The sequence below is a fragment of the Chitinophaga hostae genome (assembly GCF_018224885.1).
Taxonomy (GTDB): Bacteria; Bacteroidota; Bacteroidia; order Chitinophagales; family Chitinophagaceae; genus Chitinophaga; species Chitinophaga hostae.
This window is the reverse complement of the sequence record NZ_JAGTXB010000015.1, coordinates 115344-173014: the sequence shown is the minus strand read 5'-3', so window position 1 is coordinate 173014 and position 57671 is coordinate 115344. Positions and strand designations below refer to the sequence as shown.

Annotated in this window: 44 protein-coding genes and 1 tRNA gene; 30 read left to right on the top strand and 15 right to left on the bottom strand. The window is 44.3% G+C overall.

Annotated elements, in window-relative coordinates:
- Positions 1-36: 36 nt before the first annotated feature.
- The 4 genes from KE626_RS24935 to KE626_RS24920 form a co-directional block, all read right to left on the bottom strand.
- Complete coding sequence (locus KE626_RS24935) at positions 37-3273, bottom strand: glycosyltransferase family 117 protein (protein WP_211975734.1); 3237 nt, start codon at positions 3271-3273, stop codon at positions 37-39.
- Positions 3274-3456: 183 nt separating this feature from the next.
- Entirely contained in the window at positions 3457-3750 is a 294-nt protein-coding gene (locus KE626_RS24930; protein ID WP_211975733.1) for a putative quinol monooxygenase, read from the bottom strand.
- Positions 3747-4574 carry an SAM hydrolase/SAM-dependent halogenase family protein gene (locus tag KE626_RS24925; protein WP_211975732.1) on the bottom strand — a complete coding sequence of 276 codons (828 nt, stop codon included), beginning with the start codon at positions 4572-4574 and terminating at the stop codon, positions 3747-3749. Before KE626_RS24925 ends, KE626_RS24930 begins: the two co-directional genes overlap by 4 nt.
- Before the next feature lie 244 nt (positions 4575-4818).
- Positions 4819-5631, bottom strand: a complete 813-nt coding sequence (locus KE626_RS24920) for an SDR family oxidoreductase (RefSeq protein ID WP_211975731.1) — start codon at positions 5629-5631, stop codon at positions 4819-4821.
- A gap of 199 nt (positions 5632-5830) precedes the next feature.
- On the opposite strand from KE626_RS24920, the gene KE626_RS24915 reads away from it, so the two are divergent.
- Positions 5831-5903, top strand: a tRNA-Lys gene (locus KE626_RS24915).
- Positions 5904-6183: 280 nt separating this feature from the next.
- Here KE626_RS24915 and KE626_RS24910 read toward each other — a convergent pair.
- Positions 6184-6672, bottom strand: a complete 489-nt coding sequence (locus KE626_RS24910) for a hypothetical protein (RefSeq protein ID WP_211975730.1) — start codon at positions 6670-6672, stop codon at positions 6184-6186.
- A 47-nt stretch (positions 6673-6719) separates the two neighbouring features.
- Positions 6720-8117 carry a hypothetical protein gene (locus tag KE626_RS24905; RefSeq protein ID WP_211975729.1) on the bottom strand — a complete coding sequence of 466 codons (1398 nt, stop codon included), beginning with the start codon at positions 8115-8117 and terminating at the stop codon, positions 6720-6722.
- 377 nt (positions 8118-8494) lie between these two features.
- Here KE626_RS24905 and KE626_RS24900 point away from each other — a divergent pair, with 377 nt between their 5' ends.
- The 5 genes from KE626_RS24900 to KE626_RS24880 all read left to right on the top strand — a co-directional run bounded on the left by KE626_RS24900 (position 8495) and on the right by KE626_RS24880 (position 11590).
- Positions 8495-9013, top strand: coding sequence for a hypothetical protein (locus KE626_RS24900; RefSeq protein ID WP_211975728.1), 519 nt, complete (start codon positions 8495-8497; stop codon positions 9011-9013).
- Between the two features lie 93 nt (positions 9014-9106).
- The gene (locus KE626_RS24895; protein ID WP_211975727.1) at positions 9107-9445 is read left to right on the top strand and encodes a helix-turn-helix domain-containing protein; all 339 of its coding nucleotides are present in this window, start codon (positions 9107-9109) and stop codon (positions 9443-9445) included.
- 394 nt (positions 9446-9839) lie between these two features.
- Positions 9840-10202 carry a plasmid mobilization protein gene (locus tag KE626_RS24890; protein ID WP_211975726.1) on the top strand — a complete coding sequence of 121 codons (363 nt, stop codon included), beginning with the start codon at positions 9840-9842 and terminating at the stop codon, positions 10200-10202.
- Entirely contained in the window at positions 10192-10965 is a 774-nt protein-coding gene (locus KE626_RS24885) for a relaxase/mobilization nuclease domain-containing protein (protein WP_211975725.1), read from the top strand. The genes KE626_RS24890 and KE626_RS24885 overlap by 11 nt, the downstream gene beginning before the upstream one ends.
- A 37-nt stretch (positions 10966-11002) precedes the next feature.
- Positions 11003-11590 (top strand): hypothetical protein, encoded by a 588-nt coding sequence (locus tag KE626_RS24880; RefSeq protein WP_211975724.1) that lies wholly within the window; start codon positions 11003-11005, stop codon positions 11588-11590.
- A gap of 188 nt (positions 11591-11778) precedes the next feature.
- Here the strand turns inward: KE626_RS24880 and KE626_RS24875 are convergent, their stop codons facing one another.
- The gene (locus tag KE626_RS24875; protein ID WP_169192297.1) at positions 11779-12030 is read right to left on the bottom strand and encodes a helix-turn-helix domain-containing protein; all 252 of its coding nucleotides are present in this window, start codon (positions 12028-12030) and stop codon (positions 11779-11781) included.
- Between the two features lie 545 nt (positions 12031-12575).
- On the opposite strand from KE626_RS24875, the gene KE626_RS24870 reads away from it, so the two are divergent.
- Together KE626_RS24870 and KE626_RS24865 are read left to right on the top strand one after the other, a co-directional pair.
- Entirely contained in the window at positions 12576-13055 is a 480-nt protein-coding gene (locus tag KE626_RS24870; RefSeq protein WP_211975723.1) for a hypothetical protein, read from the top strand.
- 10 nt (positions 13056-13065) lie between these two features.
- A complete protein-coding gene (locus KE626_RS24865) occupies positions 13066-13332 on the top strand; it encodes a hypothetical protein (protein WP_211975722.1) in 267 nt (88 codons plus the stop codon).
- A gap of 83 nt (positions 13333-13415) precedes the next feature.
- On the opposite strand, the gene KE626_RS24860 is transcribed toward KE626_RS24865, so the two are convergent.
- The 6 genes from KE626_RS24860 to KE626_RS24835 form a co-directional block, all read right to left on the bottom strand.
- Positions 13416-14774 carry a site-specific integrase gene (locus KE626_RS24860; protein WP_211975721.1) on the bottom strand — a complete coding sequence of 453 codons (1359 nt, stop codon included), beginning with the start codon at positions 14772-14774 and terminating at the stop codon, positions 13416-13418.
- A 376-nt stretch (positions 14775-15150) separates the two neighbouring features.
- Positions 15151-16179, bottom strand: a complete 1029-nt coding sequence (locus KE626_RS24855; protein ID WP_211975720.1) for an alpha/beta hydrolase fold domain-containing protein — start codon at positions 16177-16179, stop codon at positions 15151-15153.
- A 10-nt stretch (positions 16180-16189) separates the two neighbouring features.
- Positions 16190-16759, bottom strand: a complete 570-nt coding sequence (locus KE626_RS24850; RefSeq protein WP_211975719.1) for a Crp/Fnr family transcriptional regulator — start codon at positions 16757-16759, stop codon at positions 16190-16192.
- A 701-nt stretch (positions 16760-17460) separates the two neighbouring features.
- Positions 17461-19065 carry a RagB/SusD family nutrient uptake outer membrane protein gene (locus KE626_RS24845; protein WP_211975718.1) on the bottom strand — a complete coding sequence of 535 codons (1605 nt, stop codon included), beginning with the start codon at positions 19063-19065 and terminating at the stop codon, positions 17461-17463.
- A gap of 24 nt (positions 19066-19089) precedes the next feature.
- The gene (locus KE626_RS24840) at positions 19090-22275 is read right to left on the bottom strand and encodes a SusC/RagA family TonB-linked outer membrane protein (protein WP_211975717.1); all 3186 of its coding nucleotides are present in this window, start codon (positions 22273-22275) and stop codon (positions 19090-19092) included.
- A 394-nt stretch (positions 22276-22669) separates the two neighbouring features.
- On the bottom strand, positions 22670-26521 hold the full coding sequence (locus KE626_RS24835) for a hybrid sensor histidine kinase/response regulator transcription factor (protein WP_211975716.1): 3852 nt from the start codon (positions 26519-26521) through the stop codon (positions 22670-22672).
- 432 nt (positions 26522-26953) lie between these two features.
- Between KE626_RS24835 and KE626_RS24830 the strand changes: the two genes are divergently transcribed.
- The 12 genes from KE626_RS24830 (at position 26954) to KE626_RS24775 (ending at position 43073) form a co-directional block, all read left to right on the top strand.
- Positions 26954-27334 (top strand): HEAT repeat domain-containing protein, encoded by a 381-nt coding sequence (locus KE626_RS24830; protein ID WP_211975715.1) that lies wholly within the window; start codon positions 26954-26956, stop codon positions 27332-27334.
- 15 nt (positions 27335-27349) lie between these two features.
- Positions 27350-27586 carry a hypothetical protein gene (locus tag KE626_RS24825; protein ID WP_211975714.1) on the top strand — a complete coding sequence of 79 codons (237 nt, stop codon included), beginning with the start codon at positions 27350-27352 and terminating at the stop codon, positions 27584-27586.
- 336 nt (positions 27587-27922) lie between these two features.
- Positions 27923-28510 (top strand): RNA polymerase sigma factor, encoded by a 588-nt coding sequence (locus KE626_RS24820; protein ID WP_211975713.1) that lies wholly within the window; start codon positions 27923-27925, stop codon positions 28508-28510.
- Between the two features lie 63 nt (positions 28511-28573).
- Positions 28574-29785, top strand: a complete 1212-nt coding sequence (locus KE626_RS24815; RefSeq protein WP_211975712.1) for a FecR family protein — start codon at positions 28574-28576, stop codon at positions 29783-29785.
- A 230-nt stretch (positions 29786-30015) separates the two neighbouring features.
- Complete coding sequence (locus KE626_RS24810; protein ID WP_211975711.1) at positions 30016-33318, top strand: SusC/RagA family TonB-linked outer membrane protein; 3303 nt, start codon at positions 30016-30018, stop codon at positions 33316-33318.
- 10 nt (positions 33319-33328) lie between these two features.
- Positions 33329-34786: a RagB/SusD family nutrient uptake outer membrane protein gene (locus KE626_RS24805; protein WP_211975710.1), complete on the top strand. Its 1458-nt coding sequence runs from the start codon at positions 33329-33331 to the stop codon at positions 34784-34786.
- Positions 34787-34817: 31 nt separating this feature from the next.
- Entirely contained in the window at positions 34818-35585 is a 768-nt protein-coding gene (locus KE626_RS24800) for a hypothetical protein (protein WP_211975709.1), read from the top strand.
- Between the two features lie 29 nt (positions 35586-35614).
- The gene (locus KE626_RS24795) at positions 35615-36550 is read left to right on the top strand and encodes an ABC transporter ATP-binding protein (protein WP_211975708.1); all 936 of its coding nucleotides are present in this window, start codon (positions 35615-35617) and stop codon (positions 36548-36550) included.
- Positions 36550-38874 carry an ABC transporter permease subunit gene (locus KE626_RS24790; RefSeq protein WP_211975707.1) on the top strand — a complete coding sequence of 775 codons (2325 nt, stop codon included), beginning with the start codon at positions 36550-36552 and terminating at the stop codon, positions 38872-38874. Before KE626_RS24795 ends, KE626_RS24790 begins: the two co-directional genes overlap by 1 nt.
- 33 nt (positions 38875-38907) lie before the next feature.
- Positions 38908-40221 (top strand): MutS-related protein, encoded by a 1314-nt coding sequence (locus KE626_RS24785; protein WP_211975706.1) that lies wholly within the window; start codon positions 38908-38910, stop codon positions 40219-40221.
- A complete protein-coding gene (locus KE626_RS24780) occupies positions 40218-41537 on the top strand; it encodes a MutS-related protein (protein ID WP_211975705.1) in 1320 nt (439 codons plus the stop codon). Before KE626_RS24785 ends, KE626_RS24780 begins: the two co-directional genes overlap by 4 nt.
- 54 nt (positions 41538-41591) lie before the next feature.
- Positions 41592-43073, top strand: coding sequence for a S41 family peptidase (locus tag KE626_RS24775; protein WP_211975704.1), 1482 nt, complete (start codon positions 41592-41594; stop codon positions 43071-43073).
- A 164-nt stretch (positions 43074-43237) separates the two neighbouring features.
- Here KE626_RS24775 and KE626_RS24770 read toward each other — a convergent pair whose 3' ends face one another.
- Both KE626_RS24770 and KE626_RS24765 read right to left on the bottom strand, forming a co-directional pair.
- Positions 43238-43561, bottom strand: a complete 324-nt coding sequence (locus KE626_RS24770) for a hypothetical protein (RefSeq protein WP_211975703.1) — start codon at positions 43559-43561, stop codon at positions 43238-43240.
- A gap of 81 nt (positions 43562-43642) precedes the next feature.
- On the bottom strand, positions 43643-44170 hold the full coding sequence (locus KE626_RS24765; protein WP_211975702.1) for a Crp/Fnr family transcriptional regulator: 528 nt from the start codon (positions 44168-44170) through the stop codon (positions 43643-43645).
- 497 nt (positions 44171-44667) lie between these two features.
- Between KE626_RS24765 and KE626_RS24760 the strand changes: the two genes are divergently transcribed.
- From KE626_RS24760 to KE626_RS24715, 10 genes are all read left to right on the top strand, one after another.
- Positions 44668-45240: an RNA polymerase sigma-70 factor gene (locus KE626_RS24760; protein ID WP_211975701.1), complete on the top strand. Its 573-nt coding sequence runs from the start codon at positions 44668-44670 to the stop codon at positions 45238-45240.
- A 65-nt stretch (positions 45241-45305) separates the two neighbouring features.
- The gene (locus tag KE626_RS24755; RefSeq protein ID WP_211975700.1) at positions 45306-46271 is read left to right on the top strand and encodes a FecR family protein; all 966 of its coding nucleotides are present in this window, start codon (positions 45306-45308) and stop codon (positions 46269-46271) included.
- Between the two features lie 118 nt (positions 46272-46389).
- Positions 46390-49650, top strand: a complete 3261-nt coding sequence (locus KE626_RS24750) for a TonB-dependent receptor (RefSeq protein ID WP_211975699.1) — start codon at positions 46390-46392, stop codon at positions 49648-49650.
- A 24-nt stretch (positions 49651-49674) separates the two neighbouring features.
- Positions 49675-51396: an NHL repeat-containing protein gene (locus KE626_RS24745; RefSeq protein WP_211975698.1), complete on the top strand. Its 1722-nt coding sequence runs from the start codon at positions 49675-49677 to the stop codon at positions 51394-51396.
- A 34-nt stretch (positions 51397-51430) separates the two neighbouring features.
- On the top strand, positions 51431-52165 hold the full coding sequence (locus tag KE626_RS24740) for a DUF4397 domain-containing protein (RefSeq protein ID WP_211975697.1): 735 nt from the start codon (positions 51431-51433) through the stop codon (positions 52163-52165).
- A gap of 10 nt (positions 52166-52175) precedes the next feature.
- Positions 52176-53348, top strand: a complete 1173-nt coding sequence (locus tag KE626_RS24735) for an IPT/TIG domain-containing protein (RefSeq protein WP_211975696.1) — start codon at positions 52176-52178, stop codon at positions 53346-53348.
- A gap of 621 nt (positions 53349-53969) precedes the next feature.
- Positions 53970-55238, top strand: coding sequence for an L-fucose:H+ symporter permease (gene fucP, locus KE626_RS24730; protein WP_211975695.1), 1269 nt, complete (start codon positions 53970-53972; stop codon positions 55236-55238).
- An 18-nt stretch (positions 55239-55256) separates the two neighbouring features.
- Positions 55257-56273: an aldo/keto reductase gene (locus tag KE626_RS24725; RefSeq protein ID WP_211975694.1), complete on the top strand. Its 1017-nt coding sequence runs from the start codon at positions 55257-55259 to the stop codon at positions 56271-56273.
- Between the two features lie 15 nt (positions 56274-56288).
- Positions 56289-56624: an L-rhamnose mutarotase gene (locus tag KE626_RS24720; RefSeq protein WP_211975693.1), complete on the top strand. Its 336-nt coding sequence runs from the start codon at positions 56289-56291 to the stop codon at positions 56622-56624.
- A 9-nt stretch (positions 56625-56633) separates the two neighbouring features.
- Positions 56634-57650 (top strand): zinc-binding alcohol dehydrogenase family protein, encoded by a 1017-nt coding sequence (locus tag KE626_RS24715; RefSeq protein WP_211975692.1) that lies wholly within the window; start codon positions 56634-56636, stop codon positions 57648-57650.
- The last annotated feature ends 21 nt before the right edge of the window (positions 57651-57671 follow it).

Here is a 57671-nt window from a genome sequence, read left to right as displayed (position 1 = left end):
TATCAGGAGCATCGTATTCAATCACACGAATCACGGTTATCTTGCGGAGTCCTTTGCCGCAGCTGGTACGGCATTGGAATCTTCTGTATTTACCTGTATGATCCCTTCTTTATTTCTTTTGGTGCCGTTAACGCCAAAGTCAGATTTCATCTGGTGTAACCAGGTAATGAACTGTTGTGCATTCTGGCCATCGCGTTGTAAGTCGTTGGTCATTTTGCTTGGTGGCAGTTGGCTGTAGTAGCGCAGCTGTTGTTCACAGTCCTTAACCACCTTGTCTGCCAGTTCATCTGCTCTTTTAGCATCGCCTGCCATATAGTAAGCGTAAATAGTCTGGATCGACGTGTAGTTGTGCATGTTACCCGGTGTGGTCATGGCGTACGGGAAGTTGGTTTCCATGATATTTTTGTCCATATAACGGAGCACATTCAGGGCGCTGTCTTTCGACAAACCTTCCTGTGTCATGGCAACGGACAATTTGGTAAATGCCTGACGGAGATACATGATCATTTTCCTGTTGGGTTCATCGAAGTAGGTACCGCGTGTTTGCGCGCCACCGAATTCAAATTTGTGCATCAGGTTATCATACATCACGCCTACGTTGGCGTTGATATCCATGCCCAGCGGATCGGTAGATGTTTGCTTAGGTAATGGTACCAGGTGGTAGGTGAGACCATCTGTCTGCATATATTCATTCAGGCCAAGATCTGTAGGGCTGGTAAAGTAGATAGGTCTTTTCCAGTTGTTGGCTGCAATGATATCATATACGGCGAGGTCATTTTTCAGCAGGTAATTTTTGGTGATTTTGAAAGGCATGGAAGGAAGGATCTTCGCACTGTCTTTCATTGCTACCACGCCATTGGCGAGGATAGTTTGTTTGTCGACCGGAATAAACAGCTGACGGGTAGGCAGGAAGTTTTCTGCGCCGCCATCCTGGGTAGTTACTTTACTGTTGGCATCATCACTTCCCATGAAGTTCATGATTTCTTTCAGGTTAAAGTATTTATCGGCAGGAATATTTCCCGGATCGAAGAAGCGGATGTAGTTGCGGGTTTCGCCCTGGTATTTGTCGGCGGTCCAGGTCATCGGGATGGCAGGGCTTTGGTTAACTGCTTTGCGCATCTGATCGATGTACCAGTCGACCCCGAGGAGGCTCAGGTTGATTACCCTGATATCCGGACGGATGCCTTCTACTTCCTGTGCATACCAGAGCGGATAGGTATCGTTATCCCCAACGGTGAACAGGATGGCATTTTTCTGGCAGGATTCGAGGTAATCTTTTGCCACGTCTCTTGCTACGTATTTGGTAGAGCGATCATGGTCGTCCCATTCCTGGAAGGCCATCAGTACCGGTACTGCCAGCAAACATATGCCGGTGGCGAGTACAGGGGAGATGGGGCCGGAGAGTTTCTTTTTCAGGAAGCTGTAAACAGACAGCACGCCCAGACCTATCCAGATCGCGTAGGCATAGAAGGAGCCTACATAGGCGTAGTCACGTTCACGTGGCTGATTACCGGCCTGGTTGAGGTAGAGAATGATGGCAAATCCTGTAAAGAAGAAGAGCAGCGATACGATGAGGGTATCTTTGCGGTGGTTATTGTATTGATAGAAGAATCCGAGGAGACCGAGGATGAACGGCAGGAAGAACAGGGTGTTATGTGCCTTGTTTTCTTTCAGACTGTCGGGCATCGCTGCCTGGTCGCCATAGATGAGGTTATCGATAAACGGAATACCTGAAATCCAGTTACCATCGCGTACGTTGCCATAGCCCTGGGTATCATTTTGTTTACCGGCGAAGTTCCACATGAAGTAGCGGAAGTACATAAAGTTTACCTGGTATTGCAGGAAGAATTTGATGTTATCGCCAAAACCTGGTTTTTCGCCCTGCTGGAGCCCCAGCCAGGATTTGTAGAAATCGGCGTGTCCCTGGTCGTTGCTGGCATCCCAAACGCGTGGGAAGAGCATCATATCTTCAGGAGCGTATACCGGGTCCATTTTCTTGCCGGAAACGATGTAGTTTTTAGGACCACGCGCGTAGATGTTGCCGCCTTCCTTGTATTCGGTAGGGCGGGCGGTGAACACCTGGCCATATATCAATGGGAAATCGCCGTATTGTTCACGACCGAGGTAACCCACCAGGGAAATCGGGTTATCTACGTTGTACATATCTACTGAAGGATTGGCAGTAGAGCGTACCATGGTAGTAATATAAGTGGAGTAGCCCATCAGCATGAACAGCACGAAGGAGATCGTGAGGCGGCTGAAATGGGCGGTTTTGGCAAAATCTGTTTTTATGCCTACCACTTTCATGATGTATGGAATGGCAACGAAGAAAGCTGCCAGTATGAATTTGAAGAAGATAACACCGCCGCTGGTATCGTTAAATGCGGGTACCAGGATTACGGTGGCGATCACGATAAACGGTGCATAGATGCCAAATTTGGGCTTTCTGTAACCGATGATCAGGATCGCTATGATGAGTACGAAATAGAAGATAAATCCGGAGAAATATCCCATTCCGAGGCTGTTTACGAAGAATACGTCCATATAACCGGATGCCTTTACGGTATCCTGGATCAGGTATTTCTGTACCAGGCCGGTAACGCCGCAACCTATAATAAAGGCCCAGAAAGTGCCCCAGCTGGTCACTTTGAAGCGTCTGAAGTAGTACACCATTACCATAGCCGGTATGGTGAGGAGGTTGAGGAGATGGACACCGATAGAGAGACCGAGCAGGTAGCCGATCAGTACGATCCAGCGGTCTGCATAGGGTTCATCGGCTTCATGTTCCCATTTCAGGATGGCCCAGAAAACGATGGCCGTAAAGAAAGAGGACATACCATATACTTCACCTTCCACGGCGGAGAACCAGAATGAATCGGAAAAGGTATATGCCAGCGCTCCTACGGCACCAGCACCCATGATGGCGATCATTTTCTCCCGGGAGATCTCTTCACCGGCTTTCACCATGAGGCGGCGTGCGAAGTGGGTAATGGTCCAGAACAGGAACAGGATGGTGAAACCACTGGCCAGGGCTGTCATGGTATTTACGCCCAGTGCAGCCTGAGATGGTTTCAGGAACATACTAAACAATCTTCCAAGCAACACGAACAATGGTGCTCCGGGCGGGTGTGGAACCTGTACTTTGTAAGCACTTGAAATAAACTCGCCGCAGTCCCACAAGCTGCCTGTAGCTTCCATCGTTTTAATGTAAACAAAGCAGGCAATGATGCAGATGACCCAGCCGACCATGTTGTTGGTCCTTTTAAAATTCATAAGGTTGTTTTAAGGTCCGACAAAAATATAAAAAACAGCAAATTATGCTAATCTGACGAACAGTTTTAACTTTTTGGAAATATCTTTTTAGCTGTTAGTCTTTAGCTATTAGCTTTTAGGTGCCCGTTTTGTGTTAGCGGGGATATTAAAAAAGCGTTAGCATTCAATGGTTATGGTGAAAAACTATAGGCTGACGGCCTTATTTACTGTCCAGGCGGCGGGTTTGGCATTAAAAAGCACTTTGGTGGCGGCCCAGGTTTCCCGGAAGAGGTTGGACTGCCGGTACTTTTCAAGTGCGGCTTCAGATTCCCATTGGCTGAAGGTAAACCAGGTGTTACCGGAAGCGGGGTGTTCCCATAGTTCCAGGTGCAGGCATCCGGGAAAATGGCGGATCAGCAGTTGTTGTTGTGAGAAGAGCTCCCGGAAGGCAGTTACTTTTTCCGGGTGAAATTCCATTTTAACGATACGGTTAATCATTGAAAAATTATTCTTACAGTTTGGTAGTATGACAGTTGCTGGTATCCGGCGGGTTGGGTGAGCTGGTCTCTTCTGAAGCCCTGGAGGCCAAAGAGTCCGGCTGCATTACCTTTGTTGATGGCTATTTCCAGGTATCCGGCAGCGTTGAAGAGGGCCAGTTTGGTGCCTTCGGGTACGTCGGCGTAGGTTTCGCTGATCTGGCTGATAACTTCATCGCGGCGGAAGAAGATACGGAAACGGCGGTTTTTGCATTGCATATCGAATTGTTGCCGGGTGATATTGACCACCACGTTCTCGAAGGTATCGATATGAATGATTTGTCCTTCTATGAAATCGTCGCCTACAAGTGGCTGCAGGTTATTTTTGACAGTGATCTGCTGGGTTAATGGTCCCAGTTCACCGAGGGCCTTACCCCGGCTAAGTTCCCTGGCGGCCGAAGCCATCAGCTGGATGATGGTAAAAGTATTTTTGGGTGCGTCGGGAGGCAAAGGCAGTTTAATCACCTTTTCCGGCATACCGCCGGCAATCATGGTGAGCAGGCCATTGTCCGCGCAGCCGATATATTGTCCGTTATGTTCGGCTATCAGTACGTTATCCGGTCGCTTGTCAAATAAATTGATCAGTACAAAATGGAAAGTACCGAGGGGGAAGTAGGCGAAGGCGCTTTTGCAGATGTAGGTAGCCTGTGGTAAGTTAAAGGGGCTGATATGGTGGGTGATGTCCGTAACATGACATTCCGGGCAGTATTGCCAGAGTTGCCCTTTGATGGCACCTACCAGGTAATCCTGCATTCCTATGTCTGATGTTAATGTTATGATGGACATGCCAGAAAATCTAAATCCAAATCCCTATGTTCAAAATCCACAGTGCAAATCCCGTCCTCACTATTCAACCTGTTTTCTCACATTCAGAATGACAAATTAAGTGTGCGCTTTCCTTCCAAAAAAGATGCCATGGGGGTTATGTGAGCTAACTTACTGCAAATAAAGACAAAAAACCCGAGGCGATCGTATTTTGGGCGGAATTTTTTCACACTAACGTTAACGGCTAAAGCGAAATAATTGTTTACTACTGCAGGGGCGACCCCGGCTCTTTTTTAAAGTGGTTATATACCATGCCATCGAGGAAACCCGGAAACAGCTTGCTTAGCAACACGGTGAGTTTGCCCTGGCCGGTGAGTACGAGGGTACGTTTACGTTTGCCGATAGCCTTTGCAATTTCAGCTGCTACCGCCTCTGCGCTCATGAGCTTTCCTTCGTCCAGTGGTGTTTCGCTTTGTGCCTGTCCCTGGGGGTTAAGCGCCGTATTGCGTATATTCGATGCCGTAAAGCCGGGGCATACCCACATCACGTTAACGCCTGTATGTAAATTTTCGGTGCGCAATGCTTCGAGGAAGCCCTGCATGGCAAACTTGGAAGCTGAGTAACCGGTACGCGCCGGTAGGCCCCGGTAGCCGGCAATAGAAGATACGCCTACAATTGTTCCTTTATTGGCCAGGATAGAAGGATAGGCAAACTTAGTGCAATACACCGTTCCCCAGAAATTGATATCCATCAGCGATTTCAGCACGCTTACATCCAGGTCACGGAACAGGGCACGCATGGAGATACCGGCATTATTAATGAGTATATCTATCTTCCCGAATTTAGCAATAGTAGCGTCGATAAATGCTTTACAGTCGGCCTCCACACTCACATCCGCCACAAAGGTAAACAGGCTGCTGTTATTGATTTCCTGTTGCAGGGCATCGAGGGCGTTTTGTTTTCTGCCACATACCGCAATGGTAGCTCCATGCGTCAGTAATTCCGACACCAGGGCTTTCCCAATTCCTGACGATCCGCCTGTGATGACAACAGTCTTGTTTTGAAAGTATGTTTTCATGGGTATAATTTAGCCCCACAAAAATAGGTGAGAAGATGATAGTAACAGCATTTTATTACAGGGCATTTACAGAAATGTAATTATTTTTTTGGAGGATGGTTGGCTGAAATGCTTGATGGGATGGTGTTTGATAATTTTTTCAATAAAAATTTGGCAGAAAAAGAAATATTCCTATTTTTGCAACCGCTTAACAGCAAAGGATTCCCTAGCTCAGTTGGTAGAGCAATACACTTTTAATGTATGGGTCTTGGGTTCGAGTCCCAAGGGGATCACTGGAAAGTTTCAAAGCCTGCGCTGGTCGCGGGCTTTGTTGTTTTGGTCTATTTGTTAGTCTATCAAAGTGCGGATTCGCGTTTCGGTTTACTTAGTTTTATGCGGGTTGACTTGTCGATGTGTAATTTACATTTTTGGAGATGAATTCTAAGCGAAAAAAACTGTTATTCCGTAAGATATTTACAGAATAGCAATTTTTGAAGTCTATTATAATAGCACATTAGCTGCTATCCTTTTATAAAGGCACTGCAATAGTGATAACTCAATAGTGCTCCTGGCTTATTTTATTCCTGGCTTGTATTTCAAGGCGTAGGTTTGCATTATTGTCGCATTTACAAAGTTCGACACCTCACCAGGATAAACGAATAAGTCTTCAACTGTATATTCATAAAAAGTAGCATTGTTTTCCGCTGGATTATAAACAACAAAAGGGATTATGAATGAGTGTCCTCCTTTGGTATTTTTTCCGAAAATCGCCTGCCAGTTAATTCCTTTATAAATATCAGGATTAGTAAGTTGAGGTATCAATTCTTTAGGAAAAAACTTTGAGACATCAATTCTAGTTATTGTATAGGACTCTGATAAATTAATGCGGAGAGAAAAAACAGCCGACGTTTTCTTTTCCGCTAATGCCATAGGCCATCTTGCGTTTCTGTCTAATATTCGGACCAGATCTTCCCTTACTTTTTTTCCATCATTGCTTTGTGCATACAACCCGGTACGAAGAAAAAATAGAGTAAATAAAATCGCTGAAAAAATTATACGCATAGTAGTGTTGTTTATTATATTAAAGTTAATTAGCCTAACTGCCATTATTATGGGCAGCGTGTGCCTTTAGTATGGTTTTTATCAAATTGATCTGCTCTTAAGAGAATGTTATTGGCTTCAACAGCGTGCGTCTGTTTATAATTAAGCCAGGCGTTAGTTCCTTGTAATCCGCCCCAAGCCAGTGCTTCCGCATCAGCGTATGTTAAATTAGGAAGAATAGATTGCAAAGCATCTGCCATATTACCAACATAGGAAGTCGCCATAATCTGGTGTTGGAATGCCTCTCCCCATTCCAAAGGATCGCCAGACGCAACCTTTTTCGCTAGAAAAATTCCATGTATCATTTCATGAAGTGCGGAAGCGACTATTAATTCTCTTGAAGATTGTGCCAGCTGATCAGTATTGAAAACAATATTAATGTAGTAATTATTTTCCGGATGCGCTTTTGCTGCAAAGGCATTTCCATATTGCCCTTGCGTAAAGACAACAGTAAAATCGCCAGTCCCTCCAAAAAGTTGATTGAAAATTGAGGTTATAATATTATTCATGTTGTTTGTAAATATTGCATTCACAGACCACTGAAAGCACGGGTAAACCAGAATAGGATCTATAAGTATAGTGTCAAGTTTATAAATACCTCCTCCTCCACTACCTAAAGTACCGCCGCCACTACCACCAGAACCACCACCATTATTGTTAGGTAAAGTTGGGGGAGGAAGTGGATCAATAATGTCCCCTGTGCAAAATACGTCCCAACTGGACCATCCTGAATACCAATTAGTATTAGGGCATGCGGAAATGCTCGGTATTCCACAAGTTAAGGTCTTTGTAGGAGTTCCTTGCCCCCTTGTATAAACTACAGTTTGAACCCCATCGCAGTATCCTACCCATGTGCAAATGCTATAGTATAGACAAGACTCGGTGTGCGCTCCAGTGGGATTTTTATATCTTACACCATTATTAAATTCATTATATACCCCACCAGACACACCTGGTTTGCTAAATAGTAATCGCCCTGTAAATGGCAGGGGCTTATCAATTTCATTACCTTGATCTACGGAACTTGCGTAATAAAATTGAAATTTCTCATTTTTTTTGTAAGCAACAAGATATCTTTTCTCATTAACCTGAATGTTTTTGCTTACTCTCCTCATTCCTCCAACAACTTCGGGGCTAAAGGGGATATAATAAGCTTTTTTGTCATTCTCTTGGCCGATCAAAATATGGTCCCATTGAAGACGCCATATAATGAATAGAGAGTCATTTAATGGTGTACTCATCAACTTGTATGAGTCATCTTTGTAATAAGATGTTTTGATTGATTCAATGTCTACCTGATCAATAGCGTTCTCTTTATCAATGGGCTTCTTTTTACAGGCAAACAAAAAAAGCAGGGTGAAGCACAAGAAAATAGGAATTACCCTCTTTTTTAAAATACAGTACATAGGGGGATTAAGTTATAAATGAAAAAATATCTAGGGTCTAAACAATTCACACAGATTTGGCTAATTATCCTTTGGATTAATAATTTCTTTGGCTAAAATAGTATTTTTGTTTTGAGTTTAGATCGAAAGCTATCAAATTTAGCATTATTAATTTTTATTGTATATTTAAGAAAGGATTTGTGTTATGAAAAAGATTTTGCGGCGTTTGGCATCCTTTGCCACTTTTGACCTCCCCCTTAATACAGGCTATAATCAGCTACAACTGAATACAATTCATAAAGAACAAATAGCAGCTATTCCCCAATGGAATATTGAAGGCACGACGAAGGCTAATTGCCCATTATTGGTATAGGGATGTGCTTTACCACTTCCTGTCATTGTTCGGCATTGCACTACTTATTATTTTACCATTTAACCCTTACTTTAGTTTACTTTACTTATCTGTACTGTGCATGATGGGGGCCATAAGTTTTGGGATAGTTTACTTTTGTATCTATTTACCTTTCTTTTCATCAGCCTTTCTTCCGCAGTTGGAATCATTGATTGCCAACCACAAAAAGGCGCAGATTGACGTACCACAAACCAAGAGCGCTAAGACCCAATCTAAAATTCCGGCGCTTACCGTCACTCTTTATGCTTTATTCAAGACAGCAGGTGTCGAGAGGATTGCTAGTGATGCCTTTTCTGCTCAGATGATAAACAGATTAACTGGTGTGGATACTGACAGCATTAAAGAAAATCTTCGTAGGATTATTCACCCCAAAACTCTTACCCCAAAGGAACGGGCTGAAATAGTGAAAGGTATAGCCGTTTCAAAGGTTTATTTTGAGAAATTGGGCCATTCTCCAGCTATTAAGCTGCTGGGTGGGTTGGAAATGAAATTGAAAGGGGCATAACGCCTTTTTTTGCATTAATACCTAGCCTTAAGTATACTTAGTTTTTTTCAACTTGCCCACAGGTCTATGTTTGTCGCCTAAAACAGTAAGTGTATGAAAGAAAATGTGCAAATTGAAAAAGCTGTAACCCCCATGTTGCTTCCCTTTGACCCCGACGATTTTTGGCAACGGGTAAGACTTATTATTCGGGAAGAAGTTACAAATGCTGAGAAGAGCAGGCCCGCTCTACCAATTTATGAAACTCCCGGCTTGACCTACAAGCCCCTTTTTAAGCTGGCAGAGGTATGCAAGCTGTTCCAGGTTACCAAGCCCACTATTTATGAATGGATCAGACGTGGTCGGCTAAAGCGCTACAAAATCGAATCCCGTGTATTCTTTCTCTGGAATGACATTCAGCAATTATTACAACCCGAACAAGACAGCAAAGATTAAACGTTCAGCTTTGCTGTCCGTTTGCGATGATTGAACAGACAGCTTCGCTATCTGTTCCGCGGAGATAGAACCGGCGGCGTTGCCACCAGTTCGGGGAGATGATACAGGCAGCTACGCTACCTGTATGCGGAGTTAAACCGGCTGGCCTTGCCATCCGGTTGCGGAGGTCGAACGGATCTTCGCTCCGTTAGCGAGCGGTGTTTTTGCTGCGCAAAAACCGCTCGCCCCCTCGCTCCCGTTGGTCGCAAGGGGGAAGTGCGGAGATCTTAGCGGAGAATGACGGGCAGCTACGCTACCCGTCTGCGGAGAAAGTACAGGCGGCATTGCCGCCTGTACGGGAAGATCGGGCAGGGCAGCAAAGCTGCCAGCCCTCAAAGATTAAAACGTAGAAGATATGGAACAGACGCAGGAAAAGAGGAAAGGCAAAGGCGGCAGGCCGCCTAAAGCCGTTAGAAAAGAAATACGTACAGGCGTACGGTTTACCAAAGCCGAGTATTTTATCGTGAAAGAAAAGGCCACTAAAGCGGGTTTGCGTTACACTGGCTATATCCGTCAGATGGCATTGTTTGGAGGTGTGATAGCCCGCTTAAATGATGAGGAACGGGCATATATCAAACAGCTAATAGGGATGGCAAATAATATCAATCAGGTATCGAAACAAGCCCACAAAGAGAGTATGTTGAATGCGATGCTACTTTTTGAAAGTTACCGTGGGCAGATTGATAACCTATTAAACTGGTTAAGGCGTGATAAGTAAAGTAATTACCGGTAAATCCTTTTATGGCTGCTGTCGTTACGTTTGCGCAGATGAACATCGGGCAGAAATACTGGAATCAGAAGGAGTAAGAGATTACAGCTACCGGCATATGGGTAATGATTTTGAAATGAGCAGGCAACAGTTACCTGATAAGCGAAAGGCTGTTTTTCATGGTATCCTTAGCTTTTATCCTGGAGAACAGCTAACCAATGAGGTATTGATGCAGATAGGACGGGAATACCTTGAAAAGCTGGGCATAACCAACACTCAATATGTGATAACCAAGCATACAGACACACATCATTTACACCTGCATATTATTGCTAATTTGGTCAACAACCGGGGAAAGGCAATCCGTGATAACTGGATAGGGTTACGCGGGAAGAAGGCCGCCGTGCAGCTTACCCAAGAATATCAGCTTGTTCCAGCCATTGAAAAGAAAATAGCCCTTACTAACCTGCAAGCCCTCAATCATGAAGAAACGGCGCGTTATGAAATTTTCCAGGCTATAGAAAAAGCATTGCTCCGCTGTAAAACCTTTCCAGCATTGGAAAAGGAGCTGCTGAAAAAAGGTATAGATGTACAGTATAAGTACAAAGGGGATAGCGAGCAATTACAGGGTATTAGTTTTAAAAAAGGTTTGTATGCTTTTAAAGGTAGCAGTATTGACCGGAAATATTCTGTAATAGGCTTGCAAAAAACAATGCAGCAGCAGATAACACGAGAACAGCAGCAAGCCAACAAACGTGGTTTGGGCTTTTAGCAGTAAACCTATTTAAGAATGAATTAAACTATATTTTATGAATGAGTTGCTATTACAGACAATTGTAGACAAGTTAAATAAAGTTGATGAAGGTATCCAGCATATGAATAGCGCAGCGCCACAAATGCCAGACTACATAGAACAGTTAAAGAATGTAGGTACTTCTTTAGAGCAGATAAAGACAGATGTAGTAGGAATGCCGGAGCGCCTAAAGTTCCCTACAGCGGCGGTTTATGCGCTATCGCAAAATCTTGAAATAAATAACGATCTATTGAAACGTCCGCCTGTACAGGAAATAAGACATCATCATCATGTAAGGGCAGGGCTGATTCTTTCCGCTTGCCTATTCCTGTGGACTGTGTGGTTGTTCAACATGCGCTCTATATTACAGGCTTATAAGGCGGGAGATATAAAATACCGTTATATACAGCTACAGGCAGGAAAACCACTGCGCCCGTTCCTGTCTACGATAGATAGCTTGTATCATGTGCATCCGCAAGCCTTCCGGGATAGTGTTGTACAATGGGAGGAGGAAAGGCAGCGCATAGCAGCTATGTTACATGAAGCAAAAGAAAAGGAGGAAGAAGCAATCCGGCTAAGGAACAAGGCCGGAAAAATTCGGTAGGGTTGGTTTGTGCGGGGGAGGCGCAGCCGCCGCACCATCCCTCGCGCCCCTGCCGGCGGGGCAAACAATGGTAATTGTCTGATCTTCGCTGCCGCGGGCTTGCGCTTTGTTCCAGGATGATTTTTGCAGCATTAGTTCCCTGTTGGGCTTTTGTAGGAAAAATCATCCTGGAACAAAGCGCATTCTTTTTAATCCTCTTTCAGAAATTTAAAATTATGATCCAACAAGTGCTTGGGGTGGACATTTAAGCCCTTTGCGATTTCAAGAAATGTTGTAAACGTAAAATCTTTTTTTCCGTTTTCGATATTACTGATATTTCCTTTAGTAACATCGCATCTTGATGCGAGTTCATCAAGGCTTATCTTAACTTCTTTTTCTCTAATTTTACGCAAACGCTCCCCAATTTCCTGTAATCTATTTTTATCTCTTTCCTCATTCATTTTCAGAACTTTGGATAAATTCCGCATTTTTATTTCAAAAAATCGTTACAAGATCTTGTAACATTGAAAATGATTTCTTACTTTTGATAAAGTATAAATCTAGATGCTCACTATTAGGGTATTTGGATTACTGCAACGTAAAATATAATTTTGCAGATCAAATTTTCTGCATTGATTACTACGTTTCTGCGTGCTTTGGAGAGGCCAGAATGTAGTGCAGCAATGCTCATGCCATAGGCGTGAGCTTGCTTGTAAGAGCTATTCGGCCTCTCCAAAGCGCGCGGGTAGAACACTGCAAGTAAGCCACGCCTATGGTATTTTATATAATGCTAATGACGTGTGGCAGCTTTCCGTTGTTTTCCCATTAATAAACATTTTTCTATATCAAGGCTAATCGGTTGCAATGACCGATTCGGGAGTCATTTGCCAAAATCAGATTAGGCAGCTTATTCTTTTGGTATCCATATATGGATATGCCTTGTTATGCGAGTTATCAGGCAATATTTCACCACTCGATTTATAATCACTCTTAAAAATTGAATGTTATGGAGAATCTATTAATTACGTTGAACCAAATTACGCCATGTGGCACCTCATCTGGCTTTGTCGAGCTACTTGAGTACGAGCTATCTTCTGTTATTGGCAGCAATGCTGCTGATAGTTGGTCAGCAGATCAACGGGCTGATTTTATGATGTTTTATGCTTTGTTCAGCGCGAATACTGTCGCGGCTTTTAATGTTCGGGATGCACTGCTACGGGAGAATATTGAGGATTTAACTAAGGAGCTAATAACCGAGCTGGAAAGTGATTTGTATGAATTGTCAAGTTTTGCATCTGGGATTGAATTGTATGAATTGGAGGCAGCTTTGGATAATTATATCGAAATACTAGTAGACGGCGATACGGGTATAGATAGTACAATAGCGGCCATTACCGGCAATTATTTTAAGACATTTTTCTTGACGCTTCATTCTTTAGACATAGAGAATCGGATTAAAACGGTAAAAAGTCCTGTAACCCTTTAAAATATGATTTATGAGTAATAATAAACAACCAACAAACATGCTGCTCGCGCTGCATTCAGAATTTTCTAAGCTACCTGTAATCTTCAGGGAACAGGTTTGCGAAGAATGTAATTATAGTACCCCTACGTTCTATAGGAAGATGCGAGGTATTGACAGGCGTGTTGATGGTAAGTTGATACCAGCATTGAGCAATGCCGAAAAGCAGAAGATCCGCGAGATCGGGGAGGGGGTGACAAAAGCACTATCTGCATCTATTTTTGGAGATGCGGAAAAGTAAACATTTGGGGCACGATGATTTAATAACAACGGCGCTTGATTTTCTCTTGCGCCGTTTCTATTAGTGCTTCTTTGAACCCATATTTAAGCTGTTTGGGAAGGCGTTGAGTAATTATCTGGCTTCAGTTTTATTATGTCTGTTTTATCTCTGTTTTCCCATATTTCCTTTATTTTCCTGCCTGCTTCTTCCGGACTAATACGGATATATTTGTAGAAATCCTGTAGGCTTTTATGGCCGCTGATTTTCATGGTTAGCTCTACCGGTGTTCCTGCAAGAAATTCATTGGTACAAAAGGAGCGCCGGCAGGTATGGGAGGTTATCCATCCATATTTGGGTTTTATTACCTCAATATCCTGATTCCCTTTCTTATAGGAGAACTTGACAGTTTCGCAAATGCCCGCCAGTCGGCCAATTTCTTTAATATTTACATTGAAATCCGGGTTGTTTACGATAGGGATTACCTTTTGAAAGCGATTTATAAGTATCTCATTGGCAGCGTCCATTAAAGGAATTACTACCCAGTGGTCTGATTTTTCCTGCTTTTTCCGGAGCATCCCTTCCCGTATATCCTCCGGCGTGATGTTAGAAAAGTCTGAAAACCGAAGCCCAGTAAGGCATCCCAAGACAAATAAATCCCGATAGGGCAGGAGAGAGGGGGAATCCGATAGGTCAGTATTATATATCTGGTTTATCTCCTTCCACGAGAGGTATATGGCGTCTGAATCTTCATTTAGTATTTTAAAATCCGATAAGTCAATAGGAGGAATGATTTTACGGCGTACTCTATCGCGGACGAATATACGCAACTGCTTAATGGTTTTGCCTACTGTGGCTGTTTTAAGGCCCTTTACAACATTTTTTCGCCTACGTTGGATGTATTCAAATGTCAGGAAATCAACCAGCCCCTCATAGAAGTTAAAATCAAGACAGTTAAATGTAATGGTGGCCTTGCGGTGGTCCTGATACGCCTGTAGGTGGTCTTTCATGTTTTTGTAAACCCGCAACATGCCAGGCGTAACCTTGTTGGTCTTGCACCTTATGTAATCATCTATCTGGAAATAAAAGTCCAGATTTGTTTCCGGCTGCCTATCCGCAACCTCCTCCGCAATAGGGGAAAGGGTTTCAGGGTCTAGGTCTGGTTTGAAGGTGCCTTTAACGAAGGCTAGTAGGTCTATTATTTTCTTTTGCACCGCATGAGAGATAATGTCCTCAACTAAGCGTAGCATGGCTTTAAGCCTTTTGTTTAGTACTTCGGAATCGCCAAATGCTTCCGGCAGGTTTGCGGCTACTCGGGATCTTTTCCAAAAGGCGGGGGGAATGGCGATTTCGGTATTAAGTAATGCCCTTTTTTCGGAATTAAAACAATACTGGATGAAAATAAGGCTTGTTCCATCCCTGCGAATCTTGCTACTTTTGCATACTAATTTTAATGGTAACAGCATAGCTAGTCTATTTTTTAGTCTATTAAAGTGGGGCCAACTCTAATAAAATTAAGAAATAGAAAAGCGAATCGATGTTGTAAAATGCTTAAAACCAACGTGTTAGGGTTGTTTTAAGTAAACTTAGATAAGACTGGGAAATAGATCGGAAATCCCAAGGGGATCACTGGAAATTGAAAAGGCTTCAGAACGTATTCGTTTTGAAGCCTTTTTTGGGTTCGATAAGCTGATTGATGAACTTAAACTTAATTTCAACTTATTGATTTGTATGTGGCCTTGGGTTCGAGTCTCATAAGGATGATGCCGAATGAGTCGGAGCAAATCGGAGCCATTACAGTTAATTTTAAGTAATCACATCTATTCATTAACCCAATCGGCTTCAATCATCGAGGTTAATCAATGTTGTCATCTGACTGATGACATGTTGAGACTCTTTCATACCCGTTAAAACCATCCAAACATGGAACATTTTTGGGTATTCAAAATAGTTGATTGAAATGTCCTGCACCTTCATTTTCTGTTTGAATTTTCTCGAATCGGCATGGAACAAGTCATGGGTGCCAATAAATAGCGAGATTTTTCCCAATCCGGAAAAGTCCCCGTAAATAGGGCTTACCCTGTAATCTGTTGGATTTAACTCGGCTGTGTATAATTCTCCCGCCATTTTTAGTCCTTTTATACCAAGGAGTTTATCTTTCTTGTCAATTTCAATTATGTCTTGATTGCTCATGGTAACATCAAGCCAAGGGGAATTCAAAATGATTTGTGAAGGTTGCGGCTTGTTTTCATCTCTCAGTTTCTGGGCAAAGCCCAATGCAATACCACCGCCGCAAGAATTGCCGATGAAAATAATATTCTCCTGTGACGTCTCAGAGAGCACTACTGGATAGAGCTTATCAAAATAGGCGTAGACATCGCTGTAATTTGATACCGGCACCAAAGGGTAATCAGGTACCACAATTGAACAGTTGGTTTTGACCAATAACTCATGGACGAAACGCCAATCATATTTTGTTAAGTTCGAAATATAACCGCCACCGTGTATATAAAGAATTACTTTGGATGAGGCATTTTGTTTGGGCTTGAACATCCAAACCTTTCGCTGATTTATTTCCCTTACCTGAGTTTGAAAATCGGACAGTAAAACCTTTGGGGGTTCCACGGCTTCTGAAGAAAATCTATTGGTTTTGATGCGCTTTTCAATGGTGTTTTTCTTTCCGAGTACTGTCATCAATGACTGCAAAAACTGCGATTTGAAACTTTGGGAAAGGTTGTGAACATAGGTAATTGATGTATCTGTTTGTGATTTACCAGCCATTATTTTTGTAGTTAATAAGATCAATATTAATAATGCACGTACATTCATTCTTTTTTCTACAAAAATAATTAAGGGTTCAATATTGGCCAATGAACCCAGGTTAAGAAATACGCCTCCTTATTCTGCTTAATGCCTGTGGAGTAATGCCAATATAAGACGCAATATACTGTAACGGGATTTTTTTGATCAAATCAGGTTGCTCTGTGAAGAGGCTTAAATACCGCTGCTCTGCCGTGTCATTTAAAAGCGAAATTTCCCGCCTTGCCTTCTCTAAAAAAAGTTTTTCACTCGCAAGTCTGCCAATTAGGTTTCCTCTTGCTGTGCTTTGAAATAGCATTTGTACATCATGATAAGATACTCGCCAAAGTGTGACTGGAGTGATAGTTTCTATATGATAAACTGAAGGTAACCTGGTAATGAAAGAATCATATGCTCCAATGAAGTTATTTGAAAAAGTAAGCTCAAAAGTAACCTCTTTATTTTCCTTTGGGATAAAGTATCGTACAATGCCTTCTTCAATAAATGAGACGTAGTCCTCTACCTCACCCTTCTTTAGGATAAGGGTTTTTTTCGGAAATTCCTGCCGAATAAATTTAGAAGAAATAATCAACCAATCCTGTTCGGAAAAGTCAGTATAGTTACTTTGAAAAAAAAATCTAATCTGTTCCATTGTTAGGGCAATTCGTTTGTTGTTCCAAAGGGAACCTGAGAATGATTAAATGTAAAAGCAAGGGCCTTAATATCGAACCAGCCAGTATTTCTGCGGATAGGTGAAAGATCTTTAGATTCGCTGAGTCATGTACTTTGTCAGCACATCGGGCAGAATAATAACTGGCATATTAAAATACAAGGCTGAGTTCAACTAATACTTTACTTTTTCATTCTTCTTATAATGCGTTTCCTATGATTGAGCCCCCATTTCGCAATGGTTACCTAGTGGCAAATTTAAACTAAATGCCATTACTTTTGTAGCGTAAAGAATAAACTGTAACAATATGGAATTTTTCAGGACCTTTAATTAGTAAATAGGAGTTCTTACAAATCCAATTAAAATAAGCTAATCTATAAGGATACAAAAAAGGATACAGTACCTTTTTATTACCTTGAAAGCGGCGGTTTATAAGCCTTTGATATAGTCCCAAGGGGTTCGCCATCAGGAGTAAAGTAAGTGCTCTGAAGTAGTTAAAACCTTGTAGGATCAGCTTCTACAAGGTTTTTTGTTTTTAGTGGTAAAGTGGTGAAAGGATTGGTAAGGATAGAGATGATATTAAAGCAGGGCGGCAAAGAATTTCTGTATGTAAAAGAATAAAAAAAAGCCGGTCTCTATTGATGAGAGACCGGCTTTCCATTTTTTGGCAAGCTGCTATTCCATTAGTGATTCATTGCATTTCCTGTGAGGTTTTTGTTATTGTCTAATTCGGCCTGTGGGAAGGGATAGTACATTGCTTTGGGTGTCCATCCTATAGCCTTAAGTGGTTCCAGCCATTTTGGATCAGCCATGCCCCATCGGAGTAAGTCGAAGTAGCGCTGGTATTCGCCACAGAATTCTACAAATCTTTCGTGCTGGATAATATTTTTGATGTTATTGAGCCTGATACCATTGATGGTAGTATCTTTTGCGAGAAGACCGTCTACACCAGGGATGGTACCTGGCGAATGCTGATACCAGAGCTGCGGTTGTTCAGAGGGCACGACTAAATTAGCGCGCTGCCTGACCATATTGATGTATTGTTTTGCGCTGGCGGCGTCTCCTGCTTCATTGAGACATTCGGCATATAACAGCAGTACGTCTGCATATCTTAAAAGGCGGTCATTGATGCCATTATCGAAGTCGGCCACCTGTTTATCAGGGCAGTATTTACGTGTGCCATATAAGTCCTTGTTTGTTGCCAGGTGTGCCATCCAATAGGCGTAATTCGTTACCTTTCCATCGATCTGGGTGTAATAGGCGCCGTTGTCGCAGAATAGCGTCATATATTTACGCGGATCACCAGGTTCGAACTCATTATATGTTTTTTTGTTGGGTGCGAGGTTCCACCATGCACCACCGGTGCCATCATATATACCGATTTCCTGCCATCTCCAGGAGTCGGACATATCATCTCCCAGCCATCCTGGCCCGTTGTGCAGCTGTATTTCAAAAACAGATTCGGGATTATTTTCGGTTGCTTCAAGGGAGTTGTCACGAAAATTATTTACCAGGCTGTACTCTTTACTATCTATCACTTTTTTCAGCTGTTCCTGTGCTTTTGCAAATTCTGCCGGCTTACCAACTTCCAGTATAGGGCGGTACATATAAGCTTTTGCCAGGTAGGACTGCGCAGCGCCTTTAGTGGCCCTTCCTATGAAGGCAGCGTTGCTATACATATCACTTCTGAGAGGGAGCAGGTCTGCCGCCTGTTGAAAATCGCTGATGATAAGTGCATAGATTTCGCCTGGTTTGGAATTTGTCGGGTAGTAATCCGCGTTGCTTTTCACCGGAGTTTTGATGAGGGGAACTGTTTCACCGAACAGCATTACCAGATGCATATAAAGTAAGCCGCGGAGAAAATGCGCTTCTCCCAACAATCTTGATTTCTGTTTATCATCTATATGCCCTGTAAAAGCATTGATCCTGTCGATAGCCATATTGGCAGCAAATATCCCGTTCCACATATCTTTCCAGCTACCTGAAGCCATACCATCGCTGGAAGGTGTATTATAGGTATCCTGGTACATGGGTTCCCATTTAAAGGTATGGTTGAAGTCATCACCGGGAGCCAGCAGTTCATAGTAAAAAGAGCGGGCATAACCTCCCTGCACTTTACCGATGAGTGCCTGGTATGCCGGGATAACAGCTGCTTCCAGCTGGGCAGGTGTTTTATAATAGGTATCTATGGAAAGTTCCTGCGGGTTATTAAGATCCATATCAGGTTTGCAGCTGTAGGTCATCATTGCAGCAGCAAGTACGCAGGTATATACATTGAATTTTTTCATTTTAAAGCATTTATTGGTTTACGACTAAAAGGAGACCTGCATACCGAGGAAGAATTCACGGGTATTGGTATAGGTTAGTCCCCATGGCATTTGTGCATCTATACCGCGGTTCAGGTTATAGCGGCCATTGCTTTGGCCGTTGTCGGAGGCCACTTCAGGATCATAACCTGCATATTTGGTAAACGTCAGCAGATTTTTGCCACCAATGTAGAAGCGGATGAAATCTATTTTATACCTGTTCAGTAAAGATGCCGGGAGCGTATAGCCGATGGTAAGGGCTTTCAGCCGGAGATAGGAGCCATCTTCAATAAACCTGTCGGATACACGAAGATTTTTATTAGGATCTCCTAACACCGCACGCGGCATATTGGTATTTGTATTTTTAGGGTAGATGGTTTTAACGCCGGAAACAGGGTTGGTAAACACCAGGTCTTCAGCGCGGTAGCGGTCGAGCGTAGAGGAGAAGTTGTTATAGTAGTGGTACATACCTTCTCCCCAGTATTTGCTGTTGTTATAGATGTCGTTGCCGTAGGAACCCTGCCATACCATGGAGAGATCAAAGGTACCGGCCTTTGAAGCATAGCTGACATCCGTGGTAAATCCGCCGCTGAAGCGCGGGATAGGGTTACCGATAAAAGCTTTGTCGGCAGCATTGATCGCGCCGTCGTGGTTACGGTCTACGAAGCGAACGTCGCCCAGTGCTGCATTCGGAGCGAAGGCTTTATCGGCGTCCAGTTGTTCTTTTGTTTTGTATAAGCCGTCGGTGACGTATCCCCAGAACTGACCGATGGAATTACCAACAGCGGTACGGGTCACGTTTTCACCGCCAGGGTTTACGCCCCCGGCGAGGATCTCGTTACCATTGCCGAGGCCTAACACTTTATTATTCACCGTTGAGAGGTTGGCGCCAACAGCATAGGTGAATTTCCCTACTGTATTTTTATAGTTGACGAGGAATTCCCATCCTTTGTTACTGATACTACCTGCGTTCAGTATCGGGAAATTGTCCAGGTATCCTGCGGTGTAGGAGATAGGAACATTCACGAGCATGTCGGCAGTTTTTTTATTGAAATAGTCTACCGTAACCGATAATTTATTATTAAACAGGGAGAGATCGATACCGAGGTCGGTGGAGTTCTGGCTTTCCCATTTAACATTTGGATTGGCCGGTGTGGCGGGGAGAGCGCCGGTAACCATTATATCATTGAGATAATACCATACATGGTCGAAGCTGACCGTACTCTGATATTGGTATGGGCTGATATCGGAGTTGCCTAATTTTCCGTAGCTGCCTCTGATTTTCAGGTCGGAGATGAAAGGTACGGATTTCATGAAGCTTTCCTGGCTTACTCTCCATGCTGCAGAGAAGGAAGGGAAGTTACCGTATCTGTTTGCCTTACCGAAATTTGCGGAGGCGTCGCGGCGGAAATTGGCGGTGAGCATGTACTTACTGTCGTAGGCGTAGTTGATACGGCCTAATACGGAGTACATGGCGGTCCGTCCTACACCTGATCCAACCACACGTGAAGAGGTAAGCTGAGCGAGGCCCAGGATCAGCAGATCGGGGCTTGGCAGCGATCTGGCGCCGGCATTTACGGCGCGGTATTCGGAATTTTCGGAGGTGATACCTGCCAATGCGCTGATGTTATGTTTTTTTATCTGACGGTCGTACGAGAGGGTATTTTCGTAGAGGTACCTGTTGTTTTGTGCAGTGGAGATGGTCAGTTCGTCCGGATCGTGGTTCTGGTATTGACCTACGGAGTAGGCGGAGATATAATTCTGGGTACGGTTCCTGTAAAAGTCGATACCCATATTGAATTTATAGCGGAGGCCCGGAATAAACTCATAGGACACCCACGCATTACCATTGGCGCCTATTGTTTCAGACTCGTTGGAGTTGAGGTGGGCATTGGCCAGGGCGCTGGCCACGTCGGTACCGTTACCTGCTCCTGCGAACCCTGTAGTGCTGTTAGGATCGTAGATAGGCAAGGTAGAAGACCATTTCTGTGCATCAATAATATTTTTATTGCTCCAGTTTCTGAGGTTGCGGCTGAGTGAAAAAGTTTCACCGGCTTTTAACTTACCTTTTGTAAAATCGGATATGAACTGGATGCCATAATTTTTATAGGCATCTTTGATGATGACAGGTTTATCTGTAGAATAGTTGGTATTGATGCGGAAGCGGGCATTTTCATTACCGCCGGAAATGGCCAGGTTATGTTTCTGGTAACTTCCCGTTCTCAGCAGTGCGTCTACCATGTTATATCCTTTTCCGATTTTGCCAGGATCTGACAAGGCAGGGAGGTAATCCGTGCGGGAGGGATTTTGGTTATACATTTCTTCGTTGATCAGTTCAGCCAGTTGCTGACCGTTGAGGAGGCCAACATTATGCGACATCTCCTTGGTACCACCGAAGCCGTTATAGTCAATTTTTGTTTTTCCGGCGGCGCCTCGTTTTGTGGTTACCAGCACAACGCCGTTTGCCCCTCTGGCGCCGTAGATGGCGCAGGAAGCAGCATCTTTCAGTACCTGGATGCTTTCTATGTTATTTTCGTCCGGCATGGCACCGCCGATCATACCGTCTACCACGTAGAGCGGGTCTGTATTGTTGATAGATCCTACTCCCCTGATCCTGATCTTATCGCCGGTGATTTGTACCCCAGGCACCTGGCTTTGCATGGCTGCCTGGAAACCACCGGGAACTTTCAGCAGATCCTTAGGGTTGACAGTGGCAATAGAGGAAGACAGGTCCGCTTTCTTTTGAGTACCATAACCGATAACGACTACTTCGTTGAGGGCTTTGCTGTTCTCTATGAGCACGACATCTACCACCGCACGCCCGTTGAGGGGGATCTCCTGTGTCTGATAGCCCATGAGGGAAACGACCAGGGTAGCCTGCGTGTTGGGAGCGTTCAAGGTAAATCTGCCTGCATGGTCAGTAATGGCGCCGGAGGAGGTTCCTTTTACCATGACATTGGCCATTTCAAGTGCCTCCCCGTTTTCATTTTTTACGGAACCGGAAATCCCGATCAACCTGCTGGTATTTGCAGCAGGCGCCATGGTATAGGCTGTTTCTGCCCGGAGCGTGTTGCTGGTCAATAGTAAAACGGAGGCAGCAAGCATAAGGCGGCAGGTAGTGGAAATACCAAACCTCAGGTGGAATTTTGCATGACCTGGGTCTGCCAGGCTGCTGGATAACACTAATTTCATAAAATAAATTGTTGGATTTACCCGACTCTAGCATGGTCTTTATACGTACCAGAGTTTGTACGCACAGGAGAGACGTATAGTTTCATAACGGGACTATTAAATAAAATCAGAAGTACTTCATAACGCTTCATTCCCTCCGGAGGGATGATGAAACAAATATACCGTGGATGCTGAACAACAGTATTCAAAAGCAGATATTTCGGTTTAACTTTTAGATAATATTCCTTGAATGCAGTGCGGTTTTCATATTTAATAAACGCTCCATACAGCCGTGGGCAAAAAAATAACACCTATTATCATATTAATTGTAATTTGGACAATTAATAAGCGGCAGCTGTACATTTTACTCCAACATGGCAGGCGTCTTTTTTATAATTAAGCGTAAAAATGACAATTATATCTCTGCGGGAGATTTTCCATAAAATTTCTTAAAAGAAGTGCTGAAATAGCTGACACTGGAAAACCCGCACAATTCGCTAATGTCCATCACACTATGTTTTCTGGACTGCAGTAACCCGAGTGCGTGGTTAAGTCGGATAGATTTGATGAAATCTACCGGGGACTGTCCGGTAAGGCTTTTTAATTTTTTATAGAGCAGGGAGGAGCTGACGAACATGGCAGCGGCAAACTCTTCTTTTCCGAACGCCGCGTTGGCGAGGTTGTCGCGGACTACCATTACCGCCTGTTTCACGAATTTGTCGTTGTGCTCATTTTGCAGGATGGGGATATTATTTTCAGGTTGAATCAGGCGAAGGGCTTTTTCTCTGATGACCGTCCTGTTACGTACGATGGTTTTAATTTTCTGGACCAGCAACGGTATATCGAAAGGTTTGGTGAGGTAATCATCGGCGCCTAGTCCGAGGCCATAAAGCTGGTCGGTTTGGGAATTGAGTGCTGACAACAGGATCAATGGGATATGTGAGGTTTCGAATGTAGATTTTACGAGCCGGCAGAGTTCATGGCCATTCATCTCAGGCATTAATATATCGGAAATTACCAGGTCCGGCAGCTCTTTCCGGATGAGTGGCCATGCTTCCTGTCCGTTATTTGCGGTGAATACCTGGAATTCTGTTTGTAAGGCAGTGTGGAGGAAGGCCAGTAATTTTTCATTATCCTCTGTGATGAATACGCGTAGTTTGCTTAAAGGTTCCGGAGCATCCACGTCTGACCATAATGGGGCAGGGATGATTTCATGGATTAATTCCTGCCGGGGAGGTGTCACGTCCTCTACTGCAGTGATCTCAGTATAAGGGATTTCAATTTTGAAAAATGCGCCTGCATTTTCCTGGCTGGCAAAAGAGATCTCTCCCTGATGCAATTTTACATAACTTTTGGTAAGCAGCAACCCGATACCGGAACCTGTTATCCTGGCGTTTACTGCATTTTCGCTGCGATAGAATTCCCGAAAAATGCTACGCTGTGCTTTTCTGCCAATTCCTATTCCCTTGTTTGTCACTTCCAGCGTCCAGCTTTGCCTGGTGCCGGAAAAAACAAGCAGTACCGTACTATTCCTGTACGCATACTTTATCGCATTGGATATCAGGTTATCGATTACTTTTTCCATCATCACCACATCTACTGCTGAAGTATAATCTCCGACATCCGTATTAAATCGGATAACAATTTCTTCTTGTGCGGCCCAGGCGTCAAACAGGGCTTTTCTCGCTGCAATTAGCTGCACAATATCCACCCTGCTGAAATTGACCTTTTCTTTGCCGGCATCTACTTTTTGAAAATCCAGCAAACGTGAAGCGGTTGTTGTCAGTTCTTTTATCTGTTCTGTAGCCAGTTGCAGGTGTTGGTGGCCTTTCTCTGAAAAAATCTCTTTTTTAAGTTCTTCTATAGGCGCCTTCACCAGTGTGAGCGCGTTTCTCATCTCATGTGCGGTGTTGGTAAAAAAGCGGATTTTATCTGCGGTATGTTTGCGTTGCAGTTCATCAATATATAATCGCAGGACAAAGTACGTCACCGTAACCAGCAGCAGCAGGGCGGCGGAATAAAACCACCAGCGTTTCCAGAATGGCGGGATTATCCGAAGGGCTATTACTTTTTCTGCTACAATTACACCATTGGCCAGGAGATGTATTTTTAATTTGTATTCTCCCGGGGCAATATTGCTATAATTTATTTTTCTTCCTTCTCCCGACTTATTCCAATCTTTGTCCCAACCTTCCAGCATCCATTCAATTGCAGATCGGGATACGCCTTCATCCAGTACCACCAGTTCAAATGAGAAGTCGTGCTGTAAATAATTAAGTTGTAGTGTTGTTAATTTTGAGAGGTCGATATCCCTTAGTGGGGAAAGACTATCGTGTACGGACCTACCGGCAATTGTAAGATCCTGCAGAAATATCCTGCCATTGCTGGCATTGGGTTGTGTTATATCCGGAGGGAATAACACTGCACCGTTATTGGTACCAATGATGATGCGGCCATCTTTTAGTAAGAAAGACGCATTCCTGTTGCAGGCCAGTCGGTATAGCGGTGAAATATGTGCAAATGTCTGTACCTGCTGCCGCTGCAGGTCTAATTTTGCGATGCCCCCTTCCGTACCTATCCAGATAAACGAATCAGCTACAACGATACTGTTGACATAGTCTGACGGCAATCCATTATTCATGTTGAAATGCCGCATAGTCTTATCGCCCACATCATAGGACAGTACACCGTTTCCTGCAGTAGCCAGCCATACTTTGTTTTTGTAGTAAACAATATCGCTTACCAGGAACCCATCAACAATAATCTGTTTATCACCATTGTGTTTGTCCATGATCCCCAATCCATAGGTACACCCCATGAGCAGCTGATGATTGCTCAGCTCAGCGAAAGCAGAAACAGGTTGATAGTCATATTTTTTAAAGCTATTTTCAGCAGCGACATATCTTACAATATTACCCAGGCCACCACCATACCATATATCCTTGTTACTATCTACATAAATATCAAATACATAATTATTAAAAGGCAGGTCACTGCCTTTTTCCTTTGCGTAGTGCGCCAGCTCCCTGCCGGTAGCCGGATCAAGTACATATACACCTGCCCCGTATGTGCCGGCCCATATCTTACCTGTACTATCTTCCGCCAGTACCAGGAAAGCGCCGACCTCTTCTTTTCTATCTGCGTAAAAGGTCTGCCATTTATCCGCCTTTTCGTTCCACCTGGAAATACCATTATTGGTAGCAAACCAAAGATTACCCAAATGGTCCTGTAAGACGCTGTTGACATTATTATTTACCAGAGAGTTTTTGCTGTTTATCTGGTGTACAATATGTACTGCGCCTGGTGGATGCTGCTCGAAGTAAGACAATCCTCCGGTGAGTGTGCTAATCCAGATCCTGCTGCCATCACAAAATATATCATAAACCCCATTCCCTTTCAGTGATTCAGGATCGTTCATATCCTCCTTGTAATGATGCAGTATCTTCCCACCCGACCTCGAAAGCTCCCAGATACCTTGTCCGTCCATTCCCAGCAGCATTGTGGCGTCCGTGTTAAATGCAATCGCCAGAATCGGCTGCCGGGGCAAATCAACATTCGCCTTTTTAGCGGCACTCTTTACAGAAAAATCGTAATACATCAGGCCATCTGAAAATGTACCGATCCAAAGCCTGTTGGAAATTTTATCATACTCCAGCGCTGAAACGTTTTTGGGTATATTACCACAAACGTATTCCTGCTCACCCGTACGCCTGTCCACAGTATATAGTATGTTTCCGCGGACCACAGCGAGCACACCTTTATCTGATATAGCCACTCGCGATACCTCGTCGGCTTCCCTGCTTATTGCCCGGAGCTTACCGTCATGAAATCTGTGTAATCCCATGGACGAAGCCACCCAGATAGCCCCGCTCTCGTCTATTACCGCATTATTGACGCTAAGGTGCCCGGTTTTCAGTGGCTCCCTAAGATCAATCAGCAGCTCAAATTTGTCCATTCTTTTATTGAACCTGAAAAGCTGACCGTTATTAGAATAGGCTACCAGCATGCCGGCACCATACATTAGTTTCAAAGAAATAACATCCGCCGAAACATACGGTAAACGGTAAATCCTGCAGTCTGGTTCTGCCACCCGCAATATCCCCATCCGGGATGAAGCCCAGATGAATCCATCCACATCCTTGCATACCGACGCCATTTCTCTGATGGCAAGGGCATAGGTATTATTGAGACTGACAAAATTAACCTGTGAAGCAAAAGTAACAGTTACATAAAGCATTGCTGCAACAAGCAGACTTCCCCTTTTCATTTAATAAATTTTAAAAACGTAGACTTTTAATGTGAAATACTATTAAAGTATAGCCGCGATCAATAACGTAGTGTGTTATAAATTAAATGAACTTCTTCCAAAAAACAAATATTAAATGTGAATATGACAATTAATAACGGTTGTCAAGCAGATGATCTGTTTATTTCTCTTACCGGGATGTTCATCCTACCTATTTATGATATTGAACCTGAGTTACTTACATTTTACCTGAACTTTGTTCCCGCTTTAGAGGCGTTTCCATTTGCTTTCCGTTATGTGAGATCATAGACAAACGAGTTGATGGAAAGCAGATACTGCGCATGAAAAGTTTAAGGGTTGGGGTATTACCAAAACATAGCTGGCAATACCGTTGGCCATGTCTATATTTGTTTTTATCGGAATATTACCAACCCAATGTTGTATTTTCATTTTATGACTGAAGAACAAATCAAGTTATTACAGGATATAGAGGAAGGTGAAATTGTTATTAATGAACCTAATGTAGACTTATTAAATGAATTGCTTGTAAGCAAAGAGCATTATTTGCATCAAATGATTGCTAAGACTCTTCAGCATATAAAAAGCCCAACAACAATTCCATTTGTAAAGACGGCTTTAGATAGCAACTTTGACTATTTGGAATATACTTGTTCAGACCATGAGGCTATTGCAAAATGGTTTAGTTGGATTTTATTCTCCATCAATACTAAGGAGGCCATAAGCCTAATAGAAGAATATTCAAAAAGCCCTAATGAAGCTATTCGAAATGAGATGATGTATCGATTGCGTAAGGTTAATTCCAGTAATATTTAATCATATAAAGTTAGTATGTATACTTTTCCTGGTCAGGATGCAACCCTCAATATCGGGATTGATTCATCAGAAGAGATTTGTCGGAAAATTCAAATAATTTATAGCAAAATGCCGGGGTGGATTGGTTTTGCAGGTAATGGCATCCCCCATTGGTTCAGCTTTGAGCATAGTGATAGCATCAAAATGGTTTGTGCTTCTGTAGAACCTTCGGGTTTGCAGATTAGTGCAAATATGAAAGTCGATGAGATTTAAACCCGAGCATATAGGGCAAATTTCCTGCTTTTGCGTTACTTATTCTTTTGATCGATCTCTTCCTGCCATGGATACAATCCATTAAATACTCCGCCATTAAGAAATCGATCCAGAAATTCTGATAAATAGCCGCTTAGATTTATTAGGAATAAATCATATACTCTGCAATGTCAAAATCGTTAATTTCATCTGGATAACGACCGAAAGCCTCAAAGCAATATAAATCATTGAACGCTGCCTGGTCCCTGAAAAATTCGAAGTCCCGTTCGTCAATTGCATTTTTATAGCTTGATTTTTTAATTACTTTTACATCTCAACTAAAATCGAGCTGCAAATTTGTCGCGGAAATCTTCTTATAACGAGTATCAGCTTTTGCGGGGATTGACTTCGGGGGACACCGTGCATTATTCTTATGTCTTTAAAGCGTACTATAATGCGCTTTGCCACTACGCAGAATCGATCATCGGTGAGCCCGGGCATGCAGAAGATATTGTGCAGGATGTTTTTGAAAGATTATGGCAGAAGCCATATGCCTTCGAGGACCTCCGGCATCTGAAGGATTTCCTGTACAAGGCTACACGTAACGCCGCTCTTAATTTCCTGAAAGGAGCGCAGCATAGTAAGGAACGCCAGGCTAAATTTCTCCACGAACAGGAAGAGTCGACGGCATCGGAGGAGCTGCAGATCATCCGCATGGAGGTTTTCAGGGCGATTTACCACGAAATCAGCCACCTGCCCGAGCAATGCGGGAAGATTGTCCGTATGAGTTACATCGACGGGCTGAAAAACGAACAGATCGCCGAAATTCTTTCCATTTCACTCCAAACGGTTAAAAACCAGAAAACCAGGGGCATGAAGCTGCTGAGAATGCGCCTGTCGCCGGCTGTAATTACCTTATTCTTATTGTTTTCCCATCACTCATAATTTTTTTTCAGTTCCTTTAGTACGATCGGAATACCATGTTGTAATAAAATAAACACATTAGGCATGGCGTCTTTTTCAAACGATCCATACACCATTGCAGCGCTTATTTTCCGTTCGCAACAGGGCTTGCTTACAGCCGGCGAGCAGGATAAGCTGGATGCGTGGATCGCTGCCAGCGACGAAAACCGGCAATTATGGATGGCATTGAACAATCCTGACGTACAACAGCAAAACGTACGCGCTATGGCCCGGTTTGACGAAAACGCCGCGCTGGAGCGTTTTCTTTCCGGCAAGCCTGTAAAGTCAAATGTACGCCGGATACAGCTTCTTCACACCTGGAAATGGGCCGCTGCCGTGCTTGTACTGGCGTTAGGCGTATCCTCTTATTTCCTGCTGACACGCGTTGCGCAAAATCATGACCGTTTTGGCCGGAAATTCGCCCGGCAGGACATTCTTCCGGGTAAAAACGGCGCCATCCTGACACTGGCAGACGGTACACAACTGGTGTTAGACAGTTTGGGCGACGGGAAGATCGCTACGCAGAACGGGACGCAAATTTCGCTGAACAATAACGAGCTTAAATACGATGCTACCGCCGCTACAGATGACGCAGCCCATAATACGATTACCACTCCCAAGGGTCGCCAGTACCACGTTATTCTTCCCGATGGAACAGAAGTATGGCTGAATGCAGCGTCCTCTATACAATATCCGGTCGCTTTCAAGGGGAAGGAGCGAAGGGTGAAGATCAGCGGGGAGGTTTATTTTGAAGTAGCCAGTAAAAGCTGGCAGCCCTTTGTAGTGGAAGCCGATCGGATGAAACTGGAAGTATTGGGTACCTCATTTAATGTAAACACATACGGCGACGAAAAAACCATCCGCACAACATTGCTGACCGGCGCAGTGAAAATAACGCCGCTTCCAGGCAGCAGACATACCACTCAGCCCCGGGTGCTTGTACCTGGCCAAACGGCGGATTTAAGCAAACCGGATGCATCAGAGGGAGCTGCGCTGACCATCACGGAAACGCCCGATCCTGATAAAATTATCGCATGGAAAAATGGCCTGTTTAATTTTGACGGCATGGATTTATACAGTGTAATGCGTCAGCTGGAAAGATGGTACAATATAAAGGTAGAATACGTAGGAAAGCCGGATAACGTAATCTTCAAAGGGAAAATGCACCGCAATACCAATTTGTCTGATGTATTAAAAGTGTTGGAAACGATGGATGTTAATTTCGAACTGAAGGAAAATATTTTGTATGTAAGATAGCGGGTAGTAAAAAAGACATTGCTTAAACAAAACCGGAAGTGCTTGCGACACTCCCGGTAGATGTTCAAGTAATGTAATAATCACAATCAGGTTAAAGACTGTTTATTTATTCACTTAAACATTCCGTCCTTTATGAAAAGGGCGGCTTATGCAAAGCTATGCTAATTATTTCTTATTGCATACGGGTTCCCTATGGATGGAAACGTAGCTCAACCAAATCTCTGTTAGTCATGAAACTAACATTCTTTCTCCTTACCGCTGTCCTGTTGCAGGTATCTGCCAGGGGCCTTTCACAGAACATCAACTTCAACGGTAAAAACGTTGCACTGGAAAAAATTTTTGCAGCGGTAGAATCGCAAACCGATTATGTTTTCCTGTACAAGGCTACTGCCTTATCGGTGGCAAAACCTGTCACCATCATAGCCCGGGGAGTTGACCTGGGAACCTTTCTCAACAAAGTATTCGAGAACCAGTCGCTGACCTACAGGATCATCGACAAAAACATCCTGATATCCAGGAAGGAGCCCAGGCCGGTTATAGCCAGCGAACCTGTTGATACAATACCGGCGAAACCGGAATTGATAAATGTCTATGTCTATTCTTCCGGTTATACACCGTTGGTCAGCGCTACCATTAGCAATCTTACTGACAAACGGAACTATCTGACGGCAGGAAACGGGTCGGTACAGGTGCCGGTAAGGTTGGGCGACCAGATGCGGATCAGCTATATCGGGTATGTGGACCATCTGTTTAAAATAACGGAACCGGTTTCTACTGCCAGATCATATAGCACGGAGCTGGTACTCTCCGAAAACAAACTGGATGAAGTGCAGGTCACTGTTTTGGGTACTACCAATAAAAGAATAGGCACTGCCAATATCGCCACGGTGAAAGCCGGTGATATTGAAAGACAACCCGTCGTAAATGTGCTGGATGCGCTTGCAGGTCGCATCCCTGGCCTCCGGATCAGCCAATCGGCCAACACCGCAGGGAGCCGGAAGGTAGAGCTACGCGGACGGAATGTGTTGAACGAAAATATGTTTACAGACCCACTGTTTGTTGTTGACGGATTACCGATTGCTACTTTATCCGTTAATCCATTCGGTGCAGGTACACCCGTAGCCGGTGGTTATTCGACCTCCGAAAGCCCTTTGTATATGATCAATCCCCTGGACATTGAAAGCGTGGACGTGCTGAAAGATGCCGATGCCACCGCGTTGTACGGCTCCAGAGGTGCAAACGGTGTAATCCTCATCACCACCAAAAAAGGAAAGCCAGGCCCTACCAGGTTTAATGTAAGCTACTCCAAAGTGTTTTCGGGCGTGCAGCGTTACATGGATATGATGAACACCCAACAGTACCTGGCGGTGAGAAAGGAAGCAATGCTGAATGATGCCGCTTTCCCTACCCGGGATAATGCCCCGGACCTCACGATCTGGGACCCCAAAGCCTATACCGACTGGCAACGCGCCTTCTTCAAAAATGAGCAGTCGAATGATGTGCAGCTGAGCGTGGAAGGCGGGCTGCTGCAGAATACTTACCGTGTGAGTGTGGGATATACCTCCACAACGGAAATGTACAACCAGGGCAGGGGGAACGATCGTTTAACGGTGGGATTGTCTTTCAACCATCGCAGCCCGAATGGTAAGCTGATGGTGGAACTTTCTTCCAACAATACTTATTCTAACAACGAAACTGCCGCTACACTAGACTTTTTCTCGCTGGCGCCTAATGCTCCGGGGATTTATGATGAGAACGGGCAATTTAATTTTATCCCCTACAGGAACCAGTATGGGAGCGTTTATCCATTCAGGGATATTAAAAACTGGGGAGAGAATCAAACGCTGAAAAGTCAGACCAATGCCGGGTTTACTTACGAAATATTCAAGGACCTGACGGCGGGTGTTCGCTTTAGCGGGGAATTTTTCTCCAATAAATCCGGCTTCTATATCCCTAAAGCCGGGAAAGATCCCATGTTCTCTCCTCTGAACATGGCAATTTTCGGCACTGGTTCCGGAAAGAGCCTGTTGATAAGACCAAGTATCAACTATGTTAAACTGTTCGGTGGCGCCAAGGTGTCTGTTTCCCTGGCGGCAGACTACAGTTACGCCGATCAGGACGCAGTAACAACGATAGGGATGATGTTCTCCAACGATAATCTCATCAAAAGTTACTCAAATGCGCAGATACTGCAGGCGATGAATAATTATGCCCAGCTAAAAGTTGCTTCCCTGCTGGCAACGGTTGCATTCGACTGGGAAAATAAATACATCGTTAGTTTAAACGGCAGAAGAGATGGCTCGTCGCGTTTCGGTGACGGGGCTCGCTTCGGGAACTTCGGGTCTGCAGGGGTTTCATGGGTATTGTCTAATGAAGAATGGTTTAAGCATGCTGATATGGGTTGGCTGACGTTTGCCAAAATCAGATCTACCTACGGTGTTATGGGGAATGCCAATGTGGGCGATTACCAATACCTTTCGCGCTGGTCAAACATTCCGTCGAGTGGCATCGATAAATTGCCGGACTACGACGATCAGACCATTTATACGCTCATACAACCCGTTAACCAGCAATATAGCTGGTCCAGCGCCAGCAAGTTCGAAGTGGGCGCCCGGGTGGGATTTTTCAACAGCAGCGTAAACATTGAAGGGAACTTCTACATCAACAGGGATGGAAAGCAGTTGACAAACATTACCACGCCGGCATTCACGGGGTTTTCTTCTGTAGTGGGTAACTGGCCCGCCGTTATCCGGAACAAAGGGGTGGAGCTGATGTTGGATGCAACGATCCTGAACACGCAGACCTGGGGCCTGAATGCACGCTTCCAGGTAAGTAAGAACAAAAATACGCTGGTGGCTTTCGAAGGGTTGGAAGATTCTCCCTATAAAGATATGTATAGGATCGGGGCCTCCGTAACCGCTAAGTCATATTCACACTATATCGGCATCAACCCGATGAAAGGAACACCTGAGTTCGAGGATTATAACGGAGATGGGGTCAAACCTGTTGGGATGACTTCCACGAATTTCCCGGATACGGAGCTGGACGATCATTACCGGGTAATTGACCTGAACCCTAAATATTTTGGTGGGATGGGCTTCCGGGTAGACTTCAAAAGGGTATTGTCGCTGGATGCACAATTCAGCTTCGAAAATTCCATGGTCGCAGATCAGTTGAATAACCAGGGATATGGAAATATGGCCAACATGGTAATGTATAAGGAGATCGAAAACAGGCACTGGCAACAGCCAGGCGACAAAGCACTTTATTCAAAGTATTCTACTACCAACAGCGGCGGATTTTTCGGATCGGATGCCTACTATGCTAAAGGCGCTTTTATCAGCCTGGATAATCTTAGCATGTCGTACATGCTGCCTGCAGCATGGTTAAAGAAGGTAGGCATGAAGCAGGGAACGATCTCCGTGAATTCGTCAAAGATTTTCAAACTCTCGCAATACAGGATGTCGGATGTTGAATTGGGCACAACGCCGCAGATCAGAAGAATTGCCGCTAACCTGAGATTAAGCTTCTAAAATCAATTGTATGAAAAGAATTGCTTTCAATATATCTGCAGCCGGTGTTTTATTGTTAGGCTTGCTGGTAACGGGTTGCAATAAAATGCTGGATATAAAGGACCCGGTAAATTCGATCACTACCAACCAGGTTTTCCAGACCGACGATCAGGCATCCATTGCACTGAATGGTTTGTATTCTTACCTGATCAACGGAGGAGAGCCTGAAATTAATTCGTTGGGGCAGCTGGGCAATGATTTATACAGCGCCGGAGGAATTACGCTGGCAGCCGGACATTCGGCCGATGAATTATATCATCCCTCGCTGAGCGGGGATGACCAATACTATACGGAAACAGCCGCCAGGATGACGTTGCAGAAGCTGGGTTATTCCACGAAATTATGGAAGTCGGCCTATAAAGGGATTTTCAATGCCAATGCGTTGATAGAAGGTGTAAAAGCTGCCACATCAAAAGAGTTTACGCAGGCCTACCGGAAAAGAGTGCTGGGCGAAGCGCTGGCAGTAAGGACAATGGGATATTTCTACCTGGTAAACCTGTTCGAAAAAATTCCCCTCGTTTTATCCATCGATTATAATGACACACAAAAACTCCCTTCCGCCAACCCTGCCGCTGTATATGAGCAAATCATCAACGACCTGGAAGAAGCGGCGGGGTATCTTTCCGAAAACTATGATGGCAATAACGTTGAGCGCATCCGGATCAATAAATGGTATGTTAAAGCAATGCTGGCAAGAGTGTACCTGTTTACCAAAAATTATGAAAAAGCCTGGCAGCATGCTAACGATGTGATCAGCAAAACAGATTTGTTTCAACTGGAAAGTCTGAACAACGTGTTCGGCATATCCAGCCGGGAAGTTATTTTCCAGGTGAAGCAGACCAACATTGTGGCGATACGGGGTAATGCCACGCCTGAAGGGTATGCTTTGACAAGCCGATACCTTACACCGCTGCTGGTGAATGCTTTCGAAGCGGGCGATAACAGGAAAACGGCATGGACAGCGGCTGTCGCGGGCGGTCCATTTACACCAGCCGGTTTTACTCCGGCCAAGTATAAGATCAATTCCACCAACGCTGTGGTAGGAGGATTCAGGTCAGAATATTATGTAGTGATGCGGCTCGCGGAAATGTACCTGGTAAGGGCAGAAGCGAATATGTTGCGGAGCGCAGCCAATAAAAATGCCGTGATCAATGATCTGAACGCCATCAGGAAACGCGCCGGGTTGAATGATCTGGCTTACACTTTAACCGATCAGCAGGTAACGGATGCCATTGCCCAGGAAAGGCGCATAGAGTTGTTTGCTGAATGGGGACATCGCTGGCTGGATCTGAAAAGAACGGGCAAAGCTACGCAGGTGCTTTCCGGGATATCCTACAAACAGCCGTGGAGTCAGCACCAGTTGCTATACCCCATTCCTCCGGACGAAATCATCCGGGACAACCAGCTCTCCCAGAATACCGGCTACTAGTAAAAAGTGATCACCATATAAATCAAGAAAGATGTTTCAGTTCAGCTATAAAAAATATTTCAAAGCGGGCGTGTTAGCCGGAGGGATGCTGATATCCGGTACTTCCTGTAAGAAGGAATTACGGGAAGAGATATTTCCGGCGTCTTTAACGATTGTGAATGGAATTAACGACAATGCCTCCTTCCTGACCGCTTATTTTGGCAATTCACAACCCAGGATCTATGGGAGGCTGTCCTATATCGGCAGTGGCAGCTCTTATGATTATGCTACCAATAAAATGGACCAACCGGTTACGCTATTCAGAAACAACGATACGCTCCAGCCCAATAACCCGTTTCTGAAAACCAGCCTGGAACTAACGCCCGGCGGCATTTTTACGCGTTTTGTATACGGTAGTCCTACGCAGGTGAAACAAAAAACTATAAAGGAACAACTCCCTTCCCGTAGCCTGAACGATAGTGTGGCCCAGCTCCGGGTTATTAATCTCTTCGATAACAGGCCGATTGATGTGGTGCAGCTGGAACCGGTGGCGGGAACCATGGTCACCAATCTTGCATATGAACAACTGTCAGGTTTTATAAAGGTTCCTGTGAATGCGTCTGTAAAGAACTTCCGTTTTGAAGTGAGAGATCATGCAACAGGCCTCACGCTGGCTACCATGTCCGAAATAAATATTTATCCGGGTACTACTACACAGAATACCCAATGGCTGTTTAAGGCACGTACGATGCTGGTAACCGGAACATGGACCGCAGAAAATGTTTTTTCGGCCAGGGCAAAAAGTATCGGTCATTTTTAATCCAAGTTTTTAATCATAAGTAACATTATATGCAGCCTATATTAAAGGTGGAGAACCTATCGCATAAGTATGCCAGTTCCTGGGCCATACGCGAATTAAATTTTGAAATCAATGATACCGGTGTTGTCGGATTGCTGGGTTCGAACGGAGCAGGCAAGTCTACCACGATGAATATCATCTGCGGCACCTTGCTGCAAACAGAAGGGAATGTTTCCATCAATGGGTTGAACATCAAAGATGATCCTATTGAATATAAGAAGCAGATCGGCTTTTTACCACAGCAGGCGCCCCTGTATATGGACTTTACCGTGCAGGAGTACCTGGAGTATTCCGCGCAGTTAAGGTTGATGGATAGGCGCCTGATTAAAAGAGCTGTGGACGAAGTACTGGAGAAAACGTCCATTACACAGATGAGGTCACGCCTTATAAAGAATTTATCGGGCGGATATCGCCAGCGGGTAGGTATCGCGCAATCCATCATCAACAAACCGAAAGTGGTGATCCTCGACGAGCCCACCAATGGTCTCGATCCCAACCAGATCATTGAAGCAAGGAAACTGGTAAAAGAAATTGCGCAGGACCATGCAGTATTGTTGTCGTCGCATGTATTGTCTGAAGTGAACCTGCTTGCTAAAGAGATCATCATGATCGAATCGGGGCAGGTCGTGTTTGCTGATACCCTCGATGCTTTCAATAACATTCTCCAGCCCAACACGATGGTGGCCAGAATGCTCCATATGCCTGCGCCGGAAGAATTGATGGCGATGGAAGATGTACAGAAAGTAGAGTTGCTGCCGGATAACAAATGCCGGATCTATTTCCAGCCCAACGACGATCTGGCGGAAAGAATTGTGAGGAAGAGCGCAGAAAAAAACTGGAGACTCACTTCTATTCACACAGAATCTTCCGGTATGGACGATGTATTCAAACAATTATCATCAACTTCTTCTTCAACCTTACACTAATGAGAGTAGTTTTTAATATAGCGCGGGCGGAATTACGGTATTTTTTCTTTTCGCCGATCGCATGGTTTGTTTTGATTTTATTCCTGATGTCCAGTGCAGGCATCATCATGGGAAATCTGTCGGATACTGCACTGCAGCAAGATACCATGCTCGAGTTGCAGGGGAACGCTTTCAGTGGGTTTCTCAATATGCCGCTTACCAAAATGGTGATCGGCAAGGGGCTTGATACGGTGCTGATGATTTTCTTTTTGTTTATTCCGCTGCTGACTATGGGCGTGATCAACCGTGAATATGCGGCTGGAACCATTAAGTTGCTTCATTCGTCGCCTGTGAAAACACGGCAGATCATCCTGGGTAAATTTCTGGGGGTATACAGTTTTGTATGCCTGATGATCCTGATTTTTCTGGCGGAGGTAATTGTATTGACCTTTTCTATTAAGAATGTAGAGTTCCTGCATATTATGGCAATGGTGCTGGGCTTCTTTTTACTGGCGGCGATGTATGTAGCTGTGGGTATGTATATCTCCAGTTTAACTTCCTACCCGATTGTTGCCGGGATCGGAACATTTGTAGTGTTGATCCTGTTCACAATGTTAAACCTGATGTTCCAGGGAACGGATTATGTGCGGGATGTCACCTATTTCCTTTCCAGCTCGGGAAGGGTCGAGAACTTGCTGTCTGGCCTGATTACAACAAAGGATCTTGTTTACTTTCTCAGTATTATTTCCCTTTTTATCATATTCACCATCATCAAAACAAAATCCGTTACCGAGTCAAAGTCATGGCGTGTATCGGCAGGCAGGTACCTGACTGCGTTCGCGATAACGGTTGTTATGCTCGTTGTTACCTCCCGGCATGGGCTGATCGGCTATTGGGATGTGACGAGAGGCAAAGTAAATACATTGCATGAAAATACCCAGGGAGTGTTGAAACAGCTGGACGGATCGCCCCTGAAGATAACGTTGTATACTAACCTGCTGGGGTATAATCTGGGCAGTGGCTTGCCTGCTGCACGCAATAACTATCTGTGGAACTTCTGGGCCCGGTACCGCCGATTTTATAACAATATGGAGTTTGAATATGTGTACTATTACGATGTGAACAAGGGAGATAGTTCGATATTTAAGACATACCCGGGTAAATCGTTGGATGAAATCGCAGAGAAGTATGCGGAAATGTTTAAAACCGACCTCTCTATCTATAAAAAACCGGCAGAAATCAGGAAGCTCATCGACCTGGAATCGGAAACCAAGGGCTTGTTGATGCAGGTGGAGTATAAAGGGAAAAAGACGTTCCTGAGAACGTACCCGGACCCGGAGGTTTTTCCATATGAGAAACATGTTTCCGGCAGCCTGCTGCGTTTAATAAGTGATACAGCGCCAACGTTTAAATTTCTTACAGGGCATTATGAGCGTTCACCGCTTAAGTTCGGCGAACGGGAATATGGAAACCACGCTGTCAATAAATTATCCAGGAACGCGCTGATTAATATGGGATTGAATTTCGATACCATCCCGGCCCCGGGCGCCGGCAGATTTAATCCAAATGATGTACTGGTGATATCCGATCCGAAATCAATATTGGATCATACCCTTATCGATAGCGTTAAACAGTATATCGACAAGGGAGGAAATGCGATGTTCTACTCCGAACCAGGCAAGCAGTTTATCATGAACCCGATTCTGAATCATGTGGGGGTAAATGCGGATGAAGGCACCATTGTACAACTGAACCCGCAGGATATGCCACACAAGTTTTTGGGACTGATCGCTAAGAAAGGCACGGACATGGCTGATGAGCAACCATTTTTCTACCTGAGGAACGGTATCGTTAAGGCCTGCTATACTGCTATCGTTGGCGCCAGTGTATTAAGCTATTCTGATACGACAGGATTTAAGGTAGAACAGATCACCACTTTGGCTAACAATGCAAATACCTGGGTAGAAAGAGGTGTGTTGGTGGTAGACTCTGCAGCACCGGTATTCAACACCGCGGAAGGAGATTACAGGAAGGAAGCACCCTATCCTGTGGGCCTGCAGCTTACCCGCAAAATCGGCAACAAATTGCAGAAGATCATTATCTCCGGCGATGCAGATATGATGTCCTCGGCCAGAGGAGACGGAAAGGACTATGGCAATGCGTTCTACAGCTACACAGTTGACAACAGGTACCCGGTTTACCATAACTTCAAGGTGCCTACAGATATATGGCTGACGATCAAAAAGGCCCCCGCCCAAACATTGAAGGCGGTGCTTCAATATGTTATACCCGCTTTGATCCTGGTGGCAGGTATCATCATACTGATAAGAAGAAAACGCAAATAGGGGGTACTTTAATTTTTCATAAAAAGTATAATTATGTATTTGCAGACAGATATGCAGACGATGGACGATCTGCGCTTGTTTTCGAAAGCAGACACACTTGGTATTTATGATATTTATAATCATTCATTTACCCGGGGCGGGCAAACCATTATGGAAGCCATGTTCAGGAAGCCGCTGAATAACAGGGAAGCGATCATCAAACGGATCAATACCATTGCTGCTTTTGTGAAAATGAAAGCCACCTTTCCTTTCGATGGCGCTACGCTGGACCAGGCAGAGAAATATATCTCATTTGACGATAACCCGGATGGCGGAACAAAAGTGTCGCTCAGCGAGAAGGAAGTACAGCATGGGATTATTTCGGTGATCGATCTTTTCCATACGCTCAGACAGTATTTGGAATCGGCAGCAATAGCAAGTGTGAAGGAGCTGGAGGAAGAACGAATGGCGGCTATAGCCGTGTTAAATGACCCTGCTTTTATACCGGTGTTTAACGAAAAACCGAATGCCAGAATTTCATTCGCTGCTGTTACAGCTTTTGATGTATTGATCCGTAATAAGGAGAAAAGAAAAGTGCTGCAGCTACTGCATTTTATTTATCATATCGACGTGTATGTTTCCGTGGCGCAGGTTACCGGGAAACATAATATGGTATTCCCCGTGGTGCACCCGAAAGGGACCGGTATTTTAAAAGTGGATGGTGTATACCATCCACTTTTAAAAAATGCAGTCGCCAACAGCCTGGATATGGCGTCATCCCGTAACCTGATTTTTCTTACGGGAGCCAACATGGCCGGGAAGTCCACCTTCCTGCGCGCGTTCAGTACCGCAGTATACATTGCGCATATGGGTTTCCCGGTAGCAGCGGCCGCCATGGAATTTTCTGTGATGGACGGCGTATATACCACGATCAACCTGCCTGATAACCTGGGCATCGGGGCCAGTCATTTCTATGCAGAAGTATTGCGTGTAAAGAAAATAGGACAGGAACTCAGTGAAGGGAAATCACTGTTTGTATTGTTCGACGAATTGTTCCGGGGTACAAATGTGAAGGATGCGCTGGAAGGAACCCTGGCTGTTTGTAGTGCGTTTACCAACCGGAAAGACAGTAAGTTTATCATCTCCTCTCATATTATTGAAGCGGCGGATGAGTTGCGGAAAAAGGAAAGCGCCGCGTTTTATTTTCTTCCTACAGTCATGAGAGGAACTGTACCTGAATATACCTATACCCTTCAGGAAGGCGTTACCAACGATAAGCATGGAATGATCATCATTAATAACGAAGGTATACTGGACATACTTAAGCAGGGAAACAAAGGCGGAAAAAGATTAAATAAGCAATTATGAGTTTTAAAATAGATCGCCAATCGGTAGGGGAGCTGAACCTCATGGGGAAATTCCGTCAGGGATCGGTGTACTTTTTATTCAATAAAGTGAGAACACGGATCGGCGAGAAACTGATGGATGAGATGTTTTCCCATCCGCTAAATGATGCCGCCGCTATCAATCACCGGGTATCGATTTTTGAGTTTTTCGAAGAGAAAAACGTCGCCTTTCCTTTTGAGGCCGACCAGGTTTCCCTGATGCGGGAGTATATTGACACTACGGCAGGAAAATCGCAATGGGCGGTGACGGTGGACCTGCAACTGCAAAAGTTACTGGCGGGCCTTACGAAAGACGGCCGTTTCAAAAACACGCTGCTGCAGTTACAGGCAACGATCGTAACGCTGAAGAAGTGTTTTGGATTGCTGGAGTTACTGAAACACGAAAAAAGTCCTTTGCAGGACCGTGTCGAAGCCTTACTGGCCATCATGCACCAAAAAGATATTCGTAGCATTCTGGACAGCGACATCTACAAGCCGATGTCAACTAGTACGGTATCAGCATATGATTTCCTGCTGCGCAACAGGCACAACGAAGCCATGAAGGACGTGCTGAAGTTCATTGCGGAAACAGATGTATACATCGCCGTCAGCAATGTATCGCGTGAGCGGCATTTTTGTTATGCAGCGGCAGTGGAGAAAGCCGAAAATCTCTTCCATGCCCGGGGGCTCAGGCATCCCTGTATTTCAAAAGCGGTGGGTAACGACATACAAATGAAGGAGGGCAGTAATGTCCTGTTCCTCACAGGGGCCAACATGGCAGGTAAATCTACCTGGATGAAATCTATCGGTATCGGTATGTACATGGCGCACATCGGTTTCCCCGTCGCCGCTTCCGAAATGGTGTTTTCAGTACGGCAAGGCATTTTCTCCAGCATCAACGTGGCCGACAACATAGCGATGGGGTACAGTCATTTTTATGCGGAAGTAGTAAGGGTGAAGGACGCTGCGCTGGCAGCAGCTACCGGCGAACACCTGTTGCTGATGTTCGATGAATTGTTTAAGGGCACCAATGTGAAAGATGCTTTTGACGGTACCCTGGCGGTTACAAGAGGGTTCTCCGAATACAACAATTGCCTGTTTATCGTATCCACTCATATCATTGAAGTGGGGGAAGCGCTGAAAGACCTGCCTAATGTACAGTTCCGGTTTATGCCTACCGTACTGGAAGGAAATGTGCCGAGGTATACCTACACTTTACATGAAGGTATTACGGAAGACCGGCAGGGTATGATGATCATCGAAAACGAGGGCATCATTGCGCTTATCAATAAAATGTAAGCTGGCAGAAACGCCCACCTGATCATATCAACTATTTTAAAAAATTACAATAGCATGAAGCAAATTTTTGCATCAGGGATACTTATGTCCCTGCTCTCCACATCTGTTATGGCCCAGGTACAACCCTTTACCGGATTTACCAGGCAGGATTTAAAAGATGATTTTAAATATGCCGTTGAACTGTTGAGGAAGCAGCATCCGAATCCTTATAAGTTCACGGACACGATTACATTTAACGGTAAAATGGATTCCCTGATGAACCGGCTGGATAAAGATCCGTCGCTGTTAAGCGCGTTACGGTATTCTCCCATACAATTATTCAATGATGTGCATTTGAAACTGGATTATGATGAAGAGCATGTGGTGGACGTGTTTTATGGTATTAATCATTTTCCGCTGGCTATCACCACTTTTAAAGACAGGATCATTGTTAATGCCAAAGGAGAAGTCATTCCCTTCGGTGCAGAAATACTTAGTATTAATAAAATACCTGCCACAAAGCTGCTCAGCGAAATCGGCTACGTTACCTATAGTGACGGCTTTATAAAAACGGGCGCCGATCGTACGGCAGCAAGCCTTAGTTTGTTCATCAGTCTCGTTTTTCCGGAGGCCACCAGCTATGAAGTAGTGTACAGGGAGTATGGGGCTAAAAATCTCACTACGGTACAGCTGAAAGCAGTAGACGCTAAAACCGGTTACCATAACCGGAGCCTCGGAGAGCTGCCCTTTAATAGTTTCCTGAAGCGTGCCTATGTAACGAAGGAATACCAGGATAAGGAATCTACCGCCATCCTGACCGTTCTTACCTTTATGCTGCAGGAAAATGCGATGTATAAGGAACTGAGCGATTTTTTTGCAGAAGTAAAGAAGCGCAATATCAGCAACGTCATCATAGATATCCGGTCGAACGGCGGAGGTAACCCGAATATGTCCGCACTGCTGTATTCCTTCGTGGCGTTACGTCCGTTCGACAATGTTTTCAATTACCGCACAAAGAACATACAGATGCATGATCCCGGCAACCTGTTAAATGGATACGGAACCAAAATGGGCGAAACGGAAGTAAGGGAAACCGAGAACTTCCTGAAACAACGGTTCGATTACGACAGCGCGGCAGGGTTTTACTATGGTAATGCGCGCCTGACAGAAGGTTCCATTTCCAACTATCCACCCGATAAGAATAACTTTAAGGGTAACGTGTATGTGCTGATCAGCGGCGGCACCGTGAGTGCGGCCACCTACTTTGCTGCGCTGGTTAAGAATAACAAGCGTGGTATGCTGGTAGGCACCGAAACAGGCAGCGGTGAAGCATCCACTACGGCTGCATGGTTCAATACCTATATACTGCCTAAAACGAAAAGCAAGTTAACGGTTCCGATGAGCGAAGTGTATTTTATGAAAGCTAAGCAGGATAACGGACGGGGGTGTCAGCCCGACAAAGAGCTGACATTTGACGCGTTTCAGCAATATATCCGCGCCGGCAAAGATCCGGAGATCCAATATACATTGGACTTCATCCGTGCCGGTAAACGATAGTAGCAGGAAATTCACAGCGGCGCATTAGCATAGAAAATAATAGCATACCTGACCTCCGTATCCATGTTTACGCTGGTAGAATAAATAATATATGTTTCATGTTTTTAAAAAGAAATAGTTAAAATACAAAGCCCACATAAATTATGCGGGCTTTGTTTTGCTTGTTAATCATAATGAGGTGATTTCATACCTTTGCTGGCTTCCTCAGTTGCATCGCCATCAAAAATCCTGACTGTCAAACTTGCATTAACATACCTGGCCTGTTCCGCATAAAGGCCGGTTGCAAATTCCCTTGCATTTTCTATAGAGTCAAATTCATAAAAACCGCCTACAGTATTTGTTCCGATACCTAAAAGCCAGGTCTTTCGAACAAGACCTTTTACGTCTTTTAATTGCTCGTTTACTGGCGCCCAAAGCTCTTTTGTAAATGCCGGAACCGATGTCTGGAATTCTCCATAAAGGAAAACCTTACCAATTGCTCTGCTCATTGTGTAGTTTTTAAATTGTTAAACAATAAGGCAAAAGTGGAAAATTATGAAAATTTAAACGTTGTCATATGACAACGTTTTTCAAAGTTTGGCTTTTAATTTACTAAGCGTAGAATTTGTCATTCCCAAATAAGATGCGACTGCTTTGCTGGATATTCTTGTCAGGAGTTTTGGTTCATGTTCCATAACCCATTTTAGTTTATCAATACCTTCCATACCTAAGAAACCATATATGCGCATTTGAGAATGTATTAGGGCAAATTCAATAACTTTGTTGTAATACATTTTTAAATCCTTGTATTTCTCCGTTAAATTAAAAAAATCCTGTCTGCTAATCACTTCCAGTTCTGCTGGTTCGTAGGATGTTAAAAAGTCCCTCGAAGGCTTCTGGGTGATGAAACTTGTCAAAGTTGTAATGAAGCTGTCTTCAAGTGCAAAATAACCCGTAATCTCGTTACCTTTTTTGTCAATTTCATATAGTCTAAGGCATCCTTTATTTATAAAGTAAAAATGTTTGCAAATTTCTCCTTCTTTCTCTAAAACCTGATTCCTTTTGGTTTTAATTGGTTTAAACGACTTCAAAATATCGCGTATTTCGTCGTCTTTCAATTGAGTATTTTGTTTTAAGAAATTATGTAACTGGCTTATCATTGATTTGATATTATGAAAGTTGATTAAACCGGTACAATCGCAATGCACCTTTTTTAAAAAATGAATTTCGGAAAATATTTTAATTAAAGACTACAAATCAAGCTTTAAGGGAAGTTGAAAATTCAATACTAAAAAGCTTAATCCCAACGAGGGGTTATCAGGGCTGCCTTGCCAACTGGTTGTGAGGGACCATCGCTTGTCCTTCACTTCAGGTTGCCCAAAGGGCTACATCCAGTGAAGATAGAAGCCATTTTTCTGATCAGATATTGTCATTGCTCCTTATTTTTTTTCGGTAAGCCGAAGGGCATTATATTCCGGCGATTAATCGGGTTGATAAAATTGTTGAAATGCCCGGAAAGCAAATGGGGTATTTCGTTTTAGCCCCGGCCGTAAGCTTAACGTTGCCATAACATGGATGAATTATTTTTGCAGGCCAAATTGTCTTGCTTTCAACCATGTACACGGAGCTAACGGATTTAGAGTTATTGGAATGTATTAAACGTGACGATGTCAATGCATTTGAAGCGTTGTACCGGCGCATGTGGGAAAAGCTGTTCCTGTTTGCACAAGGCCGGCTTAAAAGCAAGGCCGATGCAGAAGACGTGGTGCAGCAGGTTTTTATGAATATCTGGGAACAACGGGCTACCAAAAATATTGTCGGTTCGTTTTCAAACTATCTGTTTACTGCTGTTCGGTACGAAGTAATAGACCACCTGGCGGTCATGCTGGAAGATCACCAGCAACGGGCACATGTAGAGGCGCATATTTTACCGGGTTTTAATGAAACACTGGAAAATCTGTTGGCCAAAGAAATGGACAAGGAAATTTCGGTCCATATCCAAAACATGCCTGAACAAATGCAACGAATTTTCCGGTTGAGCCGGGAAGAGCAGTTAACCCCTGAAGAAATAGCGAAAACCCTTGCTATCACAGAGAAAACCGTCAGAAATCAACTGAGTATTGCCGTCAATAATTTACGCCCCCTGGTAAAAGAAAGCCTTGTTTTACTGCTGATTCTCCACACATAACAATTTGGTAACACCAACGACCGGGATAAAATGCCTGTTTTTCGGGCATATATAAAACGGTCTTCATGGACTTACACGAACTACAGCAAATTATACATAAATACCAGCAGGGCACAGCTACGCCAACAGAAACGCAGTTGGTGGAAGCCTGGCTGCTGCAAACAACCAATGATGAATCTGCCTGGTCGTCACCAACAGAAAGGGCGGCTACGGAAGACCGCATTCTAACTAAGCTACGCGCCGGCATTGGTATTGCGGCCCCCCGACGCAGGTCAATATGGCAACACCGGCTGCTCCGTATAGCGGCCATGTTCCTGCTATGCGCCGGCGCAGGTTACGCGGGGTACCAATACCGTTATCATTTGCTGGATTATGTGGATCCCATAGAAAGACTAACCGTTAGTACCGGCATGTATGATATTAAACAGGTAATACTGGCAGACAGTACTGTTATCACCCTTGCTCCCCAAAGCAGTCTTACCTACCCACGGAAATACCGGGGGCAGTCGAGAGAGGTTGCCCTTCATGGGAAAGGGTATTTTAATGTTAACAGGCATCCGGGGCAACCATTTTGGGTGCATACAAAAAGTATAGATGTACAGGTACTTGGAACCTCTTTTGTGGTCAATGATCAGCCGCAAGACAGTACTGCAGGCGTAAGCGTGCTAACAGGAAAAGTAAATGTCAGGCACGAACAACTGCTCCTGGGCGTGCTCACTGCCAACAAAGCCGTGAGTTTTAATAAGACAAACGGAACATCCCGTATAACTGAAATCGATGCCGCAGGGGAAATGCGGTGGGTAGACAAACACCTCGTATTTGAAACAACCGCACTCTCAGAAGTACTAAAAGCATTAGCGGAACAATACAACATCGTCTTTCAGTCATCAACAAATATAGAGAAAGGTAAAGTATTTACAGGGGAGTTTACGGCAAAAGATTCACTTACCGATATACTGGATATCATCACTATTTCAACAGGGTTGAAGTATCAGCTATTAAATAATCATACTATAAAAATATACCGGTAAAAACCGGCAGCGCCTCGCGAACGCCCGGTTATATTTTAAGATGCCCATTTAGCCATGGGATATTTCATTGACAGCAATGAAACAGGGATATTTTTTTCAAAAGAAAAATAAAAACGGAATGAAAATATTTTTATGTAACAGTAAAGAACGGGTATTGAAACTATGGAAAAGTGTTATTGCCTGTCTCTTTACAATGGCCTGTATGGCTTTGTCAGCCAGTGGGCAGGAAGTTGTACAACAAAAAGTCACGATCGCTTTCAAAGAACAAAGCCTGGCAGGTTGCCTTGAAAAAATAACCGCCCAAACCAATATTCATTTTTATTACGAAGGCAACGAACTTAAACAGATCAACAAAAAACATACGGCTACTTATACTAATCAGCTGCTATCAGCTATACTAAAAGCATTACTGGAAGGCACCGGTTTTTCCTGGCAGGAAGTAAATAAAAAGATCGTTATAAAGAAGATAATGCCGGATGATCAAAAAAAAGAATCAACGCAAAAAAAAGCCGGGAGAATAACCGGAAGAGTGGTCGACTTTGAAAATGGAGATCCACTTGTCCGCGCTACGGTTAGTTTGGAGGGCCAACCCTATAATACCACTACAGATGAAAAAGGTAATTTCAGTTTGCCGGATATTGCAACAGGTAGCTATACGTTGCTGATATCTTATGTGGGATATAAAAAGGGGAGGGTAGAGAATATAAAAATAGGAGATGACAAAAGCCTGGTAATAGATGTAAAAATGCAGGTGGGCGGTGAGGACATGATTAACATGAAAGGCGTAGTGGTAACCGCGAGGAAAAGCAAGCGGGTGGCTAACACTACTGACGCGCAACTGGTAAATGAAATTTATTCAGCGCAAACAGTTATATCCGGCATATCCAATGAGCAGATATCCCGTATGCTCGACCGGGATGCGGCGGAAGTGGTAAAACGGGTATCCGGCGTAAATATATCTCCCGACAATTTTGTGATTGTGCGGGGACTGGGCAAACGGTACAATCTCACCTTTTTAAATGACGCCATGGCCCCCGCCACGGATGCCGATAGCAGGTCCTTTTCGTATGATGTACTTAGCAGCAATGCCGTTGATCGAATGGTGGTATATAAATCGCCTTCGGCTGATTTGCCCGGTGAGTTTTCGGGTGGACTGGTAAAAATCTATACTAAAAAAAGTCAGTTAACCCGGCAGGTGGATATACAGTTGTCCACCCAATACCGGCCAGGTTCCACGTTTAACGATGTATGGTCCTATACGGGTGGTAAATACGATTTTTTAGGCTTTGATGATGGTACCCGTAAGTTACCCGCAGGGATACCGAGGGCAGAGAAGTTTAACCACCTTACGCCGGCAGAAAATGCCCGGTATTCCCGGCAATTCAGCAATATTTATACCCTCAATAAATCCTATCACGCCATACCCGACCTACGGTTCAATATCAATTATTATGATGCCTGGAAAATTGGCGGCAGGAGCCTGAAAAACCTGACCACCATTGCCTATACCAACACACATGAGCAACGGGAAACAGCACAAAATTCGCTCTATAAATATCATGATAGTAAAATCACACAAGGCATACATGCCGCCCGCCTGTCGCTGTTGCAGAGTAACGAAATGCAGGTAAGCAATAAGCTGACATTGGAGCTGCGCAATTTGTTTAATGTAAATAACCAGCGCATAGCCATGGAAGATTACCTGCAGCTGGAAGATTACCCGGACAATGAGTACCGTCATACCAACTTGTACTATGTAGAAAACCGCTTGTATTCCGGACAACTGGCAGGTACCTATTTATTAGGTGCTGACAAAAGAAATACAGTAAAAGCCAACCTGAGTTTCTCCGGTATTCAAAAGCAGGAACCGGACAACCGTGACTACACCCTCAGCAGCAACATGCAGCAGAAAACCCCATGGATACTGGGTACGGAAGTAGTTTCTTATTACATGCTGTCGAGAGCATATAACGATGTAAAAGAAAAAAGCTACCAGGGAAATGTGGATCTTAATTATCATATTAACAAAACCTGGGGATTTAAAACAGGGCTTTATCGCGAAACCAGGGGCAGGGACTTTAGCAACCGTACATTTATCCTGCTCAATGGCGTGAATTTATATGATCCCAACCTGGCCATTAATGGCTCTAAACTCTCCGGAGAAAACGGCAATGTTGCAGCCAATCACCATGTAGAAGAAAAATATCTGCAGCATTATTTTAATGCGGAGATGTTCAGGGACGATGGTACCGGCTACAGGTGGGCGGAAAAAACGACGCCTAACAACCAGTATTACGCAGATAACGTCTTATCGGCCGGCTACCTCAGCACCGACATCAATCTGCTGGATAGCCGGCTGAACTTGCTGGGAGGGGTAAGGGTAGAGCATAACCGTTTCCGGATATTGGGCAGTTACGAAAACGGGTTAGCGGCTTACCCGCTGGTGGTTGATCAGCCTATCACCTCCGTTTTGCCTTCAGTTAATATTTCATTTAAGGCAGATAGCAGTTTTATTATCCGTATAGGCTACGGCAAAACATTGAACAGACCTGAGTTCCGGGAAGCGGCGCCGGTGCAATATACCAGCTATATAGATAAAGAAACATACATCGGTAACCCCAACCTTACCACGGTGAATATACATAATACCGAACTACGACTGGAGTGGTATCCCAACAGCAGTCGAAAGAACGAGATGATGAATATTGGCTTCTTTTATAAAAATCTCGATAAGCCCATTGAACGTTTCCGGCAGATATTTTCGGAGGGATTTGATCAGCTGGTATATACCAATACCGGCAAGGCAACGGTGTACGGCATTGAAGCTGAGGTGAGAAAGGATTTCGATTTTATACCCGGGAGCTTTTTCCGCAAAGTATCTACTGTGTTAAACGGCAGCTGGTTTAAGAGTAATGTGGATGTACCACCATTGCCTCAGTTCATAGGATACAGCGCAGCCCGTTCCCGGCCTATGCAAGGGCAATCGCCTTACCTGTTGAATGCTTCGCTTAACTACGAAGATGTTGCAAAAGGTACCAGGGTGTCATTTACTTATAACCGGGCCGGCGATTACATTTATGCCGTTGGCGCCAACAAGGGCGAACGGCTGGATGCTGATATTATGCTGAAAGGGCGCGATCAGCTGGATATTACCTGGCGGCAGCGCGTCAGTAAAGTTTTTAGTATCAATGCGGGTGTGCAGAATGTGCTGAATGCGCCCGTATTATTTTACCAGGACTGGAAAAATAATTACCACTATGATAAGCAAATCAGTCCGATTCCTGCACAGGGTAGCGGTGTGTATGAGGCATCAGACCTTATTTTCCGAAAGTATTACCAACGGCCTTATTACTCGTTTGCTGTGAACATGATTTTTTAAATGATAACCAAACAAACATAATTTATGTGTATAAAAGCAGGCAGCAAACTATTGTTGTGGCTATTCAGCAGCATGGTGATATTCTTTTTTTCATGTACCAAATTTGAGGAAAGACTGGATAGCATGAACAGAGAATCCGGCATTATTAAAATCGTAAAAAATTCGAAGAATATTGAAGAAGCGCAGATAGATGAAACCATTACGGTATATGCTAAAATAGGCGAGTCAGCAGCTGCCATAAAACTATATGTATCGGATGTGGAAGCTGCTATCGTCAACCGTGGTCATAGCATGGGCAATATTCCGGGCAGGGGCGACAACCTCAGTTTTCCTATGGATACCTTTGATATAATAGTTCCCAGGAGCGCCAAAATAGGCCCGGGCAATATTTATTTTAGTGTAAATGGTGCCATACAACCCGCGCTGAGCTTTAATATAAAGCGCCCCGATATTCTGGTACCTAATAAAGTGCTCGTAGCACCTTATTTATTTACCTACTCTGACAGTACGAAACGCGCAGATGGAAGTTATGATTATACCTTCCCGGAAGTATTGAAAGATGGTCCATCAGGAGTAGCCGTGGTGAATATTGCAGCAAAACTGACCTACGATAAGAACCGGGAATGTTTTTATTTTCTCGACTATCAGCGGAGTGATGCCTCCTATCGCATACGCAAGCTCAAAGATGGGATAGTAACCACCATTGCCGGAGGCGGGAACAATTACTTTGCCACTACCGGGGCGAATTTGAAATTGGGTACGGAGGATAATAACGGCAACGGCACAACAGGGGTGGATATGAAACCCGGACCCGATGGGAAGCTATATTTCACCAACTTATTTACGATAGACGCCGATCCCATCACCGGGCTGCGCAGTGCTTATTCCCTTATTCAATCTATAGATCCGGCAACCGGCAAGGTGGAAATCTTAGCAGGGAATAATGGCCGGTCAGTGGATTACTATTATTCTAATTATCAAAAGAGTTTTAGAGGATTGGAAGATGGCAGAAAAGAGGTGGCCCTGATTGGCAGCCCGCGCGCGTTAACCTTCGACAAACAGGGGAACCTTTACTTTATAGATGGGGGCACCTATGGTGGTACCCTGCTTCGCCGGCTTTCACGGGATGGAAGCGTGGAAACTGTGCTGGGAAAGGTGAACAGGGACTATTATGAATTTGTAGATGCAGACGATAAAACTTATTCGATTATCACTTACACGATGATAGAAGAACATAGTGATGGATTTGGTGACGAAGTGCGTTTGTATGGTGCTATTAACATGGTGCAGGCAGGCAATGGTAAATTTTATATACTCGGCAACGGTGCCGGATGGGGAACTAATATTGTAGAGGTAAATATGGACACCAAAGAGGCTTCTACAGTGGTGGGCCTGCCGGAAGATCAGCGGACGGATTATACGACCGGTACCTTTAAGGAAGTAGGGCTTTCGACTATTACGACCTTCGATGTTGATTTTGATGGGAATATCCTTTATGGTTTTAATGCCATCTACAAAATGGATCTGCAATCCGAAACCATTTCTCAAATGACCCGGTTTAGCGCCTTTCCTCCGGGATATACGTCCGACCGGCAGTTTATGCAACACACGCAACCTGGTACCAACTGCATTCTTGGCCGCTTAAGCAGTATTGTATTCGATCAGTTTGGCAACCTGTATGCCGGGTACGATTATTTGGCTGCCAGTGCAGATGTAAGGATCGCGAAAGTGGTGATAGAAAGGTAAATCATCTGCTTTATTCAAGAATAAAAAATGACAAATGAGAAGATACTTTATCATATTGCTATATGCAGCTATTGGAATGGGCGGTTGTAACAAAGATGCTGACATGCCCGTTTCTCCTGCATTGTCATACCTGATGGTATATAATGGATCACCGGATTTTTATGGCGCCAACAGTATGGCACTTGTCAATAATTCCCTGTATGGCACCCGTGGTTATAATGAAAATGGCGCGGGTTTGGTAGGCGCTTTCAATTTCTCCAGGTATTCGTTTATTGATACAGGGTTATACCGTATAGCCTTTACCGATTCGACTCGTCAACCGGCGCAGGCGGCGAAAATTTCTGAAAGGTTACTGTCTTTTGAAAACCAACAGCACTATACAGTTTACCTGCTGGATAGCCTCGGCTTTTTTGACATCCTGTATACGCAGGATGATGTAGCGCCCGATGCCGCCAAAGCTAAAATAAGACTGCTACACCTTAGCCCCGATGCAGGAAAGGTATACCTCAGAATAGATACGGCGCTTATCGGCGCTATTCAGAACGTTGGCTTTAGAAAGGTGACAGACTATACCGCTGTAACACCCGACATCAAACCTGGTATACGAATAATGTTTAAAGATGAAGCCGGAGAAGAAAGAACCCTGGTGCGCAAATCGTTTCCACTGGAAGCCGGTAAGTGTTACACCATGATATTGCGTGGCTATAAAGTTCCGGCGGATGGCAATGTAAATAAAACTATCAACCTAAGTACCATCACTAATTTTTAGTTTAAATGCTATGAGAAGTACACCCATATTTTCCTTTGTTTTGCTACTGTTCTTAACAACGACCATTGCCTGTAAAAAAGACCGCGTTACAAGGGAGGCAGTGCCCATTAATGCGATAAAAGTAGAAAAGGTAAGCGCCGGTTTTGTACAGGCCGGCGAAGAGCTGACGGTATACGGCAGCAACCTCGTTCAAGGGGACCTGGTAACAGAAGTCTTTATAGCAGGGCGTCCTTCGGAGATGTTGCATACTTCTGCTGATAGCATTACCATCCGGGTGCCCCTGAAAGTACAAACGGGCAAAGTAATGGTGACCGTTAGCAGGGGAGCAACATTTAGCAGCGCATATGGACCGGATATTGTGGTAAGACCAACACCGCTGATAAAAAGCTTTGCGCCACTGGTTGCCTACGGTGGTGATACCATTGAATTGTACACTGAAAATTTTAGTGAAGAAGAAACCAATAATTCCATTTTTATTGGCACGAAAAAAATACAAATAATATCCCGGAAAGGAAAAGATACGATATTGGTAAAATTACCTGCCGATGCGGTTAGCGGCGTCTTTTCGTGGCATACTTACAACGGTCCGGTTTTTAAACTGGAAACGGCCTTCCTGGTAAGACAAGCCAGCTATGGGGTGAGCACCGTAGCCCGGTGGTTACAACAGGATCCGGGTTTTTCGTATATGGATACGCTGGTGCGCGGCTATCCACAGCTTGCCGGCGGCAACTATCAGAGTACACACAAAACGGTTTATGATACTGTGTTACAGTATATTAATTCTCCTGATAGAAAATATACTATTTTCTTGCCGGGTAATGCGGCATATGAGAAGAATACCAGCAAAGCTGCCTTTCTTGAAAAAATAAAGACCAGGCCCTACAACTACAACAGCATGCTGGCAAACACTATTGTGCCCGGTCATAACATGCGGTTGGCTGGCATGCAGGATGGCGATAAACAGCCAGCGGCCTATACGATGAAGCTGGCTTATTGGGAATATAATATTCCGGCAGATGATTATAATTTTATAAAGATTATTGTGGAGGAAGGGGTGAAATATGCGCAGGTGTGGGGGCCATATGATCAAACGCAGCCCCGGGTAAAGATATTAAGGGAACACCAGGTTGGAAATGCGACTATTATTGAAACGGACGGGGAACCGGGTGTGGTATTTTACTAGGTGACAATGTAACCTGCTACATTGGAAATTTCTGGGGACATCACTTAAAACTGACCTCAAGTTTACATCACAGCCGCATGGTAAAAAAACAACGTATGATTTTGCATCAGACACGATAGGCAAATAGTCGGATTTGTATAAAAGAAAGTCTAATTAAACCAAATATTGGTTAAGTATTTCGAAGTAAGTTTGGTCTATCAATTAGCAGTTCCTTTTATAAGCCGGGAATTGCCGGTAAAAGACAGGTGATTCCCGGCATATAACAGCAGCCAACAAAATTAAATTCCATGAAAAGAAGAGCGCTGATTAAAGATTTAACGACGGGCTTATCATTCCTATATCTATTTGATCTTTATACGCAGCCCTGTTGAAGACCCGGTCAATTCCACGTGTGGCGCCAGGTCATTTAAACCGACCCCGGATTCGCCGGGCCGCTACCAGGAACCAGGCTTGCTTCACGATGCAGGGTAAAGCATTGTATGCAGTGATGTTGGGCTGGCCGGCAAATAATTCCATACCAGCACGGGTATGTACCAGCTTCACCTATTTCCGAAACCGGGCAACAGCGTTACTGTATACGCATGCCAGCTGATCAATACCTGTAAATTTTAAGACGCATATATGGCAAAGAACCATACATTATTTCCGTTTATTCTGATTACAAGCCTGTTTTTTTTATGGGGTTTTGCACATAACCTTGATCCTATATTAATACCGCACTTGCAGAAATCATTTACGTTGACCACTGTTCAGGCTACCCTGGTTGATTCAGCTGTGTTTATCGCTTATTTTCTCATGGCTTTACCGGCGGGATTTATTATGAAAAAGTATGGCTATAAAGCTGGGATTATCGCAGGCCTGCTGGTTTTTGCCCTGGGCTCGTTTTTGTTTATTCCCGCTGCCAATACGCAACAGTATACCTTTTTTCTTATTGCCTTGTTTATTATAGCCTGTGGCCTCACAATCCTGGAAACAGCGGCTAACCCTTATGCATCATCGCTTGGCGATCCTGCTTCCTCCACACAACGGCTGAATCTTGCGCAATCGTTTAATGGGTTGGCTGCTACACTGGCGCCTGTAATAGGTGCACGTGTTATCCTTACAAAAGGTTATACCGCGGCGCAGTTAAACACTATGACGGAAGAAGGCCGTCAGCTCGCGCTTGCGGCGGAAGCAGCCACGGTGAAAATGCCTTATTTTATTCTTGGGAGCGTATTGGTATTGATTGCGATCATTTTTGCCTTTACCCGCTTGCCGGCCATCCAGGCAAACGAAGATCATGTAGCCAGCAAGCATATTTTCCATGCGTTTAAACATCGTCACCTGGCATGGAGTGTTGTTGCACAGTTCTTTTATGTAGGCGCCCAGGTTTGTGTGTTTAGCCTGTTTATCCTCTACGCAACGAAGGCGGCAGACATAACGGAGGTAAAGGCAGCTGATTACCTGGGGTTATGCGGGTTGGCATTCTTAATCGGAAGATTTATTGGTACTTACTTAATGCAATATTTCAGTTCAGGCAGGTTGCTGGCAGTGTATGCGGTTATGAGCACTTTACTTTGCGTGATCGCCATCCTGGGCACTGGTATGATTACGGTTTACGCGGTGATAGGGATCTGCTTTTTTATGTCTATCATGTTTCCAACCATCTTTGCCCTTGGTATAAAGGAATTACGCGGCGATACCGAATTTGGAAGCAGTTTAATTATCATGTCTATTGTGGGAGGCGCTATTTTGCCCCGGGCATTTGGCTACATCAGCGATGTAACAGGTAATATTCAATATGGTTATGCAGTACCATTGGTTTGCTTCCTGGTGGTGGCGTATTTTGGATTTAAAGGCCATCGCGTAAAAGTGAAGACCGAAAAGTTATTGGTGTCAACTATTCTTTGAAAATAAGCAGCCTTAAGTATGGAAAAAATCATATGGCCGAAGGTGATTTTCGGTACCAGTGGGTTAGGAAATTTATATGTAGCACTACCGGATGAAGTGAAGCTATCTATTGTTGACGAATGTGTAAACTGTTCGGCCGGATCAGCGGTATTTGATTCCGCCGGTAAATATGGAGCCGGGCTGGCGTTGGAGGTGCTGGGTCGTAGTTTGAAGCAATTGGAAGTAGATCGTTCAGATGTGCTTATCAGCAATAAACTGGGCTGGCTGCGTACGGCGTTAAAAACAACGGAACCCACTTTTGAACCTGGGATATGGCGGAATCTTGAACACGATGCTGTTCAGCGCATAAGCTATGATGGCATCCTGGAATGCTATGAGCAGGGAAATGAATTGCTGGGAAACTACCATGCAGAACTGGTGTCGGTACATGACCCTGATGAATACCTTGCCGCATCCGTAAATGAGCAGGAATATCAGCAACGTTACCAGGATATATTGGATGCTTACCGCGCTTTACATGAATTAAAGCAGACGGGTAAAGTCAAAGCTATTGGAGTGGGAGCGAAAGATTGGCGGATCATAGCCAGGATAGCGGGCGATGTAAAGCTGGATTGGGTAATGATTGCAAATAGTATGACGATTCACAGCCACCCTGCTGAACTGGTGAATTTTATGCTAAAGCTGGAGCAGGAGGGCGTCGCCATCATAAATTCATCTCTTTTTAACGGTGGTTTTCTAACAGGATCTGCTTACTATAATTATCGGTTAACAGATCCGGTAAAAGATAAGGCGTTGTATCATTGGCGTGTACAATTTAACCAGTTATGCCTCGATTATAATATAAAACCGGTAGAAGCATGCGTGATTTTTGGTCTGAATGCGCCTGGGGTAAGAAGCATCGCTTTGAATACCACACAGGCGGAAAGGGTAGCACAAAATGTTGCATTACCCTATTCGACCATCCCGGATGGATTTTGGAAAGAAATGGAAAAGCTTGGATTGATTGATCCCGTGTATGCTTCCAGCTATTTGTAAATGTTAAACAAAATTATGAAAAGATATTGTCTGGCCCTTGATCTGAAGGATGATCCACGGCTGATCGAAGAATACGAATATTGGCACAAGGCAGAAAACGGGTGGCCGGAAATAAGAAAGAGCATTCTCGAGGCGGGAATTGAAGAAATGGAGATTTATAGAACGGGAAACCGCCTGATGATGATTATGGAAACGAACGACCTGTATAATGAAACGGCAAAAAGCACATCGGATGCTGCCAACCCTAAAGTACAGGAATGGGAGCAATTAATGTGGAAGTTCCAGCAACCATTACCCTGGGCAAAAGAGGGAGAGAAATGGGTATTGATGGAACAGATTTTTCAACTTTAAAAAATCAGCATGCAAACAATAATTTGTGAGGAACCGGGAAAATTAATATTTCAGCAAACGGAGAAACAGGCGCCGGGAGAAGGTTATGCGCAGATCAGGATTCGAAGGATCGGCGTTTGCGGCACAGATCTGCACGCCTTTGAAGGAACGCAACCCTATTTTAATTATCCGCGGATTTTAGGTCATGAACTTTCCGGTGAATTAGTGGAGGCCAATGGCGCACCAGGATTTACCAATGGAGAGATCGTAACATTTATACCCTACTTCAACTGCGGTGTTTGTATTGCCTGCAGGTCAGGAAAACCCAATTGCTGTGTTAAGATCAATGTTTGTGGTGTGCATGTTGACGGAGGAATGAGAGAATACCTGAATGTACCTGCCGCTGCGCTGGTACATGGTGGTGGCCTGGGTTACGATGACCTGGCCCTGGTAGAACCACTGGCTATTGGAGCACATGCCATCAGGCGGGCGGATGTTAAAAACGGTGAATTCGTATTGGTCATCGGCGCCGGTCCCATTGGATTAGGGGTCATGGAATTTGCGCGTATTGCCGGAGGTAACGTTATTGCGGTAGACGTTAATGCCAAAAGATTAGCGTTTTGCAAGGAAAAATTGAAAGTTGATCACGTGATCGACGCATCCGCCGAAAACGTAGCGGAGCAGTTGGCTGCTATCACCAACGGGGATATGCCGGCTGTAGTGATAGATGCTACCGGTAGCTTAAAGGCAATAAATAACAGCTTTCAATACATTGCACATGGCGGCAGGTATGTCCTGGTAGGCTTGCAGAAAGCAGATATCAGTTTCAGTCACCCGGAATTCCATAAGCGGGAGGCGACTTTAATGAGCAGCCGTAATGCAACACGGGAAGATTTTGATCACGTTATTGCTGCCATAAAGAAAGGCTGGGTACAACCAGGCAATTACATTAGCCATCGTATTGCATTTGAAAAAGTTACTCAAACGTTTGAAAGTTTGCTCGATCCCGCTAATGGCGTTATTAAAGCAATTATAGAAGTAGAATAATAGGGAAAGCTTCTTTACCCA

Bases quoted from the DNA above. Each gene is read 5' to 3' on its own strand.
- KE626_RS24935 (WP_211975734.1), bottom strand. From the start codon at position 3,273: ATGAATTTTAAAAGGACCAACAACATGGTCGGCTGGGTCATCTGCATC.
- KE626_RS24930 (WP_211975733.1), bottom strand. From the start codon at position 3,750: ATGATTAACCGTATCGTTAAAATGGAATTTCACCCGGAAAAAGTAACT.
- KE626_RS24925 (WP_211975732.1), bottom strand. From the start codon at position 4,574: ATGTCCATCATAACATTAACATCAGACATAGGAATGCAGGATTACCTG.
- KE626_RS24920 (WP_211975731.1), bottom strand. From the start codon at position 5,631: ATGAAAACATACTTTCAAAACAAGACTGTTGTCATCACAGGCGGATCG.
- KE626_RS24910 (WP_211975730.1), bottom strand. From the start codon at position 6,672: ATGCGTATAATTTTTTCAGCGATTTTATTTACTCTATTTTTTCTTCGT.
- KE626_RS24905 (WP_211975729.1), bottom strand. From the start codon at position 8,117: ATGTACTGTATTTTAAAAAAGAGGGTAATTCCTATTTTCTTGTGCTTC.
- KE626_RS24895 (WP_211975727.1), top strand. From the start codon at position 9,107: ATGAAAGAAAATGTGCAAATTGAAAAAGCTGTAACCCCCATGTTGCTT.
- KE626_RS24890 (WP_211975726.1), top strand. From the start codon at position 9,840: ATGGAACAGACGCAGGAAAAGAGGAAAGGCAAAGGCGGCAGGCCGCCT.
- KE626_RS24880 (WP_211975724.1), top strand. From the start codon at position 11,003: ATGAATGAGTTGCTATTACAGACAATTGTAGACAAGTTAAATAAAGTT.
- KE626_RS24875 (WP_169192297.1), bottom strand. From the start codon at position 12,030: ATGAATGAGGAAAGAGATAAAAATAGATTACAGGAAATTGGGGAGCGT.
- KE626_RS24870 (WP_211975723.1), top strand. From the start codon at position 12,576: ATGGAGAATCTATTAATTACGTTGAACCAAATTACGCCATGTGGCACC.
- KE626_RS24865 (WP_211975722.1), top strand. From the start codon at position 13,066: ATGAGTAATAATAAACAACCAACAAACATGCTGCTCGCGCTGCATTCA.
- KE626_RS24860 (WP_211975721.1), bottom strand. From the start codon at position 14,774: ATGCTGTTACCATTAAAATTAGTATGCAAAAGTAGCAAGATTCGCAGG.
- KE626_RS24850 (WP_211975719.1), bottom strand. From the start codon at position 16,759: ATGGAACAGATTAGATTTTTTTTTCAAAGTAACTATACTGACTTTTCC.
- KE626_RS24845 (WP_211975718.1), bottom strand. From the start codon at position 19,065: ATGAAAAAATTCAATGTATATACCTGCGTACTTGCTGCTGCAATGATG.
- KE626_RS24840 (WP_211975717.1), bottom strand. From the start codon at position 22,275: ATGAAATTAGTGTTATCCAGCAGCCTGGCAGACCCAGGTCATGCAAAA.
- KE626_RS24835 (WP_211975716.1), bottom strand. From the start codon at position 26,521: ATGAAAAGGGGAAGTCTGCTTGTTGCAGCAATGCTTTATGTAACTGTT.
- KE626_RS24830 (WP_211975715.1), top strand. From the start codon at position 26,954: ATGACTGAAGAACAAATCAAGTTATTACAGGATATAGAGGAAGGTGAA.
- KE626_RS24825 (WP_211975714.1), top strand. From the start codon at position 27,350: ATGTATACTTTTCCTGGTCAGGATGCAACCCTCAATATCGGGATTGAT.
- KE626_RS24815 (WP_211975712.1), top strand. From the start codon at position 28,574: ATGGCGTCTTTTTCAAACGATCCATACACCATTGCAGCGCTTATTTTC.
- KE626_RS24810 (WP_211975711.1), top strand. From the start codon at position 30,016: ATGAAACTAACATTCTTTCTCCTTACCGCTGTCCTGTTGCAGGTATCT.
- KE626_RS24805 (WP_211975710.1), top strand. From the start codon at position 33,329: ATGAAAAGAATTGCTTTCAATATATCTGCAGCCGGTGTTTTATTGTTA.
- KE626_RS24800 (WP_211975709.1), top strand. From the start codon at position 34,818: ATGTTTCAGTTCAGCTATAAAAAATATTTCAAAGCGGGCGTGTTAGCC.
- KE626_RS24795 (WP_211975708.1), top strand. From the start codon at position 35,615: ATGCAGCCTATATTAAAGGTGGAGAACCTATCGCATAAGTATGCCAGT.
- KE626_RS24790 (WP_211975707.1), top strand. From the start codon at position 36,550: ATGAGAGTAGTTTTTAATATAGCGCGGGCGGAATTACGGTATTTTTTC.
- KE626_RS24785 (WP_211975706.1), top strand. From the start codon at position 38,908: ATGTATTTGCAGACAGATATGCAGACGATGGACGATCTGCGCTTGTTT.
- KE626_RS24780 (WP_211975705.1), top strand. From the start codon at position 40,218: ATGAGTTTTAAAATAGATCGCCAATCGGTAGGGGAGCTGAACCTCATG.
- KE626_RS24775 (WP_211975704.1), top strand. From the start codon at position 41,592: ATGAAGCAAATTTTTGCATCAGGGATACTTATGTCCCTGCTCTCCACA.
- KE626_RS24770 (WP_211975703.1), bottom strand. From the start codon at position 43,561: ATGAGCAGAGCAATTGGTAAGGTTTTCCTTTATGGAGAATTCCAGACA.
- KE626_RS24760 (WP_211975701.1), top strand. From the start codon at position 44,668: ATGTACACGGAGCTAACGGATTTAGAGTTATTGGAATGTATTAAACGT.
- KE626_RS24755 (WP_211975700.1), top strand. From the start codon at position 45,306: ATGGACTTACACGAACTACAGCAAATTATACATAAATACCAGCAGGGC.
- KE626_RS24750 (WP_211975699.1), top strand. From the start codon at position 46,390: ATGAAAATATTTTTATGTAACAGTAAAGAACGGGTATTGAAACTATGG.
- KE626_RS24745 (WP_211975698.1), top strand. From the start codon at position 49,675: ATGTGTATAAAAGCAGGCAGCAAACTATTGTTGTGGCTATTCAGCAGC.
- KE626_RS24740 (WP_211975697.1), top strand. From the start codon at position 51,431: ATGAGAAGATACTTTATCATATTGCTATATGCAGCTATTGGAATGGGC.
- KE626_RS24735 (WP_211975696.1), top strand. From the start codon at position 52,176: ATGAGAAGTACACCCATATTTTCCTTTGTTTTGCTACTGTTCTTAACA.
- fucP (WP_211975695.1), top strand. From the start codon at position 53,970: ATGGCAAAGAACCATACATTATTTCCGTTTATTCTGATTACAAGCCTG.
- KE626_RS24725 (WP_211975694.1), top strand. From the start codon at position 55,257: ATGGAAAAAATCATATGGCCGAAGGTGATTTTCGGTACCAGTGGGTTA.
- KE626_RS24720 (WP_211975693.1), top strand. From the start codon at position 56,289: ATGAAAAGATATTGTCTGGCCCTTGATCTGAAGGATGATCCACGGCTG.
- KE626_RS24715 (WP_211975692.1), top strand. From the start codon at position 56,634: ATGCAAACAATAATTTGTGAGGAACCGGGAAAATTAATATTTCAGCAA.